The organism is Streptomyces sp. NPDC001020 (genome assembly GCF_053599115.1).
Window position 1 is genome coordinate 112,169 of the sequence record NZ_JBSFLQ010000008.1, and the last position, 57,671, is coordinate 169,839.

Annotated in this window: 47 protein-coding genes, 1 tRNA gene and 1 pseudogene (1 of these 49 cut by a window edge); 27 read left to right on the forward strand and 22 right to left on the reverse strand. The window is 70.1% G+C overall.

The annotated features are described in order from the left end of the window. From nth to ACWDEX_RS09850, 3 genes are all read left to right on the forward strand, one after another. Positions 1-62 carry the final stretch of an endonuclease III gene (gene nth / locus ACWDEX_RS09840; protein WP_450462748.1) on the forward strand. 991 nt of this gene lie to the left of the window's left edge, so the window shows 62 of its 1,053 coding nt (coding positions 992-1,053); its start codon lies beyond the left edge, outside the window; its stop codon occupies positions 60-62. A 157-nt stretch (positions 63-219) separates the two neighbouring features. Next, on the forward strand, positions 220-906 hold the full coding sequence (locus ACWDEX_RS09845) for an NUDIX hydrolase (protein WP_450462749.1): 687 nt from the start codon (positions 220-222) through the stop codon (positions 904-906). 119 nt (positions 907-1,025) lie between these two features. Next, positions 1,026-2,225: a MarP family serine protease gene (locus tag ACWDEX_RS09850; protein ID WP_450462750.1), complete on the forward strand. Its 1,200-nt coding sequence runs from the start codon at positions 1,026-1,028 to the stop codon at positions 2,223-2,225. Positions 2,226-2,274: 49 nt separating this feature from the next. Here ACWDEX_RS09850 and ACWDEX_RS09855 read toward each other — a convergent pair whose 3' ends face one another. From ACWDEX_RS09855 to ACWDEX_RS09885, 7 genes are all read right to left on the reverse strand, one after another. Further along, complete coding sequence (locus ACWDEX_RS09855) at positions 2,275-2,454, reverse strand: hypothetical protein (RefSeq protein WP_450462751.1); 180 nt, start codon at positions 2,452-2,454, stop codon at positions 2,275-2,277. Between the two features lie 171 nt (positions 2,455-2,625). Further along, on the reverse strand, positions 2,626-3,576 hold the full coding sequence (locus ACWDEX_RS09860) for an alpha/beta fold hydrolase (RefSeq protein ID WP_450462752.1): 951 nt from the start codon (positions 3,574-3,576) through the stop codon (positions 2,626-2,628). Beyond that, on the reverse strand, positions 3,573-4,052 hold the full coding sequence (locus tag ACWDEX_RS09865) for a phage holin family protein (RefSeq protein ID WP_450462753.1): 480 nt from the start codon (positions 4,050-4,052) through the stop codon (positions 3,573-3,575). Before ACWDEX_RS09865 ends, ACWDEX_RS09860 begins: the two co-directional genes overlap by 4 nt. A 173-nt stretch (positions 4,053-4,225) precedes the next feature. Beyond that, positions 4,226-5,641: a Na+/H+ antiporter NhaA gene (gene nhaA / locus ACWDEX_RS09870; RefSeq protein WP_450462870.1), complete on the reverse strand. Its 1,416-nt coding sequence runs from the start codon at positions 5,639-5,641 to the stop codon at positions 4,226-4,228. Between the two features lie 291 nt (positions 5,642-5,932). Beyond that, positions 5,933-7,888: an acetate--CoA ligase gene (acs, locus tag ACWDEX_RS09875; protein WP_450462754.1), complete on the reverse strand. Its 1,956-nt coding sequence runs from the start codon at positions 7,886-7,888 to the stop codon at positions 5,933-5,935. A 432-nt stretch (positions 7,889-8,320) separates the two neighbouring features. Further along, positions 8,321-10,702 (reverse strand): bifunctional SulP family inorganic anion transporter/carbonic anhydrase, encoded by a 2,382-nt coding sequence (locus ACWDEX_RS09880; protein WP_450462755.1) that lies wholly within the window; start codon positions 10,700-10,702, stop codon positions 8,321-8,323. Between the two features lie 634 nt (positions 10,703-11,336). Further along, positions 11,337-12,317 (reverse strand): ATP-binding protein, encoded by a 981-nt coding sequence (locus ACWDEX_RS09885; RefSeq protein WP_450462756.1) that lies wholly within the window; start codon positions 12,315-12,317, stop codon positions 11,337-11,339. 100 nt (positions 12,318-12,417) lie between these two features. On the opposite strand from ACWDEX_RS09885, the gene ACWDEX_RS09890 reads away from it, so the two are divergent. Further along, entirely contained in the window at positions 12,418-13,281 is an 864-nt protein-coding gene (locus ACWDEX_RS09890) for an oxidoreductase (RefSeq protein ID WP_450462757.1), read from the forward strand. Positions 13,282-13,681: 400 nt separating this feature from the next. Here the strand turns inward: ACWDEX_RS09890 and ACWDEX_RS09895 are convergent, their stop codons facing one another. Then, complete coding sequence (locus ACWDEX_RS09895) at positions 13,682-14,506, reverse strand: HAD family hydrolase (protein ID WP_450462758.1); 825 nt, start codon at positions 14,504-14,506, stop codon at positions 13,682-13,684. A 580-nt stretch (positions 14,507-15,086) separates the two neighbouring features. Here ACWDEX_RS09895 and ssd point away from each other — a divergent pair. The 7 genes and pseudogenes from ssd to ACWDEX_RS09930 form a co-directional block, all read left to right on the forward strand. Next, positions 15,087-16,178, forward strand: coding sequence for a septum site-determining protein Ssd (gene ssd / locus ACWDEX_RS09900; protein WP_450462759.1), 1,092 nt, complete (start codon positions 15,087-15,089; stop codon positions 16,176-16,178). Positions 16,179-16,181: 3 nt separating this feature from the next. Then, positions 16,182-17,453, forward strand: coding sequence for a TadA family conjugal transfer-associated ATPase (locus tag ACWDEX_RS09905; protein ID WP_450462760.1), 1,272 nt, complete (start codon positions 16,182-16,184; stop codon positions 17,451-17,453). After that, entirely contained in the window at positions 17,450-18,310 is an 861-nt protein-coding gene (locus ACWDEX_RS09910) for a type II secretion system F family protein (protein WP_450462761.1), read from the forward strand. Before ACWDEX_RS09905 ends, ACWDEX_RS09910 begins: the two co-directional genes overlap by 4 nt. Then, entirely contained in the window at positions 18,307-19,203 is an 897-nt protein-coding gene (locus ACWDEX_RS09915) for a type II secretion system F family protein (RefSeq protein WP_450462762.1), read from the forward strand. Before ACWDEX_RS09910 ends, ACWDEX_RS09915 begins: the two co-directional genes overlap by 4 nt. 134 nt (positions 19,204-19,337) lie before the next feature. After that, on the forward strand, positions 19,338-19,556 hold the full coding sequence (locus ACWDEX_RS09920; protein WP_450462763.1) for a DUF4244 domain-containing protein: 219 nt from the start codon (positions 19,338-19,340) through the stop codon (positions 19,554-19,556). Further along, positions 19,543-19,938 carry a TadE family type IV pilus minor pilin gene (locus ACWDEX_RS09925; protein ID WP_450462764.1) on the forward strand — a complete coding sequence of 132 codons (396 nt, stop codon included), beginning with the start codon at positions 19,543-19,545 and terminating at the stop codon, positions 19,936-19,938. The genes ACWDEX_RS09920 and ACWDEX_RS09925 overlap by 14 nt, the downstream gene beginning before the upstream one ends. 188 nt (positions 19,939-20,126) lie before the next feature. Further along, positions 20,127-20,504: pseudogene (locus ACWDEX_RS09930) on the forward strand (Rv3654c family TadE-like protein); the annotation flags it as partial. Here ACWDEX_RS09930 and ACWDEX_RS09935 read toward each other — a convergent pair. After that, the gene (locus ACWDEX_RS09935; RefSeq protein WP_450462765.1) at positions 20,428-22,980 is read right to left on the reverse strand and encodes a DEAD/DEAH box helicase; all 2,553 of its coding nucleotides are present in this window, start codon (positions 22,978-22,980) and stop codon (positions 20,428-20,430) included. The pseudogene ACWDEX_RS09930 and the gene ACWDEX_RS09935 sit on opposite strands and share 77 nt — an antisense overlap. A gap of 80 nt (positions 22,981-23,060) precedes the next feature. On the opposite strand from ACWDEX_RS09935, the gene bldG reads away from it, so the two are divergent. The 10 genes from bldG (at position 23,061) to ACWDEX_RS09985 (ending at position 39,453) form a co-directional block, all read left to right on the forward strand. Next, on the forward strand, positions 23,061-23,402 hold the full coding sequence (gene bldG / locus ACWDEX_RS09940) for an anti-sigma factor antagonist BldG (protein ID WP_010986038.1): 342 nt from the start codon (positions 23,061-23,063) through the stop codon (positions 23,400-23,402). 101 nt (positions 23,403-23,503) lie between these two features. Next, positions 23,504-23,941: an ATP-binding protein gene (locus ACWDEX_RS09945; protein ID WP_450462766.1), complete on the forward strand. Its 438-nt coding sequence runs from the start codon at positions 23,504-23,506 to the stop codon at positions 23,939-23,941. A gap of 316 nt (positions 23,942-24,257) precedes the next feature. Next, positions 24,258-26,660 carry a sodium-translocating pyrophosphatase gene (locus ACWDEX_RS09950; protein ID WP_450462767.1) on the forward strand — a complete coding sequence of 801 codons (2,403 nt, stop codon included), beginning with the start codon at positions 24,258-24,260 and terminating at the stop codon, positions 26,658-26,660. Between the two features lie 220 nt (positions 26,661-26,880). Then, entirely contained in the window at positions 26,881-27,486 is a 606-nt protein-coding gene (locus tag ACWDEX_RS09955; protein ID WP_450462768.1) for a small secreted protein, read from the forward strand. 81 nt (positions 27,487-27,567) lie between these two features. Next, positions 27,568-29,088: a DUF7059 domain-containing protein gene (locus ACWDEX_RS09960; RefSeq protein WP_450462769.1), complete on the forward strand. Its 1,521-nt coding sequence runs from the start codon at positions 27,568-27,570 to the stop codon at positions 29,086-29,088. A gap of 779 nt (positions 29,089-29,867) precedes the next feature. Beyond that, positions 29,868-32,705, forward strand: a complete 2,838-nt coding sequence (gene topA, locus ACWDEX_RS09965) for a type I DNA topoisomerase (RefSeq protein WP_450462770.1) — start codon at positions 29,868-29,870, stop codon at positions 32,703-32,705. 299 nt (positions 32,706-33,004) lie between these two features. Next, complete coding sequence (gene tmk, locus ACWDEX_RS09970) at positions 33,005-36,181, forward strand: dTMP kinase (RefSeq protein ID WP_450462771.1); 3,177 nt, start codon at positions 33,005-33,007, stop codon at positions 36,179-36,181. A 117-nt stretch (positions 36,182-36,298) separates the two neighbouring features. Next, on the forward strand, positions 36,299-37,504 hold the full coding sequence (locus ACWDEX_RS09975) for a DNA polymerase III subunit delta' (protein ID WP_450462772.1): 1,206 nt from the start codon (positions 36,299-36,301) through the stop codon (positions 37,502-37,504). Between the two features lie 131 nt (positions 37,505-37,635). Further along, positions 37,636-39,273, forward strand: a complete 1,638-nt coding sequence (locus tag ACWDEX_RS09980) for an alpha/beta hydrolase (RefSeq protein WP_450462773.1) — start codon at positions 37,636-37,638, stop codon at positions 39,271-39,273. Between the two features lie 106 nt (positions 39,274-39,379). Further along, a tRNA-Thr gene (locus ACWDEX_RS09985) sits at positions 39,380-39,453 on the forward strand. A gap of 47 nt (positions 39,454-39,500) precedes the next feature. Here the strand turns inward: ACWDEX_RS09985 and ACWDEX_RS09990 are convergent. From ACWDEX_RS09990 to ACWDEX_RS10040, 11 genes are all read right to left on the reverse strand, one after another. Next, complete coding sequence (locus ACWDEX_RS09990) at positions 39,501-40,898, reverse strand: tyrosine-type recombinase/integrase (RefSeq protein ID WP_450462774.1); 1,398 nt, start codon at positions 40,896-40,898, stop codon at positions 39,501-39,503. Positions 40,899-40,960: 62 nt separating this feature from the next. Continuing rightward, the gene (locus ACWDEX_RS09995) at positions 40,961-41,164 is read right to left on the reverse strand and encodes a helix-turn-helix domain-containing protein (RefSeq protein WP_450462775.1); all 204 of its coding nucleotides are present in this window, start codon (positions 41,162-41,164) and stop codon (positions 40,961-40,963) included. Between the two features lie 455 nt (positions 41,165-41,619). Continuing rightward, positions 41,620-43,095 (reverse strand): ATP-binding protein, encoded by a 1,476-nt coding sequence (locus ACWDEX_RS10000; protein WP_450462776.1) that lies wholly within the window; start codon positions 43,093-43,095, stop codon positions 41,620-41,622. 2 nt (positions 43,096-43,097) lie between these two features. After that, complete coding sequence (locus ACWDEX_RS10005; protein ID WP_450462777.1) at positions 43,098-43,934, reverse strand: bifunctional DNA primase/polymerase; 837 nt, start codon at positions 43,932-43,934, stop codon at positions 43,098-43,100. Further along, complete coding sequence (locus ACWDEX_RS10010; protein ID WP_450462778.1) at positions 43,931-44,656, reverse strand: DNA methylase; 726 nt, start codon at positions 44,654-44,656, stop codon at positions 43,931-43,933. The genes ACWDEX_RS10005 and ACWDEX_RS10010 overlap by 4 nt, the downstream gene beginning before the upstream one ends. Before the next feature lie 90 nt (positions 44,657-44,746). Continuing rightward, positions 44,747-46,588: an ATP-binding protein gene (locus ACWDEX_RS10015; protein WP_450462779.1), complete on the reverse strand. Its 1,842-nt coding sequence runs from the start codon at positions 46,586-46,588 to the stop codon at positions 44,747-44,749. 319 nt (positions 46,589-46,907) lie between these two features. Further along, positions 46,908-47,270, reverse strand: a complete 363-nt coding sequence (locus tag ACWDEX_RS10020) for a DUF6251 family protein (protein ID WP_450462780.1) — start codon at positions 47,268-47,270, stop codon at positions 46,908-46,910. Then, a complete protein-coding gene (locus tag ACWDEX_RS10025) occupies positions 47,240-47,614 on the reverse strand; it encodes an RRQRL motif-containing zinc-binding protein (RefSeq protein WP_450462781.1) in 375 nt (124 codons plus the stop codon). The genes ACWDEX_RS10020 and ACWDEX_RS10025 overlap by 31 nt, the downstream gene beginning before the upstream one ends. Beyond that, the gene (locus ACWDEX_RS10030) at positions 47,614-48,624 is read right to left on the reverse strand and encodes a DUF2637 domain-containing protein (protein WP_450462782.1); all 1,011 of its coding nucleotides are present in this window, start codon (positions 48,622-48,624) and stop codon (positions 47,614-47,616) included. The genes ACWDEX_RS10025 and ACWDEX_RS10030 overlap by 1 nt, the downstream gene beginning before the upstream one ends. Continuing rightward, positions 48,621-49,154, reverse strand: a complete 534-nt coding sequence (locus ACWDEX_RS10035) for a hypothetical protein (protein ID WP_450462783.1) — start codon at positions 49,152-49,154, stop codon at positions 48,621-48,623. The genes ACWDEX_RS10030 and ACWDEX_RS10035 overlap by 4 nt, the downstream gene beginning before the upstream one ends. Next, positions 49,151-49,414: a DUF6284 family protein gene (locus ACWDEX_RS10040; protein ID WP_450462784.1), complete on the reverse strand. Its 264-nt coding sequence runs from the start codon at positions 49,412-49,414 to the stop codon at positions 49,151-49,153. The genes ACWDEX_RS10035 and ACWDEX_RS10040 overlap by 4 nt, the downstream gene beginning before the upstream one ends. A 476-nt stretch (positions 49,415-49,890) precedes the next feature. Here ACWDEX_RS10040 and ACWDEX_RS10045 point away from each other — a divergent pair, with 476 nt between their 5' ends. From ACWDEX_RS10045 to ACWDEX_RS10065, 5 genes are all read left to right on the forward strand, one after another. Beyond that, positions 49,891-50,664, forward strand: a complete 774-nt coding sequence (locus tag ACWDEX_RS10045; protein ID WP_450462785.1) for a GntR family transcriptional regulator — start codon at positions 49,891-49,893, stop codon at positions 50,662-50,664. Continuing rightward, positions 50,661-51,221, forward strand: a complete 561-nt coding sequence (locus ACWDEX_RS10050) for a GNAT family N-acetyltransferase (RefSeq protein ID WP_450462786.1) — start codon at positions 50,661-50,663, stop codon at positions 51,219-51,221. Before ACWDEX_RS10045 ends, ACWDEX_RS10050 begins: the two co-directional genes overlap by 4 nt. A 243-nt stretch (positions 51,222-51,464) precedes the next feature. Then, on the forward strand, positions 51,465-51,938 hold the full coding sequence (locus ACWDEX_RS10055) for a hypothetical protein (protein ID WP_450462787.1): 474 nt from the start codon (positions 51,465-51,467) through the stop codon (positions 51,936-51,938). Between the two features lie 564 nt (positions 51,939-52,502). Then, a complete protein-coding gene (locus ACWDEX_RS10060) occupies positions 52,503-53,234 on the forward strand; it encodes a DUF4365 domain-containing protein (protein WP_450462788.1) in 732 nt (243 codons plus the stop codon). A 164-nt stretch (positions 53,235-53,398) separates the two neighbouring features. Next, on the forward strand, positions 53,399-53,965 hold the full coding sequence (locus ACWDEX_RS10065; protein WP_450462789.1) for a Uma2 family endonuclease: 567 nt from the start codon (positions 53,399-53,401) through the stop codon (positions 53,963-53,965). Between the two features lie 473 nt (positions 53,966-54,438). Here the strand turns inward: ACWDEX_RS10065 and ACWDEX_RS10070 are convergent, their stop codons facing one another. Then, positions 54,439-55,236, reverse strand: a complete 798-nt coding sequence (locus tag ACWDEX_RS10070; protein ID WP_450462790.1) for a DUF5707 domain-containing protein — start codon at positions 55,234-55,236, stop codon at positions 54,439-54,441. 220 nt (positions 55,237-55,456) lie between these two features. Beyond that, a complete protein-coding gene (locus ACWDEX_RS10075) occupies positions 55,457-56,539 on the reverse strand; it encodes a YeiH family protein (protein WP_450462791.1) in 1,083 nt (360 codons plus the stop codon). A 71-nt stretch (positions 56,540-56,610) separates the two neighbouring features. On the opposite strand from ACWDEX_RS10075, the gene ACWDEX_RS10080 reads away from it, so the two are divergent. After that, positions 56,611-57,534 carry a LysR substrate-binding domain-containing protein gene (locus ACWDEX_RS10080; RefSeq protein WP_450462792.1) on the forward strand — a complete coding sequence of 308 codons (924 nt, stop codon included), beginning with the start codon at positions 56,611-56,613 and terminating at the stop codon, positions 57,532-57,534. The last annotated feature ends 137 nt before the right edge of the window (positions 57,535-57,671 follow it).

Genomic DNA, 57,671 nt, shown 5'->3' on the forward strand with positions numbered 1-57,671 from the left:
AGCCACCGCAGGCGTACCTGGACGCGGGCGGCATCCCGGCCCGGCCGCTGGGGGCCGGGTGAGGCGCGGGAGCGTGCGGCGCCCGGGAGGGGAACGGTTCCCTGCGGACAGCGGGAGAGGACACCCGTACGAGGGACTCGCGGAACGATCCGCGGTACCGCGGGCGTTGGGATCGGCAGAACGGGGGTGGCGATGACGCACGCGAGCGATACGAACCACATGGGAGACACGGACAGCGGGCGGCTGCGGCTGAGCACGGAGGGCCTGCCCGGCTGGCTCGACCCGGTCGTGCAGGTCGTGGAGAACGTCGAGCCGCTTCAGCTCAGCCGCTTCCTGCCGCCGGAGAACGGCGCGGGGCGTCAGTCGGCCGTACTGATCCTGCTCGGTGAAGGCGCCCGAGGCCCCGAGCTGCTGCTGATGGAGCGAGCCAGTTCGCTGCGCTCACACGCCGGGCAGCCGTCGTTTCCCGGTGGCGCCCTCGACCCCGAGGACGGTGACCCGAAGGCCGGAGGGCCACTGCGGGCCGCGCTGCGCGAGGCCGAGGAGGAGACCGGGCTCGACCCCGGCGGCGTCCAGCTCTTCGGTGTGCTCCCCAAGCTCTACATCCCGGTCAGCGGCTTCGTCGTGACACCCGTCCTCGGCTGGTGGCGGAAGAAGAGCCCCGTGGGCGTCGTCGACCCGAACGAGACGGCGCGGGTCTTCACCGTCCCCGTGGCGGATCTCACGGACCCCGCCAACCGAGTCACCGCCGTCCACCCCAGCGGCCACCGAGGTCCGGCATTCCTGGTCGAATCAGCCCTCGTCTGGGGCTTCACGGCCGGAGTCATCGACCGACTGCTGCACTACGCGGGCTGGGAGCGCCCCTGGGACCGCGAGAAGCAGGTCCCGCTCGACTGGCGGTCATGACAGGGTGGCCACCGTGCTGTGTTTTTCGGGGGTCGCCGTGCCCCACGGTCGCCGTTCGGGGGGCCAGTGCCCCGGTCTGACGACGGTGACCGGAAAGTGACGAGGCGAGGCTTGACGCAGTGAACGTGCTGGACATCCTGTTGCTGGTCGCCGCCGTGTGGTTCGCGATCGTCGGTTACCGCCAGGGCTTCGTCGTGGGCATCCTTTCGGTGACCGGCTTCCTGGGCGGCGGCCTGATCGCGGTGTATCTGCTCCCCTTCATCTGGGACAAGGCGACAGGTGACCACAAGATGGGCACGACCGTCGCGGTGATCGCAGTTGTTGTCGTGATCGTCTGCGCGTCCGTCGGCCAGGCCTTGACCACTCACCTCGGCAACAAGCTGCGCCGATACATGACCTGGTCCCCGGCCCGAGCCCTGGACGCCACGGGCGGTGCCCTCGTCAACGTGGTGGCGATGTTCCTGGTCGCCTGGCTGATCGGCTCGGCCCTCGCCGGTACGACCCTGCCGACGCTCGGCAAGGAGGTCCGCGGCTCCAAGGTGCTCCTCGGCGTCTCCCGCGCCCTGCCCGCGCGGGCCGACACCTGGTTCGCGGACTTCTCCTCGGTCCTCGCGCAGAACGGCTTCCCGCAGGTCTTCAGCCCGTTCGCGAACGAACCCATCACCGAGGTCCAGCCTCCCGACCCGACCCTCGCGAGGAGCCCGGTCGCCGTGCGCGCCCAGCGGTCCATCGTCAAGGTCATGGGCACCGCGCAGAGCTGCGGCAAGGTCCTCGAAGGTACGGGCTTCGTCTTCGGCAACCGTCGCGTGATGACGAACGCGCACGTCGTCGGCGGGGTCGACGAGCCCACTGTGCAGATAGGCGGCGAGGGCAGGAAGTACGACGCGAAGGTCGTCCTCTACGACTGGCGGCGCGACATCGCGGTACTGGACGTGCCGAACCTGAAAGCGCCGGTGCTGCGGTTCACGTCCACGGACGCGTCCGGCGGCAGCAACGCGATCGTCGCGGGCTTCCCGGAGAACGGGTCGTACAACGTCCAGCCCGCGCGTGTCCGCGGCCGCATAACGGCCGACGGCGCGGACATCTATCACCGTGGCACGGTCCGCCGTGACGTGTACTCGCTGTATGCGACCGTCCGGCAGGGCAACTCCGGCGGCCCGCTGCTCACCCCTGACGGCAGGGTCTACGGGGTGGTCTTCGCGAAGTCCCGCGACGACGCCGAAACCGGGTACGCGCTCACCGCGGACGAGGTCCGGGAGGACATCGCCAAGGGGCGTAGGGCGAACCAGCAGGTGGACAGCGACAAATGCGCCCTCTGAATCCAGGCGCCCTCCGAGTCCGCGAAGGGGGCGGCCCCGGGGGACCGGGTCAGCCGCGCGGGTGGCGCAGACGCACCGAGACCCAGCGGGCCCGGCGGCGCAGAATGCGCGGGATCCCCACCCTGAGGTCCGTGCCCGGCAATTGCGGGGCGCCCCTCTCGTGGGTGCTCGGACCAGCGGCCGAGCTGCGGTCGCGTGCTACGTCACTGAAGTCGTGCGTCCAACCCATACCCCGACGTCTGCCCCTGCCCCAAGGTCGATAACCGCCTCCGGGCCCACCGATTGGCCTATGCGCGGGGCATGTGTGGTCGCATATGGAACAGTCGTGCGTGTCCGGATACCGAACGCATTCACGCGGTCACCGACAGGGTTCGCCGCCATCCCATGAGAGTCAGGTGGGTCACCGGTCGGGCTCGGGGTCCTTGAGCCAGTTGATCAGCTCCGAGGAGAACGCCACCGGGTCCTCCTCGTGCGGGAAGTGCCCCAGTCCGTCGAACAGCCGCCAGCGGTAGGGCGCCTCGACGTACTCACCCGATCCGGCCGCGCTCCTGGTGCGCATCACAGGGTCCAGTGAGCCGTGCAGATGCAGGGTGGGAACCCGTACGGGCCGCTTCATACGCCGGTTGAACTGGATGCCGTCGGGCCGGGCCAGGGAGCGCACCATCCAGCGGTACGGCTCGATGGCGCAGTGCGCCGTCGACGGGATGCACATGGCACGCCGGTACGTCTCGACGGCCTTGTCGTCCGGCAGCCGAGGGCCCGACCAGTCCCGGATCAGCCGCCCGACCAGGGCGGCGTCGTCGGCGGTGAGCCGACGCTCGGGGATCCAGGGCCGCTGGAACCCCCAGACGTAGGAACCCGCGGTCGTCTGCTTGACGTCACCGAGCATCGCAGACCGCCAGCGCCGTGGATGAGGCATTGAGGCGACCACGAGCCGTCGGACGAGCTTCGGGCGCATTACGGCCGCCGTCCAGGCCAGATACCCGCCCAGGTCATGGCCGACGAGCGCGGCATCGGGCTCGCCCAGGGACCGTACGACGCCGGTGATGTCGAGCGCCAGGTTCGCGGGGTCGTAGCCGCGCGGCGTACGGTCGCTGCCGCCGACCCCGCGCAGGTCCATCGCCACGGCCCGGAAGCCCGCGTCGGCGAGTGCCACCAGTTGGTGCCGCCAGGTCCACCAGAACTGCGGGAAGCCGTGCAGCAGCAGCACCAGCGGTCCGTCGCCCAGTTCCGCGATGTGGAAGCGCGCGCCGTTGGCGGCGACGTCGCGATGCGTCACCCCCTGCCCGCCGGGTACGTCGAGCCGTACGACCGAGGTGGGTTGAGCCGAAGGGGTGGCGGGGTCCGTCATGAAGACGAGCGTGCCACAGCCTCGACGGCCGTGTCGGCCTCGTGGGGTTGACGGGGGTGCGGCTTGGCGGCCTGCAGGACGCCCGCGGTCTCCTTCATGGACGCGGCGACCTTCTGTGGGCCCCCGCTCTTCTTGGCCTTCTTCGCGAAGACGATACCGATGAGCGTGAGGACTCCGAAGACCAGTACGTTCGCGCCGAAGGACGTCAGGAAGCAGAGGGCCAGGTTCCAACTGGTCCAGGTGCGAATTCCGTACGCCAACGCGAAGTTCAGCATCGGCAGCGAGAACAGCAGTACTGCGCCCGCAGCCGAAAATGCTCCGCCGCTCACGGCGCCGCGCTTGACGTCCCGCCTGAGCTGGGCCTTCGCCAGTGCGATCTCGTCGTGCACCAGCGCGGACATTTCGGTCGTCGCCGAGGCGAACAGTTGGCCGATGCTCTGTTCGGTGCCGACCGGGCTGCCGTCGGGTGCGCTCATCGCGGTCTCCCTGCTCTGTGCGTGGGTACTCCGCGGGTGCTGCGGAGTTTTGTGGATGTGTCAGATCATGCCGGACGCGCCTTCTCCCCGCCTGCCCGCCTGCCCACTTCGGCGAAGCGTGCCACCCCTCACGTGGGCCGGGGCCCGCGCCAGGCAGGCCTGCCGGTCGCCGCTCAGGAGCGGGTGTCGTCCGGGGTGTCGGCCGAGGCATCGCTCCCGGCGGACTTCAGCACGGCGAGCCTGCGGTGCTCGGCGGCCTTGCGTTCGTGGATCTCGGCCATGCGCAGGTGGTACGCCGGGTCGTCCTGCTCGTAGACGTCCGGAATGCCGTCGAGGTCCTCGTCGCGCTCCTCGTCCTCGCACAGGGCACGGTACTTGGCGTTGCGTACCTTCAGCAGCACGGTCGCGAACACGGCGGCGATCAGCGACCCGGTGAGGACGGCGGCCTTGACCTCGTCCGTGAGCACCGCGTCGCCCTCGAAAGCCAACTCGCCGATGAGCAGCGAGACGGTGAAGCCGATGCCGGCCAGCGAGGCGACGGCGAACACATCGGGCCAGGCGAGGCCGTCGCTGAGCGAGGCCCGGGTGAAGCGGACCGTCAGCCAGGTGCCACCGAACACGCCGACCGTCTTGCCGACGACGAGACCGAGCACGACGCCGAGCGTCTCCGGCTTGGTGAACACGTCCACGAGCGCTCCGCCGGAGATCGCGGCGCCCGCGCTGAACAGCGCGAACAGCGGTACCGCGAGACCGGCGGACAGAGGCCGTACGAGGTGTTCGATGTGCTCGCCCAGGGAGCGCTCCTCGCCCTCGTGGCGGTGGCAGCGCAGCATCAGTCCCATGGCCACACCGGCAATGGTGGCGTGGACGCCGCTGTTGTACATCAGCCCCCAGATGACCAGGGCGAGCGGAACGTACACGTACCAGCCGCGCACGCCGTTGCGTAGCAGCACCCAGAACACGGCGAGGCCGACGACGGCGCCGCCGAGGGCGGCGAAGTTCAGACCGTGCGGGAAGAAGATCGCGATGATCAGGATCGCGCCCAGGTCGTCGACCACGGCGAGGGTGAGCAGGAACGCGCGCAGGGCGGAGGGCAGGGAGGTGCCGATGACCGCGAGCACGGCGAGCGCGAAGGCGATGTCGGTGGCTGTGGGGACCGCCCAGCCGGCGAGGGAGCCGCCGCCGGCGGCGTTGGTGACGGTGTAGACGATCGCGGGTACGGCCATGCCGCAGAGGGCGGCGACCACGGGGAGCACGGCGGCGCGGGGATCCCTCAGATCACCCGCGACCAGCTCCCGCTTGAGCTCGATCCCGGCGACGAAGAAGAAGATCGCGAGGAGGCCGTCCGCGGCCCAGTGCGCGACGGACAGATGGAGTCCGAGGGAGGAGGGCCCGATGTGGAAGTGGCTGATGCTGTCGTAGCTGCCGCGCAGGACAGGTATGTTCGCCCAGAGCAGCGCGGCGATCGCGGCGACCAGGAGCAGTACACCGCCGACGGTCTCGGTGCGCAGCGCATCCGCGATGAAGGTCCGCTCGGGCAGGGAGAGACGTCCGAGGAACGAGCGGTTACGGGTGCGGGGCGCGGTCACAGGGAAGACCTCCGGGTCGGTACGGCAAGCTGACAACCGCCACGAGGCAACGCGCAGCGGCTTGCCGACCAGACTTCCCGGCACACCATGAACGTTCCATTTTACCGGATCCTTAGCACTGCGAAGGTCGGTCGCCCGGCGGGCCAGGTGCGGATCCGGGTGCGCGGGGAGAGGCGTGCGCGTCGGCGGAGGCGTGCCGTGGCCCTGCGAGCAGGGGGGCTCCGGTGACGACGAGAAGGGGGCGCCCGGCGTGATGCCGGGCGCCCCCTTCGGGCGGGTGGGGGATGAGCCTCAGTCCTCGCTCGGCGTCGCCGGCAGCTTCGTCTGGATCAGGTCCATCACCGTCGAGTCCGTCAGCGTCGTGACATCCCCGAGCTGGCGGTTCTCGGCGACATCCCGCAGCAGGCGTCGCATGATCTTCCCGGAGCGCGTCTTCGGCAGCTCCGCCACCGGCAGGATCCGCTTCGGCTTGGCGATCGGCCCGAGCGTCGCACCGACGTGGTTGCGCAGCTCGCTGGTGAGGTTTTCGTCCTCGGACGCCGTACCCCGCAGGATCACGAACGCCACGATCGCCTGCCCCGTCGTCTCGTCCGCCGCGCCCACGACCGCCGCCTCGGCGACCGCCGGATGCGACACCAGGGCCGACTCGACCTCCGTTGTCGAGATGTTGTGCCCGGACACGAGCATCACGTCGTCGACGCGCCCGAGGAGCCAGATGTCTCCGTCGTCGTCCTTCTTCGCGCCGTCCCCTGCGAAGTACTTGCCCTCGAACCGCGACCAGTACGTGTCGATGTACCGCTGGTCGTCTCCCCAGATGGTGCGCAGCATCGACGGCCACGGCTCGGTGAGCACGAGGTAGCCGCCGCCCCCGTTCGCCACCTCGTTCCCCTCGTCGTCGACCACGGTGGCGGAGATGCCCGGCAGCGGCCGCTGCGCTGACCCCGGCTTGGTCTCCGTCACGCCCGGCAGCGGCGAGATCATCATCGTGCCGGTCTCGGTCTGCCACCAGGTGTCCACGATCGGCGTACGGTCCCCGCCGATGTGCTTGCGGTACCACACCCATGCCTCGGGGTTGATCGGCTCACCGACGGACCCCAGCACCCGCAGCGACGACAGGTCGAACTTGGCAGGGATGTCGTCGCCCCACTTCATGAACGTGCGGATGGCCGTGGGTGCCGTGTACAGGATGGTCACCCCGTACTTCTGGACGATCTCCCAGAAGCGGCCCTGGTGCGGTGTGTCGGGCGTGCCCTCGTACAGGACCTGGGTCGCGCCGTTTGCCAGCGGCCCGTACACGATGTAAGAGTGCCCGGTGACCCAGCCGACGTCGGCGGTGCACCAGTACACGTCCGTCTCCGGCTTGAGGTCGAAGACCGCGTTGTGGGTGTACGCCGCCTGAGTGAGGTAGCCGCCGGAGGTGTGCAGGATGCCCTTCGGCTTACCCGTCGTGCCGGACGTGTACAGGATGAACAGCGGGTGCTCGGCGTCGAACGCCTCGGGTGTGTGCTCGGCGGACTGCCGCTCGACGATCTCGTGCCACCACACGTCCCGGCCTTCGGACCAGGCGACCTCCTGGCCCGTACGGCGCACGACGAGGACGTGCTCGACGTTGTCCACGCGCTCGATGGCGTCGTCGACGGCCGGCTTGAGGGCGGACGGCTTGCCACGCCGGTAGCCGCCGTCCGTGGTGATCACGACCTTGGCGTCGGCGTCCCGAATGCGGGTGGCCAGCGCGTCCGCGGAGAAGCCACCGAAGACGACGGAGTGTGTGGCGCCGATGCGGGCGCAGGCCAGCATCGCGATCGCGGTCTCCGGGATCATGGGCATGTAGACGGCGACCCGGTCGCCCTTCCGGACCCCCAGCTCAAGCAGGGCGTTCGCGGCCTTGGAGACCTCGTCCTTGAGCTCGGCGTAGGTGATCGCGCGGCTGTCGCCGGGCTCGCCCTCGAAGTGGATGGCGACGCGCTCGCCATGGCCCGCCTCGACATGCCGGTCGACGCAGTTGTAGGCGACGTTGAGCTTGCCGTCCTTGAACCACTTGGCGAACGGCGGGTTCGACCAGTCCAGGGTCTCGGTCGGCGCCTTGGCCCAGGTCAGCCGCCGGGCCTGCTCGGCCCAGAAGCCGAGCCTGTCAGCCTTGGCCTGCTCGTACGCCTCTGCCGTGACGTTGGCGTCTGCGGCCAGGTCGGCGGGGGGCGCGAACCTGCGCTCTTCCTTGAGCAGATTGGCCAGGCTTTCGTTGCTCACGACATCTCCCTTTCCCGGGGTGTCCGTTGTGTCCCGGTCCACAGCTCATCAGACGAGGGGGCTCGGTGACAAGGGTCGGCGGAAAATTGGTTTAGACCTGTGGGTTCTGCCGGTGAACAGATCTCCTCCAGGTCACGTACGCTCCACCACCCTGGTTCATCTCGAGCGGTATTTCTCGCGCCTGGCCCTGAGGGGCCGTGGCAGAGCCCGTTGGCGTTCCGCGCCCGAGGGAAGGCCGCGGCCGCCTGGAGCTCGCCGTAGATCTTGCTCTGACAGTCTGGACCATCCCGGATCGCCCGTGCTGATAAAACGACCCTAAGTGGTTCAAGCTGGGCGCCATTTCAAGATCTTTCAAGGCGCTCGTAGGGCGGATCTTTCCTTTCGGAGCCGGCGGTGCGCGGCCCGGCGACCGGTCTTGCCCGCACCCGGCGATCACGCCGGGCTGCGCAGCTCCCCGGCGACTCCCACCCGGTCGAAGATGTCGCCCTCCTCCGCGGTGGTGAGCAGATATGCCTGTGCCTCGCCCACATGGAAGTACATCCCGTGGATTTCGAGCCTGCCCTCGCCCAGGGCCCGGGCCACGGAATCGTGTGCCCGCAGGTGTTCCAGCTGCTGCACCACGTTGGTGAGACACAGTTGCTCGACCGCGTCGGCCGGTGTCCGCCCGGCGATCCGGGCCAAGCGCCGTTCTCCGTCGGCCGTACGCTCCATGCTGGGCAGGCCGTGCCGCAACCACCGCCTGAGCGGGGTCTGGGCACCGCCCGGTTCCGAGCTGTGCAGGGCCTGCATCGCCCCGCAGCCGGAGTGGCCGCACACCGTGATGGACCGCACTCTCAGGACGTCCACCGCGTACTCGATCGCCGCGGCCACCGAGTCGTCCCCGCTCTCCAGGCCGGGCAGCGGCACCAGGTTGCCGACGTTGCGGACGACGAAGAGGTCGCCGGGGCCGCTGGAGGTGATCATTGATGTGACGAGCCGCGAGTCGGCGCAGGTCAGAAAGAGCTGCGAGGGCTGCTGTCCCTCGCGCGCGAGGCGGGCCAGCTCCTTGCGCATCAGCGGCGCGGTGTTTTGCTGGAACGCACTGATCCCGCGTGCCAGTTGCTGCCCGCTTGCTCCCGACCCGTCGACCGCCCCTTCCGGATGGCCTTCGGTCGACATTGACGGCTGGTGCTCACACTGGTGGTTGCGCCAGGGAGTCCAGGGCCGGCACCGGCACGCGGACGCCGCGGTCGACTCCTGGTTACCCGTGAGCGCGGGAGCGTCCGGGGCCGGCATCGTGATACGGGTTCCGGCCCGGCCGGTGAGGTCGACCGTGCCGCCCCGCGCGAGGTGCGTCTTCTGCCAGTCCTGCAGGGACTCGTATGCCGCGTGGTCCATGAAGGACCCGTCCAGTTCCACCACGGCGTCCGCTCCCGCGGGTACCAGGTGCAGCGTCCGGCTGAGTCGGGGCACCGCGAGGAACGTCAACTGCCCTCTTACGCGTACGTAGTGAACTTCCCGCTTCTCCTCGTAGGTGATGCGGGTGCGGGCGAGACGGTGCAGGGCCACGACCACGGCCACGGCGACGCCCAGCATCACGCCCTGCAGGACGCCCAGGAAGACGACGCCGAGCGTGGTGACGGCGTACACCACCACCTCTCGGTGGCGAGTGACCGTGCGGATGTGGTGCAGGGACACCATCTGGACGCCGACGGCCATCACCAGGGCGGCGAGCGAGGCGAGGGGGATCAGTTCGAGCGCCGGGACCATCAGCAGCGCGGCCACTACTACCCAAACGCCGTGCAGCATCGTGGAGTTCCTGCTGATGGCGCCGGAGTGCACGTTCGCCGAACTTCTGACGGCGACGCCCGCGAGCGGTAGCCCACCGAGCGCCCCCGAGACGATGTTCGCGGCGCCCTGTCCGAGCAGCTCGCGATCGAGGTCGGAGCGGCCGAGGTGCGGATGGCGTCCGGCAGCCAGCTTGTCCACGGCCACGGCGCCGAGCAGCGACTGCACGCTGCACACCAGGGTGATGGTCAGGACGGCGGCGGCGATGCCGAGGACGGGACCTTCGGGAAGCCCGGCCGGCGCGTGGCTGCGCCAGGACGGCAGGTCGACCTTGGGCAGAGTGAGGCCGGTGAGGGAGGCGGTCGCGGTGGCTGCGGTGACGGCGACGAGCGCGGCCGGGACCTTGCGCAGAAAGCGTCCGGTCCGTCCGGGAAGGCGAGGCCAGACCAGCAGGACGACCAGGGTCAGCGCGCTCATGGACACCGCGGCGGGGTGCAGGCGCGCCAACTGTGCGGGCAGCGCCCGGAGGTTGTCGGAGACCGCGCTCTGCGGGGTGCCCCCGAGCACGATGTGCAGCTGGGCCACCGCGATGGTGACGCCGATGCCGGCGAGCATGCCGTGCACGATCGCGGGGCTGACGGCGAGCGCCGTACGCGCGACGCGCAGGCAACCGAGGCCGAGTTGGGCGAAGCCGGCGAGGACGGTGACGGCGCAGGTCGTACGCCATCCGTAGTGGTGGATGAGGTCGGCGGTGACCACGGTGAGTCCGGCGGCGGGGCCGCTGACCTGGAGTGGGGAGCCGCCGAGCCGGCCGACGACGAGACCGCCGACAGCTGCGGCGACCAGGCCGGACTGCAGTGGGGCTCCGGTGGCGAGGGCGATACCGAGGGACAGGGGGAGTGCGATCAGGAAGACCGCGATGGAGGCCGACAGGTCGACGCCCGCGACGCGGAAGCGGCGGGGCGGGATCGGCGGGGGGCTGTGGGGCGGGTGCGGGCGCTTCGTCCGAGTCGAGTCGGCGGCGCGGGCGGGGACGTAGGCGGACATGGTTCCCGTCTCCTCCGGTACGGCGCGGTCGCGGAAGGGGTGGCCCCGGCCGAGGGGCCGGGGTGGGGTCGCGGCCGTGGGCCACGTCGTACAGCGGCGGGATATCCCAACGCTCAGTAAATGGGTCGTAATGCAAAGTAAAGGAAGCCTATCGAAGAGCAGGGCGAATAGGGCAACAGGTCACCCAGGAGGCTGAATGGTCAATATCGTAGGATTGTCAGGCAAAATTGACCGATGACTCATGCGGTCTTGGTCAGGCTTCGTGTGGATGTGGTCGGATACGGCGCCGCGAAACACCTGATCGGTGCGGCCTCGACCGAAGCAGGGAGAAGCAGGAAGAGGGGCGGAAGGTGGTCGTCGCCCAGAGGGTCTCCGCGGGCGTCCTCCTGGCCGCGGCCTACGCCACCGTGCTCGCCGGGTGCTCGACCGGTACGAGCCGTTCCGAGGGGGTGGGTGCCAGCGGGGCAGGCGGTGTCCCAGCGTCGGGGAGTGTGGTTCGCCTGACCGGCGACGGCTCCCGTCGTACGCAGACGCCCGGCCGCCCCTGCTCAGGACCGAGCGGATGAAGCCCCGTCAGGAATCGCTCCCGGGCAGTGAGTGTCCCTGTTCCGGCTCACTGGCCAGGAGCGGTTGCTCACACGGCGGCAGCCTGGCCCTCGTTGAGGACGAATCCCGGGTCGATCTGCGCCGCCAGGTCGGCGCCGGTGCGCTCGTTTCCCCAACTGGTCGCGTTCTTCAGGTGGAAGTGGACCATCTGGCGCGTGTAGCGCTCCCAGTCGCGCAGTTCGTAGGTGGCGTCCGCGGCTACCTGAAGGACGCGCAGGGAGCGGCGGTTGGCATCCTCCAGGAATTCGAACCGGGGCGGGCGGCCCTTCTCCATGGAGCGCACCCAGTCCGAGTGCCCGATGGTCACGAGCAGGTCGTCACCGACCTCGGCGCGGAGGAAGTCGACGTCGTCCTGTCCCTGCACCTTGTTGCCGACGACCTTCAGGATGATCCCGAAGTCGCGGGCGTATTCCTTGTACTGGCGATAGACGGAAACTCCCTTCCGGGTCGGTTCGGCGACGAGGAACGTGATGTCGAAACGCGTGAACATGCCGGAGGCGAAGGAGTCCGACCCCGCCGTCATGTCGACCACGACGTACTCGTCGCGGCTGTCCACCAGGTGATTCAGGCACAGCTCCACCGCTCCCGTCTTGGAGTGGTAGCAAGCGACCCCCAGGTCGGCGTCCGTGAAGGGGCCGGTGACCATCAAGCGGACCGCTGTGCCGTTGAGTTCCACCGGGTGTGCGCACGCGTCGTACACCGGATTGTCCTCGCGCACCCGCAGCAGCCGTGAGCCCTCGCCGGGTGGGGTGGTCTTGATCATCGTTTCCGCTGAGGCGATACGCGGGTTGGATCCGCGGAGGTAGTCCTTGATCAGCCGCATCCGCTCCCCCATGGCAGGCAGCGCCGCGGCCTTCTCCTCGTCGAGCCCGAGTGCGGCGCCGAGGTGCTGGTTGATGTCGGCGTCGATGGCGACGACGGGCGCTCCGGTGGCAGCGAGGTGGCGGATGAACAGGGAGGACAGGGTCGTCTTGCCACTGCCGCCCTTCCCGACGAAAGCAATTTTCATGTTCACGAAGAGTAGTCAGGTGGTGGCGGTGCGTGGTAGGTGGTCGTGAAGAAGACCACTCCTTCGAAGGAGGGGCGCGAAGGTGCGTAGGGTCGTACTCATGAGTACGACAGGTGCGGCCGCCGATCCTCCTCCAAGCTCTCGAGCGAGTTCGAGCAAGCGAGACCCCCTTGCAGCCCTGGGGGCGCTGCCCGGTGTGGCTGAGTCCGTGGAGTCCGTGCGCAAGGCCGTGGACCGGGTTTACGGGCACCGGATCATGCGGCGCCGCAGCAACGAGGTCACCTCCGAGGCGGCGCTTCGCGGCGCACGCGGTTCGGCGGCGCTGTCCGGGGCGGACTGGGCCCTTGAAGAGGTGCGTCGACGTACCGACTTCAGGGGTGACGACGAGGCCCGGTCAGTCGGTGCGGCTCTCAGGCTGACCGCGGAAGCGGGTCAACTGCTGTCCATCTGGCGGCAGTCGCCCCTGCGGGTGCTGGCGCGGCTGCATTTGGTGGCGGCCGCGGACTCCGATCCCTGGGTGGGGCGTCCTCGGCAGGCCGGCGAGCCGGTCGACGAGCCGCTCGTGGAGCTGCCGCTGCCGGACGCGGCCGAGGTCTCGGGGCGCCTCGAGGGGCTCTCCGAACTGATCGTCGCGGGTGGCTCGGCCCCCGCTCTTGTCACCGCGGCCGTCGTACACGGTGAGCTGCTGGCCCTACGTCCCTTTGCTTCCCACAACGGCCTGGTCGCGCGGGCTGCCCAGCGCATCGTCCTCGTGGGGAGCGGTCTCGACCCGAAGGCGATCTGCTCGGCGGAGGTCGGCCACGCGGAACTGGGTCGCGCGGCCTACGTGGCGGCGCTCGGTGGGTATGTGTCGGGGACGCCGGAGGGCATGGCGGCGTGGATCGCCCATTGCGCGAAGGCGGTCGAGCTGGGTGCTCGCGAGTCGACCGCGGTCTGCGAGGCGCTGCAGCGCGGCGCGGCATAGTTCCCAGGTGGCATCCGGTCCTGGGGAAGGCCCGTCTTCGGGGCTTTTCACAGGGTTGCGGCGGTACGAATTCTCGTACCGCCGCTGGCATGTTCATCGGGTTACCAAGCGTCCTCGTTGTGTTGCCCATCAGGCCGGGAACTTCTGCCCGTGGCCTGGTGCGGCTGGCCCGTAATCGACGGGTCGACGTCGCGTGGGTGCCCAGTGTTCATGCTCGGTCCGTGGGCCAATTGCGTTATAAAGGTGATCCTTTCGGATGGTTTCCTTTGGTCTCGCGGGCCTTGAGTCCTTTGTACTCCAGGGCTGGAGCGAGCGGAAGTCCTGGATACGCTTCTTTACTTTTAGGTTCAAACAGGCGCGAAACGGGCGCGAATGTGCCTCCCGATATGTGCGCGGGGCTTCACGCGACCGGTGTCCGCCGTCGGCTCGCATACCAGACCAGGCCCGCAGTGGCCGCTGCCGCACCTATCGCGGCCGCCGCGACGAGCGCCGGTCGCGGCGGTACGGACAGCCGCTGCTTCAGTCGGACGGGCCGGTGGAAGTCCAGAACCGGCCACTCGCGCGCGAGTGCCTCACGGCGCAGCGCCCGGTCCGGGTTCACCGCGTGCGGGTGGCCGACGGACTCCAGCATCGGCAGGTCGGTCGCCGAGTCGCTGTAGGCGTAGCAGCGCGCTAGGTCGTACCCCTCGGATTCGGCGAGCTCCTTGATTGCCTCGGCCTTGGTCGGCCCGTACGCGTAGTACTCCACTTCGCCCGTGAAGCAGCCGTCGTCGCCCACGACCATCCGGGTGGCCACGACCCGGTCGGCGCCGAGCAGGTGGCCGATCGGCTCGACCACCTCGGCTCCCGACGTGGACACGATCACGACGTCACGCCCGGCGGCGTGGTGTCCCTCGATGAGAGAGGCGGCCTCGTCGTAGATGATCGGATCGATCAGGTCGTGGAGCGTCTCGGCGACGATCTCCTTGACCTGTCGGACGTTCCAGCCGCGGCACAGTGCGGACAGGTACTCGCGCATCCGCTCCATCTGGTCGTGGTCGGCGCCGCCCGCCAGGAACACGAACTGGGCGTACGCGGTGCGCAAGACGGCCCTGCGGTTGATCAGTCCGCCTTGGTAGAAGGACTTACTGAAGGTGAGTGCGCTCGACTTCGCAATGACCGTCTTGTCCAGATCAAAGAAGGCCGCTGCGCGGGGCAAGGAGTGGTTTTCCACGGCTCCGAGCATAGGGGCCCACCATTCGGCGTAAGGTGGGGCGTGTGGGTTTGCCTGAGAAGGCTCTCGGGTACACCATGGAAGTCACGGATCGTTCGCGACCGTGCTAACCCGGTCCGACTCCTCCCCCCCCGAGTCGGCCGTGGGGACGACCCCCGCTCTCCCCCCCGGCGGGGGTCGTCGCATGTCCGGGTGGGTTTTTCGTTTCTTCAGGCGTCCTCGGGGCCTTCAGGTGGCTCTTGTGGGCGCCACTTCTGCATGCCCTTGATCCGTCACGGTACGTAGTCGCTGTGCTGCTCTGCGGAAGTAGCCGAGACCTCACCGTTTGGGTGACAGCGATATTCACAACCACTGAGTCATCCACAGTTATCGACCAAGATCCACATATTTTCCGGGATCGCTGCACCGTGATTCCAGCGCGCCCCACAGGCGTCGAGTTCATGGCCGGTTCGGTTTGTCGGGTGTGTACGGCCGGTTCGTATCGGCCGTTCATATGGAGGCCGGTTGCCGGTTCTTCACACAAGCGGGATGCGCGGGACCGCAGGGGCTCCGCGAACCACGGCGCAAGAAGCAGCGAAGGGGGCTGAAGATCGTGGCGGATGCCATCACACACGGCGGTCCGGCCGTCGCCGAGGGGCGGCGGAGCGCACCGCTGATCGTCACCGAGGACGCCGAACTCCTCGACGACCTACTGCGTCTGTGCGCGGCGGCGGGCGCCAGACCGGAGGTCCACCCCGCGGTGCCCCGGCACCAGGGCAGCTGGGAGGCCGCACCGCTCGTCATCGTCGGCGACGACGCTGCGCGTCGCGTTCGGGGGGCCCCGCGCAGACGCGGAGTCGTGCTGGTTGGGCGGGATCAGGACGACTCCGACGTCTGGCGGCGGGCCGTGGAGATCGGCGCCGATCACGTCCTGCTGCTGCCGGACGGTGAGCAATGGCTGGTCGACCGCATCGCCGACGTGGCCGAAGGAGTCGGCCGTCCCGCGCTCACCGTGGGTGTCCTGGGCGGCCGTGGCGGAGCCGGCGCGTCCACACTGGCCTGCGCCCTGGCCGTCACCTCCGCACGAGAGGGCACGCGCACCCTGCTGGTGGATGCCGATCCGTTGGGCGGCGGGCTCGACGTACTCCTCGGCGGAGAGGCCGTCGAAGGACTGCGATGGCCGGCTTTCGCCGCATCCCGCGGCCGGGTCGGGGGCAGCGCCCTGGAGGAGTCCCTGCCCAGACTGCACGCGCTGCGGGTGCTGAGCTGGGACCGCGGCGACACCGTGGCCGTCCCACCCCAGGCGGTCCGCGCGGTCCTCGCCGCAGGCCGGCGACGCGGTGGCGCGGTCGTGGTGGACCTACCGCGCCGCGTTGACGAAAGCGTCGCGGAAGTCCTCGCCCAGGTGGACGTCGGTGTGCTGGTCGTCCCCGCCGAACTGCGCGCGATCGCCGCCGCCCGGCGGGTGGCCGCGGCCGTCGGCATGGTCCTGGGCGATCTGCGGATCGCGGTACGGGGTCCGTACGCGCCCGGTCTCGACGACCGCGAGGTGGCACGGCTGCTTGGGCTGCCGCTGGTCGGCGAAGTGCCGCACGAGACGCCGCCATCGGACGGTTCGGTGCCGCCCGGGGGAACGGCGCGGGGGCCACTCGCCCGGTTCTGTTCGGCCTTCTGGGAGCGGGCGTTGGCCGGGGCGGGGGACTGACGCATGAGCACGGACTGGGATGCGTCGGCGGGCGCGGACCGTGACACGGGGCGCGGCGCACTGGCGGGCGGCGGTCCCGAGCGCGCGACCGGGGCCGACGAGGGCACACGGCTGCTGGACGGCGTACGGCAGTGGCTGGCCGAGAGCGGGGCCGAGCCGACCCCCGCGCGCGTGGCACAGGCACTGCGGGCGCAGGGAAGGGTGCTAGGGGACGCGGAAGTTCTGGGCGCGGCTCGGCAGTTGCGCTCCGAACTGGTGGGCAGTGGCCCCCTGGAACCGCTGCTCGCCGATCCGGCCGTGACCGACGTCCTGGTGGCGGCCCCGGACCGGGTATGGGTGGACCGGGGTGGTGGCCTGGAGCTGACGCCGGTTTCTTTTCCGGACGCGGCGGCGGTACGCCGTCTTGCGCAGCGGCTGGCCGCCGTGGCCGGGCGGCGGCTCGACGACGCCAGACCCTGGGTCGATGCCCGCCTGCCGGACGGCACCCGGCTGCACGCGGTGCTGCCACCCGTCGCGGTCGGCTCGACCTGCCTGTCCCTGCGGGTGGTACGACCGCGGGCGTTCACTCTCGACGAACTGGTCGTGGCGGGAACGGTGCCACCGGGCGGCGAGCGGGTGCTGCGGGCGCTGATCGCCTCCCGGCTCTCCTATGTGATCAGCGGCGGGACCGGTTCGGGGAAGACCACGCTCCTGAGCGCGCTGCTGGGCATGGTGAAGCCGTCCGAGCGGATTGTCCTGGCCGAGGACTCGGCGGAGCTGCGGCCCGACCATCCCCATGTGGTGCGACTGGAGGGACGGCCCGCGAATCAGGAGGGCGTCGGGCTCGTCGAGCTTCAGGACCTGGTGCGCCAGGCGCTGCGGATGAGACCCGACCGACTTGTGGTCGGCGAGGTGCGCGGCCCCGAGGTGGTGTCCCTGCTCGCCGCGCTCAACACGGGCCACGAGGGCGGCTGCGGCACCCTCCACGCGAACGCGGCGGCCCAGGTGCCGGCCCGGCTGGAGGCGTTGGGGACGGCGGCGGGCCTGGACCGTGCCGCCCTGCACAGCCAACTGGCGGCCGCGCTGTCGGTTGTCCTCCACCTCGTGCGTGACCGCACCGGGCGCCGCCGGATCGCGGAGGTGCATGTGCTGGAGCGGGACCCGTCGGGACTGGTGGTGACAGTGCCCGCGCTGCGGTGGGGCGCCGAGGCGTTTACGCGCGAGCGGGGCTGGGAGCGGCTTCGGGAGCTGCTGCGGGTCAGAAGCGATGGAAGTGATGGGAGTGAGGTTCTGTGACGGGGATCGGCCAGGTGTCGGTGGGTGCGGGACTGGCGTGTGCCGGCGTGGCGGCGTGGGTGACGGGCGGCCCGGGTAAGACGGCGCGGCGTGCCCGGCTGCTCTTCGCGGGTGGTGGCGGTGCACCGGAGGGCGGTCCACCGCCCTGGGCATGGGCCCGGGTACGGGCGCGGCGGCTGCGCGCCGAGTGGTGGTCGGTCGTTGTGGGTGCGGTGATCGCGGTGCTTGGCACGTCTGTCCTGCCCCTGCTGGCGGGGGCAGTCGGTGTGCCGCTGTTGCGCCGAGTGCGGCTCGCGCGGGAGGCACGGCTGGCGCGTGACCGGCACGGTGAGGCGGTGATCACACTGTGTGGGGCGCTCGCCGGAGAGGTGCGCGCGGGGCGCCAGCCCGGCGAGGCACTGCTGCGTGTGGCACGCGACGGCGGCGGGCTCGGCGAGGCCCAGGCGACGGTGATGGCGGCGGCGCGATTCGGCGGGGATGTACCGGGCGCGCTCGCGGACGCGGCACGGCAGCCGGGTGCCGATGGGCTGTCGGGACTCGCCGCGTGCTGGCGGGTGGCCGTGGACCGCGGTGCGGGCCTGGCGGCCGGGCTCGACCGGCTGGAGGCGGCGCTTCGCTCCGAGCGCGATCAACGGGCGGATCTGCGAGCCCAGTTGGCCGGAGCCCGTTCGACGGCGGTACTGCTCGCGGGGCTGCCGGTCCTCGGCCTGGTGCTGGGCGCTGGACTCGGAGCCCACCCGTTGCACGTGCTGCTGCACACCGGCACGGGTCTCGCCTGCCTCGCGCTCGGCGGCGTGCTGGAGGGCGCGGGACTGTGGTGGGCGCTGCGGATCGTGCGGGGAGCGGAGGCGGCATGAGCGCCGAGACCGTCCCCAGGTGGGGAGTGGTGTGGGGAGCGCTGGCGCTGAGCTGGCCGGTGTGGCTGCTTGTCGCGGCACGGCGCGGGCGGAGGATGCGGCGTCGTCTCGATGCGGTGTTGGCGTGGGACGTCACGTGCGAGGAACGGGGTCTCTGGATGCCCCGGGTGCCGTTCGCCCGGCGGGGCTTGCGGGCGTGTGGGGCCCTGCCCGCCTCGCGAGGCCCCGCGGGACGACTCGGGGCCTCTGGTGCCGCGTGGCGGCGGATCGGGGGGCGGGGCACCGTTCGGCAGTGGCTTCCGGTCATGGGAGGGCTGTTCGCCGGGTGGGGGTTGATCGGGGGTCTCGGCGGAATGGTGGCCGGGTTGATCGTCGGGGTCGGTGTGGAACGGTGGCGAGCCCGGCAGGAGCGCGACTGTCTCACGCAGGAGTACGACCCTGCCGTCGTAGCGCGCCGGCTTCCGCTGGCCGCCGATCTGCTGGCGGCCTGTATCGCCGCGGGTGCGAGCCCCGTGTCGGCCGCCCAGGCGGTGGGTGACGCACTGGGGGGACCGGTGGGGGAGCGACTCGCTCGGGGCGCGGCCGAGGTGCGGCTCGGCGGCGACCCGGCCGACGCGTGGCGGCTGCTGGCCGCCCTCCCCGGTGCTGGAGCGCTGGCGCGGCTCCTGGAGCGGGCGGCCGACTCCGGCGTACCTGCGGCCGCGCCCGTCGGGCGTCTTGCGTCGGAGGCTCGCGCCGAGTGGGGGCGCGCGGCGACGGCGCGGGCACGTCGGGCCGGAGTGATGGTCACGGCGCCGGTGGGGCTGTGCTTCCTGCCCGCCTTCGTCGCGGTCGGGGTGCTGCCCGTCGTGATCGGACTCGCGGGAGGACTGCTGGGGGGAGGTGGCGGATGACGGCGCACGGTACGCGGTGAACGACGACAGATCGGATTGGCCCGGTGGACAGGAGACACCGGATGGACCGGTCGGCTCCGACGGATCGAACGGATCGGTCAGATCGACACGACGAGAACCTCACGGGGGTTGAGATGCGCAAGACGGTACGAGTACGAGCCCAGGTGCGGGCGTTGGCAAGGCGGGTACGGGCGGCGGTGCGAGGGGATGCGGGCATGGTCACGTCCGAGTACGCGGTGGGGATCATCGCGGCGGTGGCCTTCGCGGCGCTCCTCTACAAGGTGCTGACGAGCGGACAGGTCAGCGCGGAACTGCAGGACATCGTGAAGCGGGCACTCAATGTCCGGATGTGAGGGAGCCAGAGGGCGCCGCAGACGCCGCAGACGGGGCCGGGATCGTGGTTTCGTGACGGCGGAGACCGCGGTCGTCCTCCCCGCCCTGGTGGTCGTCACGGCGGCCCTCCTCTGGGCCTTGCTGGTCGCGTCCGCGCAGATCCAGTGTGTGGACGCGGCCCGGGCGGGGGCCCGGGCGGCGGCTCGGCAGGAGCCGCCCGGCGTGGTCCGGGAAATGGCGGAGAAGGCCGCGCCGGACGGAGCGAAGGTCACGGTGAGTCGACAGGGCGGCCTGGTGCACGTGGTGGTCGTTGCCCGTCCGCCCGGCCCGGACGGGCTGCCGCTCGAACTGCGCCATGAAGCCGTGGCGCTGGCGGAGGAAACGATGGGGGTGAATCAGTGAAGCGACGTGAACCGGCGGGCGCGCGGGGGACGATCGGGGAGTGCGAGCCGAGCAGGGGCTGCGGCCAGATGGGGCGCTGTGGGCCGCTGAATGGGTGCGGTGGCATGAGGGTCCGCGGGCCGACGAGGGCGCGCCGGGGTTGTGGCCTCCGCTCCGCGCTCGCGTCTCTCAACGCCTGGGAACAGGGTCTGCGTTCGGACCGCGGCTCGGCGACCGTCTGGGTCGTGTGCCTGATCGGCGCTCTGTGTGCCGTGTTCGGGGTGCTACTGGCCCAGGGGGAGGCAGTGCTGGCCCGTCATCGTGCGGCCGGCGCGGCCGACCTGGCGGCGCTCGCGGCCGCCGACCACTGGATGGAGGGAGCCGACGCGGCGTGTGCCACGGCGGGCCGCGTCGCGGGAGCCCAGGGCAGCCGACTGCTGCGGTGCACCGTCACGGGCGAGATCTCGGACGTCACGGCGGCGTCGGCCGCGGGGCCGTTCACCGCCGAGGTCAGGGCGAGGGCGGGCCCGGCGGAACCGGTGGCGCCGGTGGTGTCCCAGGCGCCGCCGCCTCACTCACCTTCCCCTGCGGCTCGTCTGCCTGGTTCCCCTTCTCCTCCGGCGCCCCACGCAACAGCACCGTGAGAAGGCGCACCGCCCCCCTCTTGTGCAACGGGTCGTTGCCGTTGCCGCACTTGGGGGACTGGATGCAGGACGGGCACCCCGCCTCGCACTCACAGGAGGCGATGGCCTGTCGGGTGGCGGTCAGCCAGGCGTGGGCCGTGTGGAAGGCGCGCTCGGCGAAGCCCGCGCCGCCTGGGTGGCCGTCGTACACGAAGACCGTGGGCAGGAGAGTGTCCGGGTGGAGCGGGACGGAGACGCCGCCGATGTCCCAGCGGTCGCACGTGGCGAACAGCGGGAGCATGCCGATCGAGGCGTGCTCGGCGGCGTGCAGGGCGCCGCCGAGGATCTCCGGGTTGATCCGGGCCTGATCCAGTTGGTCCTCGGTGACCGTCCACCACACGGCGCGGGTGCGCAGCGTACGAGGAGGGAGGTCCAGTTTCGTCTCGCCCAGTACCTCACCGGTGATCACACGTCGGCGCAGAAAGGAGACGACCTGGTTGGTGACCTCGACGGAGCCGTAGCACAGCCGGCCCTCGCCCCAGGGGACCTCGATGTCCGTTTCCAGGACGGAGATGGCGGTCGTGTCGCGCGCGACCGTCGAATACGGCGGGTTGGCCTCCTCTACCAGGGCGACCGAGTCCTCCAGGTCCAGGGACCGCACCAAGTATGTGCGGCCCTGGTGCAGATGGACCGCTCCCTCGTGCACCGTTGTGTGCGCGGCGCCGGCGTCGACCGTGCCCAGTAGTCGCCCGGTGCCTGCCTCGACGACCTGGACCGGGCGTCCGCCTTCCCCACGGATGTCTGTGAGGTCGGCGGCCCGCTCCCGGCGCGTCCAGTGCCAGGCTTTCGTCCGGCGGCGTAGCAGCTTCGCGGCCTCCAGCTGCGGCAGCAGTCCCTCACAAGTCGGCCCGAACAGCTCCAGGTCCTCGTCGGTCAGCGGGAGTTCGGCAGCAGCGGCGCACAGATGCGGGGCCAGGACGTACGGGTTGTCCGGGTCGAGGACCGTGGACTCCACCGGCTGCGCGAAGAGAGCTGCGGGGTGATGGACGAGGAATGTGTCCAGCGGGTCGTCGCGGGCGACCAGGACCGCCAGCGCACCCTGTCCGGTGCGGCCTGCGCGGCCCGCCTGCTGCCACACGGAGGCCCGAGTCCCCGGATAGCCGGCGATGAGGACGGCGTCCAGGCCCGAGACGTCGACACCGAGTTCGAGGGCGGTGGTGGCGGCAAGGCCGAGGAGTTCACCGGAGTGGAGGGCGCGTTCGAGGGCGCGGCGCTCCTCGGGGAGGTACCCGCCGCGGTACGCGGCCACCCGCCGGGCCAGCGAGCGGTCGACCTCGGCCAGACGTTCCTGGGCGATCACCGAGATCAGCTCGGCGCCGCGGCGGGAGCGAACGAAGGCGACCGAGCGGACGCCCTGCACGGTCAGGTCGGTCAGCAGATCGGCGGTCTCGGCGGTGGCCGTGCGGCGGACAGGCGCGCCCTTTTCGCCGTGCAGTTCGGTGAGCGGGGGCTCCCACAGGGCGAAGACCAGTTCGCCGCGGGGGGAGGCGTCGTCCGCCACCTCGACGACCGGGAGGCCGGTGAGGCGGCGGGCGGCAAGCGAGGGCTCGGCGGCGGTCGCTGAGGCCAGCAGGAAGACAGGCGAGGAGCCGTAGCGGGCACAGATGCGGCGCAGACGGCGCAAAACCTGGGCGACGTGGGAGCCGAAGACGCCGCGGTAGGTGTGGCACTCGTCGATGACGATGAACTTCAGAGCGCGAAGGAAGGAGGACCAACGGGGGTGCGAGGGCAATATGCCCCGGTGCAGCATGTCGGGGTTGGTGAGGACGTAGTTGGCGTACTGGCGCACCCACTCGCGTTCCTCGGGCGGCGTGTCGCCGTCGTAGACCGCTGCGCGGATCGCCGTACCCAGGGGTTGTGAAAGTTCCTTCACGGATCGGCACTGATCTGCCGCCAGTGCCTTCGTCGGGGCGAGGTACAGGGCAGTCGCGCCGCGCCCGCTCGGGGCCTGTGCACCCTCCAGCAGGCGCGACAGGACCGGCACCAGGTAGGCAAGCGACTTGCCCGACGCGGTGCCCGTGGCGACGACCACCGAGTCCCCGTCCAGAGCGTGCTCGGCGGCGAGCGCTTGGTGGACCCAGGGATGCTCGATGCCCGCGTCCCGCACGGCGGCGATGACCTCGGAGCGGATCCGGTCCGGCCAGACGGCATGGCGGCCCTCGCGCGGGGGCAAGTGCTCCGTATGAGTGATGCGCGCAGCCCGGCTCGGCCCCGAGGCGAGCCGGTTCAGGACCGTGCCCGGCGAGAGGCGGGACACGGGGTCCGCCGAGAGTCGATCGGATCGGTGATTCTTGGCCATCGGCACCGAGTGTGTCACTGGTGTGACGGACAATGGGACCAAGGCGTCGTGCACGCCTGCCGGTAAGTGATTGAATGCCATCGCGGCTGGCGAACCGTCCCGGGGGCTCTGCCGAGGTGTCCCGAGGGGCGACCGCTCGATAGCAAGGTGCTGGAGGATCCGTGGACCTGTCCCTGTCGACCCGTACCGTCGGCGATCGTACGGTCGTCGAGGTCGGTGGCGAAATCGACGTATATACCGCGCCCAAGTTGCGCGAGCAGCTGGTCGAGCTGGTGAACGACGGGAATTTCCACCTCGTCGTCGACATGGAGGGCGTGGACTTCCTCGACTCCACCGGGCTCGGCGTGCTGGTAGGCGGCCTGAAGCGAGTACGTGCCCATGAGGGCTCCCTGCGACTGGTGTGCAACCAGGAGCGCATTCTCAAGATCTTCCGCATCACCGGCCTCACCAAGGTGTTCCCGATCCACACCTCGGTCGAGGAAGCGGTGGCGGCCACTGACTGACCCGTTTCGGGCCGCAGTGCCCGGACGGCAGAAGCAAGAGGGGGATCGGGCCTGCGTGGCCCGGTCCCCGGACCCCACGCCCGAAGTTCCGAGGGGGATGCATGGCCACCGTTGAGCTCCGCTTCAGCGCGCTGCCCGAGCACGTCAGGACCGCCCGACTGGTGGCGGCAGCGGTGGCGCGCAGGGCCGGGGTGGACGAGGCCGTACTCGACGAGGTCAGGCTCGCCGTGGGCGAGGCCTGCACTCGGGCCGTCGGGCTGCACCAGAGCAGCGGCATCTCGGCGCCGGTGCGGGTGATGCTGACGGAGGAGGAGAAGCAGTTCTCCATCGAAGTCGGCGACGAGGCGCCGCACACGCCGATCGGTGACGCTCCGGGTGCCCCCGGTGCCGCCGACTCGGATGCGGAGATCGAGGAGGACGAGATGGGCCTCGCGGTCATCAGCGGCCTCGTCGATGACGTCGAGGTGTCCGCCGGGGAGAACGGTGGACTGATCAGGATGAGCTGGCCGACCATGCCGCCCGCCACGCTCCACGCCTGACCGTCCTCGCAGCCTCCCTCTGCCGTACTTACGTACGCATTCGAAGGGCCCTGTCCATGTACAGGGCCCTTCTTTTTGTACAGTCCCACCGCAATCCGTGAATTGTTTCACGATCAATCGCGCGATAATTCGATCAAGGGTCAATCTCGTCAACGCCTTTGAGGCGTTACCGCTTTCGGGTTCTCTGGCTCGCGTGCGATCTTTTGCTGTAGAGCAGGTAAAGGCCGGTTTCATTTGCCTGGCTCTGTTTTGATCGGTTTCCGCTACCTACAATCCGTCCACATCTTGAGCTCAGCCCAAGCGTCAAGGAGGACGAATGGCGGGGCTTTCTACCCCTCAGTACTTTGACCATCCCACCCCCCTCGCTGCCGCCGTACTGACTGACAGCAACCGCCTGATCGTGATGGTCATCGGGGCTGTCGCCCTGGCGGCCCTCGTGGTCGCCGGGATTCTGGTACGGCAGGTACTCGCGGCCGGCGAGGGTACCGACAACATGAAGAAGATCGCGGCGGCGGTCCAGGAAGGCGCGAACGCCTATCTGGCGCGGCAGTTGCGCACGCTCGGCGTATTCGCGGTGATCGTGTTCTTCCTGCTCCTGCTGCTGCCCGCGGACGACTGGAATCAGCGCGCCGGACGCTCACTGTTCTTCCTGATCGGTGCGGCGTTCTCAGCGGCCACCGGTTATATCGGCATGTGGCTCGCCGTACGAAGCAATGTGCGGGTCGCCGCGGCGGCGCGTGAGGCGACGCCGGCGGAAGGTGAGCCACAAAAGGACCTCACCGCCGTCTCGCACAGGGCGATGAAGATCGCTTTCCGTACCGGTGGCGTCGTCGGCATGTTCACGGTGGGGCTCGGGCTGCTGGGCGCCTCCTGTGTCGTGCTGGTGTACGCGGCGAACGCGCCGAAGGTCCTCGAGGGCTTCGGCCTCGGGGCGGCGCTGATCGCCATGTTCATGCGTGTCGGCGGCGGCATCTTCACCAAGGCCGCCGACGTTGGCGCCGACCTGGTCGGCAAGGTCGAGCAGGGCATTCCGGAGGACGACCCACGCAATGCCGCGACCATCGCCGACAACGTGGGCGACAACGTCGGCGACTGCGCGGGCATGGCGGCCGACCTCTTCGAGTCGTACGCCGTGACGCTCGTCGCCGCGCTGATCCTCGGCAAGGCCGCGTTCGGTGACTCCGGGTTGGCGTTCCCGCTGATCGTGCCCGCGATCGGGGTCGTGACGGCGATGATCGGCATCTTCGCGGTGGCCCCGCGTCGCGCCGATCGCAGTGGCATGTCCGCGATCAACCGGGGCTTCTTCATCTCGGCGGTGATCTCGCTGGTGCTGGTCGCCGTGGCCGTCTTCAGCTACCTGCCGTCGTCGTACGCCGACCTCAAGGGCGTCTCCGACGCGGCGATCCGGGCCAAGAGCGGCGACCCACGGATCCTCGCGCTGGTCGCCGTGGCCATCGGCATCCTGCTCGCCGCCGTGATCCAGCAGCTGACCGGCTACTTCACCGAGACCAGCCGTCGTCCCGTGCGGGACATCGGAAAGACCTCGCTGACGGGTCCCGCCACCGTGGTCCTCGCCGGTGTCTCCGTCGGTCTCGAATCCGCCGTCTACACCGCGCTGCTGATCGGACTCGGTGTGTACGGCGCGTTCCTGCTCGGCGGCACGTCGATCATGCTCGCGCTGTTCGCGGTGGCGCTGGCCGGTACGGGCCTGCTCACCACGGTCGGCGTGATCGTCGCGATGGACACCTTCGGCCCGGTCTCCGACAACGCCCAGGGCATCGCCGAGATGTCCGGCGATGTCGTGGGCTCGGGCGCGCAGGTGCTCACCGACCTGGACGCCGTGGGCAACACGACCAAGGCCATCACCAAGGGCATCGCCATCGCCACGGCCGTCCTCGCGGCCTCGGCGCTGTTCGGCTCGTACCGCGACGCGATCACCACGGCCGCCCAGAATGTGGGCGCGAAGGTCGGGGACGGCGGACCGCTGAGTCTGGTCATGGACATCTCGCAGCCCAACAACCTGGTCGGCCTGATCATGGGCGCGTCGGTCGTCTTCCTCTTCTCGGGACTGGCGATCAACGCGGTGTCGCGGTCGGCGGGCTCCGTGGTCTTCGAGGTGCGGCGGCAGTTCCGAGAGAAGCCCGGGATCATGGACTACTCGGAGAAGCCGGAGTACGGCAGGGTCGTCGACATCTGCACCAAGGACGCTCTCAGGGAGCTGGCCACACCCGGTCTGCTCGCTGTCCTGGCACCCATCGCCGTCGGCTTCACGCTTGGCGTCGGCGCGCTCGGCGCGTACCTCGCGGGCGCGATCGGCGCAGGCACGCTGATGGCGGTCTTCCTCGCCAACTCGGGCGGCGCCTGGGACAACGCCAAGAAGCTCGTCGAGGACGGCCACCACGGCGGCAAGGGCAGCGATGCGCACGCCGCGACGGTCATCGGCGACACGGTCGGCGACCCCTTCAAGGACACCGCAGGACCGGCGATCAACCCGCTGCTGAAGGTGATGAACCTGGTGTCGCTGCTCATCGCGCCGGCGGTCGTCAAGTTCTCGTACGGCAGCGACAAGAACGTCGGAATCCGGATCCTGGTCGCCGTGCTCGCGCTCCTCGTGATCATGTTCGCGGTGTACGCCTCCAAGCGGCGCGGGATCGCGGTGGGTGACGAAGGCGAGGCCGAGCGGGTGTCCAAGCCGACCGATCCGGCGGTGGTCTCGTAGCCAGTTCCGCGGCACCCGCTTTTCCACCTGGCCGGACACGGGCCAACCGGGCGGGCGCACGGCGTTCATCGAGACGCCGTGCGCCCGCCCGGTCCGTGTTCAATTCCCCGCCCCGTGAGCCTTCTCTCGCCGGTGCAAATTGCTGCAACGGTGGTCATACATGACATTCGGCACGCGGGTGTCACCCGGTTGGCGTGTATGTTCCGGGGCCGAGAGAGCCATGGAAGGGACCAATCCGGTGAACAAGAAGCTCGCGGCCACGCTGTCCGGCGGTGCGGTACTGGCACTGGCGCTGTCGGGATGCACCAGCAGCAGCGGTGCGAACGACGAAAAGCTGGTCTCCTGGGCCACGCAGGTCTGTGACGCGACGAAGCCGCAGGTGAAGAAGATCTCCGAAGCCAACACCGCGCTCGAGAAGGGGAAGTCGGACGCCAGGCCGCCGAAGGAGGTCCAGAAGACCTATGTCCAGGCCTTCCAGGACCTGTCCGACGGCACCAAGGCGCTCGGGGCGGCTGTCCAGAAGGCGGGGGCGCCGAACGTGGACAACGGCGCGACCAAGCAGAAGAACGCGGTCAAGGAACTCAACGAACAGGCCACGGCGTACGCCGCTCTGAAGAAGCAGGCGGACGAGCTCAACACGAAGGACCAGGCGAAGTTCGTCGTCGGGCTCAAGGGGATCGCGAAGCAGAGCGAAGAGCTGAGCAAAATCGGGAACGACGCGCTGAACGAGCTGGTGCAGGGCGACGTCGGCAAGGCGATGGCGAAGGTGGAGAGCTGCAAGAAGTCCACTCCCACACCCGCGTCCCCGTCGTCGGCAGCGGGCTGAGCGGCCGTTCCGGGTGATTGTGGAACCGTCGCCCACAACGGGGGACACCGGTGACGGGCCTCCCCGCGCCACAATGGGGGCGTGAGTAACTCCAGTCCGGCCACCCTGCCCTCCACCGACCGCGCCGACGTCACCGCACGGCTGCGCGACGCCCTGCTCGCGGCTTCCTTCACCGCCGACGGGCTGCTTGAACTGCTCGGAGCACCCGCATACGCGGCGCTCGCGCGCAGCGAGACCGTGCCCGCGCTCCGGGCGACGCGCGGGGACACCCTGCTGGAGACGCTCGTACGGCTGTTCCTGTTGCAACAGCCGGTGCCGCACGCGCGCTTGGCGGGCGTGCTGCCCGTCGACGCGTGTGTGGACGCCGGCTGGCTGCTGCGCACCGACGGGGACGAGGTCGCCGCGACCGTGGACGTCCGGCCCTACGGCGGCCCCGGTGGCGAGGACTGGTTCATCGTGTCCGACCTCGGATGCGCGGTCGGCGGGGCGGGCGGTATCGGCAGCCCGGAGGAGAACGTCGTCCTGGGGGTCGGCGGCGCCTCCACCACGCTCGCCGGGATCACGGTGCGGAGCCCCGCCGGCTCCGCACTCGACCTCGGTACCGGCTCCGGGATCCAGGCGCTGCACGCCGCCCAGCACGCCACCCGCGTGACCGCGACCGACGTCAACCCGCGTGCACTGCACATCGCAGCGCTCACGCTGGCGCTGTCCGGCGCCCCGGCCGCGGACCTGCGCCCGGGCTCGCTCTTCGAACCGGTCCGAGAGGGTGAGACGTACGACCTGATCGTGTCGAACCCGCCCTTCGTGATCTCTCCCGGCGCCCGGCTCACCTACCGCGACGGCGGCATGATCGGGGACGATCTGTGTCGCACGCTCGTTCAGCAGGCGGGGGAGCGGCTGAACAAGGGCGGGTTCGCACAGTTCCTCGCCAACTGGCAGCACGTGGAAGGGGAGGACTGGCAGGACCGGCTGCGCTCCTGGGTGCCGCGCGGCTGCGACGCCTGGATCGTGCAGCGCGAGGTCCAGGACGTCATGCAGTACGCCGAGTTGTGGCTGCGGGACGCCGGAGACCACCGCGGCGGGGTAACCGAGTACCAGGCGCGGTACGACGCATGGCTCGACGAGTTCGAGGCGCGCAAGGTACGGGCGGTGGGCTTCGGCTGGATCGCCCTGCGCAGGACCGACGCGGCCGAGCCCTCGGTCACGATCGAGGAGTGGCCGCATCCGGTCGAACAGCCGCTCGGCGACACCGTGCGCGCACACTTCGACCGTGTCGACTACCTGCGGGCGCACGACGATGCGGCCCTGCTCGCCGGACACTTCAGGCTCGCCGCCGAGGTCGTCCAGGAACAGGTCGGGCTGCCCGGTGCCGAGGACCCCGAGCACGTGGTGCTGCGCCAGAACCGCGGGATGCGCCGCGCCACCAGGGTGGACACGGTCGGCGCGGGCTTCGCCGGCGTGTGCGACGGCACGCTGAGCGCGGGGCGCATTCTCGACGCCATCGCCCAACTGGTCGGCGAGGACCCGGTGTTGCTGCGTGACCGGACGCCCGCCCAGATCCGGCTGCTGGTCGAGCAGGGGTTCCTGGAACCTGCTCGGTGAGAGGTGCGCGGCCTGCCCCGCCAGGCCCCGCCAGGCCGCGCCAGGCCGCGGCAGGCCCCGCGGGATGCGAAACCGGCCAACGTCCTTCCGAAACAGTTGCTTCGGCCGACCCTTCCCGAGTCCTGGACGGCGCCCGAGCCGGAAGACGCGCCGTGCGGCGCGCGCCGCGCCTGGATCAGGGGATCGTGCTCCGGCCGGAGTTCTGCGGGCCGCGGCCCGTACGCGCGCGGGGCGGGCCGTCCGCCTCATACGGGCCGGTCTCGCGCACCCCTTTCCCGGACGGGCCGGCCCTCCGACACCGGGCGGTGCAGGTCGGCGGGAACGGGGTGCAGGGCGGGCCGACGCTCCTCGCGGGCGCTGCGTCCGCCACGTTCGGAGGAGGGCTCCCGAGGTGTCTCAGGCCTGGAAGCGCCTGCCCGACCCGTCGTCGGCGATGTGAGCCACGTCGCACCGGCCGCCGTCGCGAGCCTGGCCGCCGGTGCCGCGCTCGCCGCCGCGGTGTGGTGCTCCACGTGCCTGTGACATCGCGGTTTCCGAGGGGCCCGACGTCAGGGGTGCGAGTAATTGGAAGGTAACGCTCCGGATTGAGCTCGGAGAGTTGCCGGACGCTCCGGGCGGCAGGAATGCCGGTAGTCGGGTTACCGTTCGAGTGGCCGTTGCGGGCTTTTCCCGTTTGACACGGGGACGGGATGTACCGTCACACTCCGCAGCGTCACCATGACCTGACCCCCAGACGAAGGCCTGGGGAGGCCCAACGTCGACCGGAGAGAAGAGCGAAGTTGTCCCCGACCAGCGAGACCGCACAGGGCGGCCGCCGACTCGTCATCGTCGAGTCGCCTGCCAAGGCGAAGACGATCAAGGGCTACCTCGGCCCCGGCTACACCGTCGAGGCGAGTGTCGGGCACATCCGCGACCTTCCGAGCGGCGCCGCGGAGGTGCCTGAGAAGTACACAGGAGAGGTCCGGCGTCTCGGTGTGGACGTCGACCATGACTTCCAGCCGATCTATGTCGTGAACGCGGACAAGAAGGCGCAGGTCAAGAAGCTCAAGGACCTGCTGCGCGACTCCGACGAACTCCTCCTGGCCACCGATGAGGACCGCGAGGGCGAGGCCATCGCGTGGCACCTCCAGGAGGTGCTGAAGCCGAAGGTCCCGGTCAAGCGGATGGTGTTCCACGAGATCACCAAGGACGCGATCCAGGAGGCCGTGCGCAACCCGCGCGAGCTGAACAAGAAGCTTGTCGATGCCCAGGAGACCCGGCGCATCCTCGACCGCCTCTACGGTTACGAGGTCTCTCCGGTCCTGTGGAAGAAGGTCATGCCGCGACTGTCGGCCGGCCGGGTCCAGTCCGTGGCGACCCGTCTCGTCGTGGAGCGGGAGCGGGAGCGCATGGCGTTCCGCTCCGCCGAGTACTGGGATCTGACCGGCACCTTCGGCACCGGCCGAGTCGGGGACGCGTCCGACCCGTCGGCGCTGGTCGCGCGGCTTTCGACCGTCGACGGCAGGCGGGTCGCCCAGGGGCGTGACTTCGACTCGCTGGGCCGGCTGAAGAGCGAGAACACACTCCACCTCGACGAGGACAACGCCCGCGCGCTGGCCGCCGCCCTCGAGAACACGCGGTTCTCGGTGCGCTCGGTCGAGTCCAAGCCGTACCGCCGCTCGCCGTACGCGCCGTTCCGTACGACGACGCTGCAGCAGGAGGCCAGCCGCAAGCTCGGCTTCGGCGCGAAGGCCACCATGCAGATCGCGCAGAAGCTGTACGAGAACGGCTTCATCACGTACATGCGTACGGACTCCACGACCCTGTCGGACACGGCGATCTCCGCCGCCCGTACGCAGGTCACGCAGCTGTACGGCGCCGACTACCTGCCTCAGCAGCCGCGCACCTACGCGGCCAAGGTCAAGAACGCGCAGGAGGCGCACGAGGCGATCCGTCCTTCAGGCGATCGCTTCCGTACCCCGGCGCAGACGGGCCTGACCGGTGACCAGTTCAAGCTCTACGAGCTGATCTGGAAGCGGACCGTCGCCTCCCAGATGAAGGACGCCACCGGTGACTCGGTCACGGTCCGGATCGGTGGCACGGCCGCCGACGGGCGGGACGCCGTGTTCAGCGCGTCCGGCAAGACGATCACCTTCCACGGCTTCCTGAAGGCGTACGTCGAGGGTGCCGACGACCCGAACGCCGAGCTGGACGACCGCGAGCGTCGCCTGCCGCAGGTCGCCGAGGGCGACGCGCTGACCGCCGAGCAGATCACCGCCGACGGCCACTCGACCAAGCCCCCCGCCCGCTACACCGAGGCTTCCCTGGTCAAGGAGCTGGAAGAGCGCGAGATCGGCCGCCCGTCGACGTACGCGTCGATCATCGGCACGATCCTGGACCGCGGCTACGTGTTCAAGAAGGGCACGGCCCTTGTGCCGTCCTTCCTGTCCTTCGCCGTGGTCAACCTTCTGGAGAAGCACTTCGGGCGGCTCGTCGACTATGACTTCACCGCCAAGATGGAGGACGACCTCGACCGCATCGCACGCGGCGAGGCACGGGCCGTGCCGTGGCTGAAGCGGTTCTACTTCGGCGAGGGCACGGGCGACGGCGGTGCCGCGGAAGCCGGCAACGGCGACGGGGACCACCTCGGTGGCCTCAAGGAACTGGTGACGGACCTGGGCGCGATCGACGCGCGCGAGGTGTCGTCGTTCCCTGTGGGCCACGACATCGTGCTGCGGGTCGGCCGCTACGGCCCGTACATCGAACGCGGCGAGAAGGACTCCGAGAAGCACCAGCGCGCCGACATCCCGGCCGACCTGGCGCCGGACGAGCTGACTGTCGAACTGGCGGAGGAGCTGCTCGCCAAGCCGAGCGGAGAGCGCCCGCTGGGCACCGACCCGGAGACGAACCGGCCGATCGTCGCCAAGGACGGCCGCTACGGCCCCTACGTCACGGAGATCCTGCCCGAAGGCACCCCGAAGACGGGCAAGAACGCCATCAAGGCGCGCACGGCCTCGCTGTTCAAGTCGATGTCCCTGGACACGGTGACCCTCGGTGAGGCGCTGAAGCTGATGTCCCTGCCGCGGGTCGTCGGCCAGGACGCGGAGGGCGTGGAGATCACCGCGCAGAACGGGCGGTACGGGCCCTATCTGAAGAAGGGAACGGACTCGCGTTCGCTGCAGTCCGAGGACCAGATCTTCACGATCACGCTGGAGGAGGCGGAGGCGATCTACGCCCAGCCCAAGCAGCGTGGTCGCGCCGCGGCCAAGCCGCCGTTGAAGGAGCTGGGCGAGGACCCGGTCAGCGGGAAGCCGGTCGTCGTCAAGGACGGCCGCTTCGGGCCGTACGTCACCGACGGTGAGACCAACGCGACCCTGCGATCGGGCGACAGCGTCGAGACGATCACCGCGGAGCGCGGCTTCGAACTGCTCGCGGAGAAGCGCGCCAAGGGACCCGCCAAGAAGACTGCGAAGAAGGCAGCGGCCAAGAAGGCGCCGGCCAAGAAGACGGCGGCGAAGAAGGCACCGGCCAAGAAGACGGCGGCCAAGAAGACAGCGTCGACGGCGACGAAGAAGACCGCCGCGAAGAAGACGACAACGAAGAAGGCGGCGACGTCCAAGGCGGCTGACGCCGAGTAGGACGACAAGGGGCCCCGGCAGACTGTCGGGGCCCACTCGTAGAAGCCTGCGAAGCTTGGCTTTCGCGATCCCGATAAGCTGAAAACTCGGCCCTGCCCGGTAGAGGGCTTTCTGCTTCAGCGTCGACTGCTGTGGGACGGGGGACCGCCCCGCGGACTGACATCGACCCCGCAGACGTTACTTCCCGCCGACCCGGCGGTAGGCCCGGTCGCCCGAGCTCGGCCAAACTATCGTGGATGTCTGTCCGCGTACCATCACCCAGTAGAGGGATCCGACGGTTCACCGGACGGAAGAGAGAGATGACGCGAGCCGAGCAGCCAACGGCCCACAACCCGGCCACCGACGACGCCTTGGTCGCGGATTCACGCGAGCGCGCCGTGCGTGCCCTGTTGCGTAGGCCGCAGCTCAAGCGGTTGTGGAGCGCCCAGCTCGTGGGCGGCGTCGGCGACGTCCTCGCCCTCTTCGTGCTGGTCCTGCTCGCCTTCCAGGCGGCCGTCGCCGAGGGCTCCTTCGGAGGCGGCTACCGGGGCGTGGCGTTCGCGATAGCGACCGTCTTCGGCGCGCGCGTTCTCGCCACCGTGCTCTTCGGGGCCGTCCTCCTCGGCCCGCTCTCCGCGCTGACGTCCCCGGAGGGGCCGCTCGATCGCCGCTGGACCATGGTTGCGGCGGACGGGCTGCGAGCCGCCCTGCTGATCGTCGCCCCCCTGTGGATCGACTGGACTCCGACGAAAGCGCTCGCGGCGCTGCTGGTGACCGCCTTCGTGACCGGCGTCGCCGAGCGCTTCTGGACGGTGTGCCGCGAGAGTGCGGCGCCCGCCCTGCTGCCCGCGCCACCCCTGGAGGGCGCGACGGTACGCCCGCTGCCGGACCACCTGGACGCGCTGCGGCGCCTGTCACTGCGTACACGGTTCGTGGCGGTGCCGCTGGCCGCCGCCGGGATCGTCGCGGTGTCGCTGCTGAACAACCTGCTCGGCGCGGGCCTCGCCTGGTTCGACCAGCACCAGGTGGCTCTCTCGGCCTACGTGGCGGCCGGGTTGTTCGCCGCGTCCCTGTCGCTGGTCACCTTCCTCGAACTGCCCGACGCCCGCACTCCCCGCGCGCGGTCGCCGCTGGAGGGCCTGCGCCGCCCCCGGACGGGCACGGGCGTCGACAAGGGCCGTACGGGCGCGGTCCCGCTCCTCGTACTCGCCTGCGCGGCGGTCTCCGGGGGCGTCGCGGCCGCCGTCGCCGTCTCCGCGCCGCAGGCCACGGACCTGCACGGCGGCCCGGTGACGTACGGCCTGCTGATCCTCGCGCTGACCGGTGGCACCGCCGTCGGTATCCGTACCGCTCCCCGCGTACTGCCGTCGCTGTCGCGCCGTCGGCTGCTCGCGCTGGCGATCGCCTTCACCGGTGTCGCCCTGCTCGCCGCGGGTCTTGTCCCGGACGTCACCAGCGTGCTGCTGATCGTGGCGCTCGCGGGCGTCGGCGCGGGTGTCACCGCGAACACCGGGCACACGCTTCTCGACCAGGAGACCGAGGACCACCGGCGCGTCCGGATGACCGAGCATCTGCACGCGGTCGTACGGGTCTCCGTCGCGCTGGGAGCCCTGGTGGCACCAGTGGTGGCCGGGGCCATCGGGCCGCACCGGCTGGAGAACGGCAAGTTCGTGTTCGAACACGGCGGCGCGGCCTTCGTGCTGATGCTGGTCGGCGCGCTGCTGCTGCCGGTCGCCGCCCTGGTCCTCGCCAAGGCCGACGACCGCTCCGGGGTTCCGCTGCGGCACGATCTGCTCGACGCGCTGCGCGGCGGCGACGAACCGGTGGAGGCGCCCGCCGGCTCCGGCTTCTTCATCGCCCTGGAGGGCGGTGACGGCGCCGGCAAGTCCACGCAGGCCGAGGCGCTCGCCGAGTGGATCCGGGCCAAGGGGCACGAGGTCGTGCTGACCCGTGAGCCGGGCGCGACGCCCGTCGGCAAGCGGCTGCGGTCGATACTGCTGGACGTCTCCAGTGCGGGCCTCTCGCACCGCGCGGAGGCACTGCTGTACGCGGCGGACCGCGCGGAGCACGTGGACACGGTCGTACGGCCGGCCCTGGATCGGGGCGCGGTCGTGATCTCGGACCGGTACATCGACTCGTCGGTTGCCTACCAGGGGGCGGGCCGTGACCTGTCCCCGACGGAGATCGCCCGGATCAACCGGTGGGCGACCCATGGTCTGGTCCCGCATCTGACCGTTCTGCTGGATGTCGCGCCGGAGACAGCGCGTGAGCGGTTCACCGAGGCGCCGGATCGGCTGGAGTCAGAGCCGGCCGAGTTCCACGCGCGCGTGCGCTCCGGCTTCCTCACGCTCGCCGCCGCCGCCCCCGGACGCTATGTGGTCGTCGACGCCGGCCAGGAGCCCGAAGCGGTCACGACCGTGATCCGGCAGCGGCTCGACCAGATGCTGCCGCTGTCCGAGGCCGAGGTGAAGGCCCAGGAGGAGGCGCGCAGGAAGGCCGAGGAGGAGGCCCGGCGCAAGGCCGAGGAGGAGGCCGCGCGCAAGGCCGAGGAGGAGCGACTGGAGCGCGAGCGCCAGGAGCAGCTCGCCAGGCTTCGGGCCGAGGAGGAGGAACGCAAGCGGCGCGAGCTGGAGGAGGCGCAGCGGCGCGAGGCCGAGCGGTTGGCGGAGGAAGCGCGGCAGCGGGCCGAGGAAGCCCGTCGGCGTGCCGAGGAGGAGCAGGCGCGGCTTCTGGCCGAGGAGCAGGCGCGGGCCGCCGAGGAAGCACGCCGGAAGGCCGAGGAAGAACGACTGCGCAAGCAGGCCGAGGAGGAGGCCCGGCTGCGGGCCGAGACCGAGGCGCGCCGTCTGGAGAAGCAGCGGAAGGCCGAGGCGGCGCTGCTCCGCGCGGAGGAGGCACGCCAGGCTGCGGCTCGGGCGGCGGCCTCGGCCGCCATGCCGGCCAAGGGCGAGGCCGCCGGTGCCTCGGCGGGCTCCTCGCCGCAGGGGCCGCAGGAGCCGCACGACGAGACCACGCCCGACAACGAGATCACGGTCCCCACACCGCTGGTGAAGCCGTCGAACGCGCCGGGTGGGCCGGGAGACGAGACCGCCGTGCTGCCGGCGGTGCAGGCGGCCGAGTCGGACGCGGAGATCACGGCGGAGCTGCCGATGCCGCAGGAGGCGGCCGACGAGACGGCGGTCCTGCCGCTGGTGCCGGGTTCCTCCGACGAGACGGCCGTGCTGCCTGCCGTGGAGGACACCGGGGGCGGTGACACCGCGCCTCGCGTGCCTCGGGGCTTCTTCCGCGACGAGCGCCCGGCGCCGCGGCCCGACGGGGCCGAGGACCGCACGCGCGAGCTGCCGCAGATGGACCGCGAGGGCCACTCGAGCCGTCGGCCCCGTCCGGACTGGGCGGAGGAGACCCCGCTGGACGACCTCCCGACCCTGGCGGACGAACTGCTCGGCCCGCGCGACGACGACCGGAACGACGGCTGGGGACACGGACGGCGCCGCTGAGACCGGCCGCGGCCGACCGGGCCGAGGCCCGCGCGCAGCGCAGCCCCGCCGCGTTGTCGGTGGTGACCCGCACAATGGATCGCGGTAGGGCGAAGGACGACGGAAGGGCGGTGTCCCATGACTGTGTGGGACGACCTGGTGGGTCAGGAGAGGGTGAGCGAGCAGCTCGACGCGGCTGCCCGTGACGCCGACGCCCTGGTCACCGCGGCCGCGGCCGACACTCCGCCCCCCGAGGCGTCGAAGATGACGCATGCCTGGTTGTTCACGGGCCCGCCCGGCGCGGGGCGCACGCAGGCGGCGCGGGCGTTCGCTGCGGCACTGCAGTGCGTGAGCCCGGACCGCGCGCTCGGCGGCGCCCCAGGCTGCGGCTTCTGCGACGGCTGCCACACCTCCCTGGTCGGTACGCACGCGGACGTGACCACGGTCGCCGCCGTGGGCACGCAGATCCTCGCCGACGACATGCGCGACACCGTCCGCAAGTCGTTCACGTCGCCGGCGAACGGCCGCTGGCAGGTGATCCTCGTCGAGGACGCCGAGCGGCTGAACGAGAAGTCGGCCAACGCGGTCCTGAAGGCGGTGGAGGAGCCCGCTGCGCGGACGGTCTGGTTGCTGTGCGCCCCCTCGCTGGAGGACGTCCTGCCGACGATCCGCTCCCGCTGCCGTCACCTGAACCTGAGCACGCCCTCCGTGGCGGCGGTCGCCGACATGCTCGTACGCCGCGACGGCATCGAGCCCGGGGTCGCGGCCGCAGCCGCCCGTGCCACGCAGGGGCACGTCGACCGCGCCCGCCGACTGGCCACGGACGAGCGCGCCCGTGAACGCCGGGCCGCCGTGCTGAAGCTCCCCCTGCGGATCGGCGACATCGGTGGTTGCCTCAAGGCCGCCCAGGAGCTGGTCGACGCGGCCACGGAGGACTCCAAGCAACTCGCGGAGGAGGTCGACGCCAAGGAGACGGAGGACCTGAAAGCGGCGCTCGGCGCAGCGCAGGGCGGCCGTATGCCGCGTGGCACCGCAGGTGTGATGAAGGAGCTGGAGGACAAACAGAAACGCCGTAGAACGCGCACACAGCGCGACAGCCTGGACCAGGCGCTCACCGATCTCACCGGCTTCTACCGCGATGTCCTGGCTCTTCAGCTCGGCTCCCGTGTCGCACTCGCCAACGCGGACGCGGAGGACACTCTGGAGCGTTTGGCCGGCGGCAGCACGCCGGAGTCCACGCTTCGCCGTATCGAAGCCATAGCCGCGTGCCGGGAGGCACTGGACCGCAATGTGGCCCCGCTGCTCGCGGTGGAGGCGATGACGATGGCGCTGCGGGCGGGGTGACGGGACACGCCTGAGGGGCGGGGACGCTCCTTGCGGAGGACAGTGCCCGCGGCTGATTTACTCCGTCACTCGTACGAAGTGCATGCGCGACTGACAGTGAACGTGACATCGCACATGGTTACGCTCACGGGATGCACATCAGGCGCACTTCCGGACCGTTCCGCCGTTCCCGCCGTCCTCGCGCGTCCCGCTTCCTCCGCTCCGTCGGCTTCCTGCGCCCGCCGCACGTGGTGCGAACGGGCGGCGCGCTGCTCGCCACCGCCCTCCTCGTCCCGGCCTGCTCCTTCGGGAGTTCGACGGCGACGCCGGAGGCCGCGGTGCTGGCCCCGCTGCCCCGGTCCACGCCCTCGACGCTGGCCCCGTACTACGCACAGAAGCTGGCCTGGCGCAGCTGCGGAGTCCCCGGCTTCGAGTGCGCCACGATGAAGGCGCCCCGTGACTACGCCAAGCCGGCGTCGGGCGACGTCCGGCTGGCTGTCGCCCGCAAGAGGGCCACGGGCCGGGGCAAGCCCCTCGGCTCGCTCCTGGTGAACCCGGGCGGTCCGGGCGGCTCGGCGGTCGGTTATCTGCAGCAGTACGCCGGTGTCGGCTACCCGGCGGAGGTCCGTGCCCGCTACGACATCGTCGCTGTCGACCCGCGCGGCGTGGCCCGCAGCGAGCCCGTCCAATGCCTCACCGGACGCCAGATGGACGCGTTCACACAGACCGACATGACCCCCGACGACAGGAAGGAGAAGGACCAACTGGTCGATGCGTTCAAGCGGTTCGCGAACGGCTGTGGACAGCGCTCGCCCGACCTGCTGCGCCATGTCTCCACGATCGAGGCGGCCCGTGACATGGACGTCCTGCGCGAGGCGCTGGGCGACCGGCGGCTGAACTACGTGGGCGCGTCCTACGGGACGTTCCTCGGGGCGACGTACGCGGGGCTGTTCCCGGCCCGAGTCGGCCGTCTGGTGCTGGACGGCGCGATGGACCCCTCCCTGTCCGCCCGCAGGACCAGCGAGGAGCAGACAACAGGCTTCGAGACGGCGTTCCGGTCCTTCGCGAGGGACTGCGTCCGGCAGCCGGACTGTCCGCTGGGCGGCCCCGGCACGTCACCCGCGAAGGCCGGGACGAATCTGAAGGCGTTCTTCAGGAAGCTCGACGTGTCCCCCATCCCGGCGGGCGACGCGGACGGCCGCAGGCTCGGCGAGGCCCTGGCGACCACCGGGGTGATCGCGGCGATGTACGACCAGGCGGCCTGGCCGCAGCTGCGTGAGGCACTGACCTCGGCGATGAAGAAGAACGACGGCGCCGGCCTGCTCATCCTGTCGGACAGCTACTACCAGCGGGAAGCGAACGGCAGTTACGCGAACCTGATGTTCGCCAACGCAGCCGTGAGCTGTCTGGACATGCCGCCGGCCTTCTCGACCCAGCAGGAGGCGGAGAGGGCGCTGCCGGCGTTCGAGAAGGCATCGCCGGTGTTCGGAGAAGGGCTGGCCTGGGCGTCACTGAACTGCGCCTACTGGCCGGTGAAAACGACGGGGCAGCCGCATCGCATCGAGGCCAGGGGGGCGGCGCCGATCCTGGTGGTGGGCACGACCCGGGACCCGGCGACGCCGTACCCCTGGGCCCAGGCCCTCGCCTCCCAGCTCTCCTCGGGCAGGCTCCTGACCTTCGACGGCGACGGCCACACGGCGTACGGCCGCGGCAGCAGGTGCATCGACTCGGCCATCGACGCCTACCTGCTCAGGGGCACCCTGCCGGCGAAGGGAAAGCACTGTTCCTAGGGCGGCCACACACCCCGGAGGCACGCTTCCGGGGTGTGGTCGGAGCACCCCCGGAAACTGTGTAGACTTACCGACGTTGCTGATCGCACCATAGTGCGGACGGCGCGCCGCCTTAGCTCAGATGGCCAGAGCAACGCACTCGTAATGCGTAGGTCTCGGGTTCGAATCCCGAAGGCGGCTCAGACGGAAACCCCAGGCCGGATGTCTCCGACCTGGGGTTTTGTCGTTCAGCGGACGCGTCGGCGGCGGCGGGAGCGAGCCGCGCGGCTGTCGAGGGTCTCAGTCCTGGTCTCAGTGGGGCCCGGACCAGGCTCCGGGGGAGTCGGAACGAAGAACTCACCCATGCGTCGCATGGCGTCCTTCGACAGGTGCGAGCGGCCCTTCACGTACCGCCTCGTCTGGCTGATCTGTGTGTGCCGAAGGATCTCCATGATCGTGGGCATGTCGACGCCCAGTTCGTTCAGGATGGTGCCGGCCGTGTGGCGGCTCCCGTCGTACAGGCGGCGGTCCTCGATCCCGGCTTCAGCGAGCAGCTCCTTGAACTCCTCGTAGTCCTGGCGCGGGTCCATCGGCCGGCCGTCCTCGCGCGCGAACACGACGTCGTACTCCTGCCAGAGCTCCCCGGCCGCCGCGCGCGCTTCCTCCTGCGCTGCCTTGTGGTCCCGCAGGAACGGGATGAAGACGGGTGGGATCGGCACAGGGTTCTGGCTCTTCTTGGTCTTGGGACGGGTGAAGACGAGGCCACCTTCCTTGCGCTTGGGGCAGGCACTCGCGTGCTTGGCGCACGTCTTGGTGCAGGGCTTGGGGCAGCCGCGCTTGTAGTGCTTGTGCGCGCAGCAGTCCGGAGGGCAGGGCTCGAACCGGTGGAGCCGCGAGCCGCACAGGTGAGGGTCGGCGCAGCCATGCCGCCAGGTGAGCCGTTGAAGCTGCCACTTGGGGTGGAACATCTCCGCGTCCAGGTCCACATAGGACCATCGCAGCCCGAGGGTCTCGCCCTGCCGGAAGCCCATGCCCACGCCGACGATCCACCGCATGAGAGTGGGCCGCTTCGCCGCAGCTTCGAGGAACGCCCTGGACTCCTCCTGGGTGAAGGGGTTGGCCTCGGTCTCGTCGACGCTCGGTGGGTCCACGAGCGTCGCAACGTTCTCGCTGATGAGGCGACGACGGTGGGCAATCTTCAGCGCGCGCGACAGGATCCGGTGCACCTTGACGACGTGCGAGGGGGCGTGTCCCTCGTCGAGCATCGCCCGGTACATACGCTCCAGGTGCTCCGGCTGCAGCTTGTCGATTCGGTGCTGCCCGACCCCGGGAATGATGTCGTTTCGCGTCTTCGACCAGTAGTCGTCCAGGGACCGGGGCTTGAGCTTCAGGCTCGCGATGTCGGTGAGGTAGGTCTCCATCCACTTCTCGACGGTGGGCTTGCGTCCCACCTTCGTGGCCCGGCCCTCGTCGCGCTGGCGCTCCAACTCCTTGACCTTGCGCTTGATTTCAGGCTCGGTCTTGGCGCGCCGGTGGCGCCGGTCGGGGCTTCCGTCGTTCTTCACGCCCATCGTGACGCGGCCGTGCCACCAGCCGTCGCTGCCGAAGTAGATGGACGACTCGTTGTTGGCCTTACGAGGGCTCATGTGCCTCCTTCAAACGAGAGGCGCCCCGAGCGGAATGCTCGGGGCGCCTCTTGGGGGTCGGGCTAGTTGGGCAGGACGGGGAGGTTCTCGACGAATGCTTCGAGGTCGACGCGTCGGATTCGGCGCGTACGGCCCAACTTGATGTACTTCAGGGTTCCCTCGGCCATCAGCTCATAGACAGTGGAGCGTCCGATCGAGAGCGCTTCGGCGGCATCTTCAGGCCTGTAGAGGAGTCGGTCGGCGGGGGGAGCAATGGCGGTGCTCATCCGGTGTGCCTCCTCGGCATCGGTCTCGGGGCGCGGCGCGTGTGTCCGAACTGGAGATTTCTGCGTCATTGCGTCATTAGCGTCATACGGGCTTCTGACCTGCGGTTTTGCATGTCGCAGCGCCGTGGGTCTGCGTCATGCGTGCGTCATGGATTGCGTCATCGGTGACGCAGCCCATGACGCAGATGACGCAGGATGACGCAGGGATCGCCGTCTGCGTCATGCCTGTTTCCACAGGTGGCGGGCCGTTTGCGGTGCCTCCATGACGCAGATGACGCAGGTTCTCTCCCTTAGGACAAAAAGAAGGGGGGTGTCTGTTAGTTGTGCGCTCTCAAGAGCAAAGAAGGAGCCGCTTCGCGGCACGTCCTTCGGGCGGCGGCAAGCCGCCGAACAGCAAGAGGAGCACCCTCGCGGCGCGGCGTGCTCCTCTTGCCTTTTGAGAGCGCGGGCGCCGGTCAGAACATCTGGCGCTGTTCGGCCGGCGGCGGGGTGCCTGCTCGTGCGATCTCGACGTAGCGGCCCTCGGCGGTGCGCCCGGAGTCGATGACCACGCCGCGCGCGGCGAGCGTCGGCTGGATGCGCTTGAGCCGGTCGGAGAGGACCTTGCCGGTGGTGGGCCAGCCCTTGGGCAGTGGGCGGCAGTCCTCGCCGCCATAGAGGCCGCTGAGGAGCTGCAGCCACTCCGTTGACGTCCTGCGCTCGTACAGGCCGGGGTCGATGGTCTCGGCGTGCTTGAGGACGGTCTGGGCGAGGAGGTCGCCCTCGATGACATCGTCGTTGAGATCGTCCAGGCTGGCCCGGTACGCGGCGAGCGAGCCGAGGCCGGTCGCGTTGTCGAGCTGCGCGCACAGGTGCGCGAAGTCGGCCATCCGCAGGTCGGTCGGGGTCTCCGCCTCGGCGGCGCGGACCTTGACTGTGAGGTCCAGGAGCGAGCCGAGCACGACGGGGAGGATCTCCGCGTACTCCGCCCACAGCTCGGCCTCGGTGCGCCGCACCTTGGGCCGCTCCAGGCGGAGTGGCAGCAGCCGTTCGGCGAGGTCGGGCCGGATCACGCCGACGTCGATACCGGTCAGCAGGAGCGGCCGGCGGTAGCCGGTGCGGTAGACGTCCCCGTCGGTGAACAGCGCCCGTTTGACGTCCTCGGCGCCGGTGACGATGCAGCACATCGCGTCGGACAGGTCCGGGCCCATGTGGGAGAGGTTGTCCAGGGCGGTGACCCACCCGGCGGCCACGGCCGCGATCAGGTTCGCCTCGTCCTTCGGGGCCCGGCGCAGGTCCCCGCTCATGCCCTCCACGATCCGCATGAGCATCCGCCCGCCCGTGGACTTCCCCGCGCCCTGCGGGCCGGTGAGGAACGGCGCCGGGACGGGCACGGACGGCCCGAGGCAGCCGATCAGCCACGCGATGGCCAGGGACTCGGTCGCGGCGGTGGCGAAGTTGCACAGCCTCAGCAGCAGGTCGATGCCCTTGCCGTCGGTGTCCTTCGCCGGGAGGGGGAGTTCTCCGGTGAGCTGGGTGCGCCGCCAGCAGACCTCACGCGGATCAGGAACGGTGATCTCCCACCCGGTGGGGTGGATGCGCACCGACTGCCCGTCGTCGCGCCCCAGGTCGAGCCAGGTCGCCCCGTCGAATCCGGGCGCCACGCGGATGTGCGTGGACTGCGTTTCCTCGTACAGGGCAAGTGCCTCGATCAAGTCCAACGCCTCCTTGAGCGCGGTGCCGTTGAAGACGCCGACACCGTCCTTGAACATGCCGACCATGAGTTCCTGCCGGTGGCTTCCGGTGGTGCCCTGGGAGCGGATCGGGCGGGCCACCGGGTGGCCGTTGCGCTGGGCGTAGACGGTGCCGTCAGGGGTGCGGAAGTACCGGAAACGCTCCTGCGCGTACTGGGTGATGACCTCGCGGGCGGGGTTCTTCTCGTCGTCAGCCATGCTCAAAGTTCCAACCTGTTACGGGCGTTGGTCCACGCTTCGGCGCAGTGCCGGGCGGTCTCGCCCTTGGCCTGGGCGGCGGTGAACAGCCGGGCCACGTGGGCGCCGGTGAGGCAGCCGCACCGGCCGTGCGCGGAGAGCACGGCCAGGAACGTGCTGTAGACGGCCGCGTGGATGCCGCTGGACGCCTCTGTGATGCGCTGCTCTGCCATCGCGATGCCCCGGTCGAGGAACGCGGGCGTGCGGTGCCGGCAGATCCCCGCTCCGCCCGGCACGGACGCGGCGACGGCGTGGGCCGGGCGCACCGGCACCGGCGCCCGCGGGGGCAGGTCTCGCACGGCATGGGGCAGTGGCGCCAGGGTGCCGGTGCCGTGCCCGAGCCAGCGCGCGTAGGACATCGACGACTTGATGTCGACGCCCTCGCGCACGCCGTTCACCGAGCGCATCGCGCCCCGGTAGATCCAGTGCTCGCCGCGCGTGCTCGGCACGGACCGGGTGGGTGGCAGGTTGGTATGGGCCCAGGTGACGGCGGCCTCGGTGTCGAGGTCGACGACGGTGAGCCCGGCGCCGCCGGGGTGGTAGGCCACGGCCGCCGCGTCCCGCCATACCCGGGCCCATGCCGGGGAGGCGATGACGTTCGGGTCGGTGGTGGCGGCGGCCCAGCCGTGGCAGGGCTGAGCGCAGGTGCAGGGGCCGGGGGTCTTCATGTTCGGCCGGCCGCCGCAACGGTTCCGCGCGCACGCCGGGCAGTTCCCGAACGGCACCTTCCCCCGACGCAGAGGCAGCACGGGCAGACCGTCGGCGGCGACGGCGAGAGCGGTACGCAGGAGGTCGCTCATGCCGCCACCCCCAGCGCGCGGGAGGCAAGGAAGGCACGCCCGATGTACTCGCTGTACGCGGGCGGGATGGCCTCGGTCAGCTCCTCGCGCACGCTCGTCCAGTCGATGCCGAGCGCGGCCTGAAGCTCGGGCACGGAGGGCTTGCCGCCACCGTTGCCGTACGCGGCGACGTAAGGGCCGTCGTAGAACTTGCCGTGCCGGTAGCCGCGCACCCGCCCCCGGTGCGGCACGTGCGCCGGCTGCGGGGCCCTCCAGCCGCCCAACTCGAAGTTGCGGTGGCGGATGACTCCGAGTCCGAACATCTCACCGCACAGGGTCAGATCCTTGCGGATCTCGGCCTGTCCGTTGGGCTGCTCGATCACGTACGGCAGGCCGGTCCGGTCGAGCAGGGCGCGGGTGGGCGCCACGAGGTCGACGTGGGCGCCGCCCCAGCCCCGGGACCGGTTGGTGCCCACGGTCAACGTGTTCTTGGCCTGGCAGGGCGGCGAGGTGTGCACGGCCGCGTACTGCTCGATCTCGCCCGTGTCGATGAGGCGGGCGAGGTACTCCAGGGCGTCGCCCCGGTGCCAGGTGAAGGGGTAGTTCGTGCGGTCGGCGACGTCGCAGCCGTGGACGCGGAATCCGGCGCGGGCGTAGCCCATGGCGGCGCCGCCGGCGCAGGAGAACAGGTCCAGCATTAAGGGCCGCCGGTCCTCTCGCCGAATGTCGGTGGGTTGAGTCATGCTGGAGACCTCCACAGGTCTGTTGAGGACTGGAGACAGGGGCGGCCCGGCTTTGGCGAGACGGGGCCGCCCCTGGCTTTGCGTGTGGTGTCAGGCGGCCTGCTGGCCGGGGAGGATCCGCCCGTCAGCGGTGCGCTGAAGGGCGCCGGACGCGGTGAGTGCCTTGATTTCGCGGGAGACGGTGCCCTTGTTCAGGCCTGTCGCGTCGGCGACTTCCTTGGCGGTGTGGGCGCCCGCCTGAACCGCGCCCAGCACCTTGTCCCGGTTGGAGGCGACGCCGGACGGGGCAGCGTTCTTGACCAGCCGCAGCGTCGCCGGGGCCGTCTGCCCGCCGGTGGACTTCCCGGGCGCCCAGATGGACTTGGGAAGGTCGCGCACGCCGGCGTCGTCCAGGGCCCAGGTGCGGATCAGGCGGGGGCCGTAGCCCTTGAGGTAGCCGTGGCCGCGCCACTCCTTGCCCTGCGGGATCTTGTGCGGGGCGTAGTCGGCGCAGTCGTCCAGCGCCACACCGGACTGCGTGGTGGTGGCCACGCGCAGGGAGAACCGGGTGAGCAGGTTGGGGGCGATCATCTTGTGCAGTCCGGGCGCCGACCCGTCGACCACCGGATACTGCGTGGCCCACCAGAGCACGACACCACGGGAACGCCCGAGGCTGGACAGCTCAACGAGGCGCTGCAGGCGGGCCCTGTCGCGCATGATGTGCGCGAGGACGACCTGGCCTTCGTCGATGAACACGGTGAGCTGTCGGCCGTCCCACACGGAGATTCCGCGACGCTTCATCTCTGCCTTGCGTCGCACCATCTCGGCGTGCGCGTCGTCGATCACGGCGTCGATCTCGTCCGGCTCGTTCGCGCACCGGCAGATCCCGTCCCACGGGATGGACTCTTCGCCCTTCCCGTCGATCAGGACCATGTCGCCGCGCATGTGGGCGGTGGCCATCAGCGGGCGGGTGGACCAGCTCTTGCCGGTGCCGGACGCCCCGGACACCAGCAGACGCTCCGCATAGGGGATCAGCACTTCTTCCCCGGTCTCGATGTCCACACCGAGGCTCATCAGCTCCGCGTCGGTGGGGATGCGGTCGGGCGTCCACAGCGAGGAGACGTCAGCCGCGGCCGACCGAGTGGCCAGGGTCAGGACCGCCCAGCCGCCCCGGGAAGCGGACGTGATCCGCATCCGCAGGGCGGTGCGGGCCCCGAGGAGCGCGCGGATGGAGTCGGCCTTGTCGGAGAGCGTCTTGACCGTCCACGTGCCGTCCAGGCGGATCTCACACTTGATGCCGCCCGGCTCGATCGCGGGCGGGGTGGTGACCGTGCCGGACAGGCCGCGATCTTCGGCGTGCTCCACCCAGTACGCCGGGTCGAGGCGCTCCATGAGCTGACGCTCTTCCAGCGACAGCGACTCGTCGACCACCAGATGCCGCTTGCGCCGACCGAGCGCGAGAGCGGCGGCGTTGGCCCCGATCACCAGCGCGGACGTGGTGGCCGGCCAGAGGGTGAGGTGCTGCGCGGACATGAGCACGGACGCGATCGTGCTGGGCACGGCGTGCGCCGAATGCGCCTGGATCGCACGGGCCTTGAGCGTGGTCGGGTAGTTCACCCGCGCTTCCCTGAGCTTGGCGCGGGTGTCGCGCTCGTGCGCCGTGGCGGCTTTGGCCGCGACGCGGGCAGCGCGACGGGACGCGGCGAACGGGTTGTTCGTCGCGGCCCGCGCGGTCACCTTCTGCGACTTGGCCGTGGACAGGGTGGAGCGCGCGGCGTTGTGCTCCTTCTGCGCCGCCATGAGCGTCTTCAGGTGCTCCGGGGTGCGCAGCTTGTTCCGCCGCTCCGCCTCCAGGTCCCAGCGCGCGGCGAACGGCACGAAGACCGGGGAGACCGAATCAAGGGCCGCACTGGTGGTGTTGGTGGTGCTCGACCATGCTTTCTTCCAGTCCACGAGAAGGTCCTCCAAGACCGTGGATGAGGACCGGTTCGCCGTTACGTGGCGACACCGGTTCGCCCTAGTTGCACGAGGCCGATGGGGCTGGTTGCGTCAACCGCACCGGTTGAACCCCCGCAACCGCCCTGACCTGCGAAGTTGCAGAGTTGAGCGGCGGGAGGGGTGGGGGCCCTACGCGCCCGCGCGCGTAGGGCGGTCGAAAATCGGGCCGTGCAACCCCCTGACGGGCCCCTGAAAGGCCGTCCAGAGGGCCGGGGGTCAAACCCCATCCGCGCGGGGGTTCGAACGCTCTGCGGGCCGTCTACGGCCGCGAGGGTCAACGGGACTTGCGGCGGCCCTTCTTCGAGGTGCCGTCGCCGACAGCGCGGACCACCGTCACGACGCCCCATCCGAGGATGAGCACCATGAAGGCGAGCATCGCCAGGTTCGCCGCGATCGCGGTCAGCACGCCGACCAGCAGCGGGCCGAAGTAGACGCCGGCCGCGACCGTCCCGGCGCCGACACCGGAGCCGAGCGCGATGCGCTGCACGGTGCGGTCCGGGGCGGCCTGGTGGATGTGCACCACCTGCGGGCCGGTCGGCTTCTGAGGGGCGGGGAGGTTGGCGGGGTCGGCGTAGACGTGCTGGCCGTCGGGGAGCTGGACGACCGTCAACGGGCGCTGTGCGGGGAGCTGTTCCATGACGCACCCTCCGGGGCGGTCTCGTCGGGAAAGGCGCAGGTCGAGCACATGCCGAGCGAGGACGGGATCACGTATCCCGCGTCCCTGTGGCACTGGGGGCAGGTGCGGCGGGCGGCGTTGGCCCTGGCCAGAGCCGCCCGGCGGCCGGGCGTCATCGGACGCACCGGCTTGGCGCGGTCGACGCGGTATAGGTAGGCGACCAGCGGGCCGCGACGGCGTCGGGGCCGCTCGATCTGCGCGGCCACCTCCTGACCCCCGGGACGCAGCCCGAGCGCGCGGAGCTGGCGGCGCGTGGCGTAACCGTCCGGGGCGAGTCGCCACCGGTACACCGGCAGGGCGGCCATCACTGAGCCGCAATCGCGAGATCAGCACGGCGCCCGGCGTCGGGGTCGCGGTGCTCGGCGTAGCGGGTCGAGACCCAGCCGACCGACCAGCCGCACAGCTCCGCCGCCTGCCGCACCGAGACAGCCGCCTTGAACGCGGCGGCCACGATCTGGCGCGCCTCGTCCTCGGGCAGCTTCTCCTCGGCCGGGCCCCGGTTCAGGAGTTCGGCGCGTTCACGCTCGGCCCGCTCCTGGCGTTCACGGCGTTCACGCTCCACGGCCGCAGCACGCTCGCGGCGCTCCGCTTCGGCACGCTCGCGGGCCTGCCGTTCACGTTCGCGGGCGTCGCGTTCATTCTGTTCACGCTCGCGTTCACGGCGTTCACGAGCCTCCCGCTCGGCAGCCTCGGCCCGCTCCCGGGCTTCGCGCTCCTCGCGGTGCCGGCGCTCCTCCCGCTCAGCTTGTTCACGGGCCAGGCGCGCCTCGTGCTCGCGCTGTTCACGGGCGAGCTGCTCGGCGTGCTCGCGCTCCTCGCGCGCCTCCGCGCGGGCCCGCTCCTGGTGCTCCCGGGCCGCCTGAGCGGCCTTCTCCCGCTCCGCCTTCCGTTCGGCGTCCTGGGCGGCCTGTGCGGCGGCGATGGCCCGCCGGTAGGCGAGGCTCGTCTCTGCGGTGACGATGAGCAGGAGCGGCGCGACCGAGTGAACGGCCACTCCGACCAGGTCTTTCTTCAGTGCGGAGTCGGCGGTGTTCAGGGCCAGGGTCATCAGGCCGGTCATCCAGCGCAGGACCAGCGGCCAGCGGCCACCGTCCCCGCCCAGGCGGGCCAGCACGTCGTCGAGCTTGACCACGATGACGACCGCGGCGTCCACGACGAGCGGCAGGATCGGCGCCGTCCACGCCCACTCCGGGGAGGTGTGCTCTGCCATGAGCGGGGTGACGGTGAGGATCGAGTAGAGCATCGCCCCGCACACGATCAGCCACGTGCCGCCGGACAGGGCGCGTTCTGCTGAACGGGTCTGAACAGTGTTCACGCCGCCCCCCTCACCGGCTTCGCGACGGGCTCCAGCGCCCCCCGGAATCCGCGCGCGTCGGCGTCGTACGTGAACGTCGTGACGAACCATTCCGCGTCGGCCCAGAACCGCTGCCCAGTGGGCTTCCAGGTCACGTCGGCCGGCACGCCGTGGGTGGCGGTGTCGGCGTAGGCGTCCTCGCGGCTGCGGTAGACCATGACCGGGGTGCCGTAGTGCAGCAGCACGTGAACGTCCCGGCCCGCCGCGAGCGCCTCGGCGAGGTCGTCCCGCAGGCGCCGAAGCTCGATGTCCTTCAGCAGAAGGTCTTGCTGAGCCGCGCTCAGCTCCTTCATGGCCGTGGACAGGATCGCGCCCACCTCGTCCGTGGTCGCCTCGGCCCGCTCCGCGCGCTCGGTGACCTCGGCCAGCGCGGCGGCGTGCCGGGCAGCGTCCAGGAGCGCGGTCTCCTTCGCCCGCTGGGCCCGCTCGAACGCCGCCGCCGTGTCGGCCTCCAGCAGGGCCAGTCGCTTCTTCGTGACGATGCGGATCACGCGGCACCGCCCGTCTGCACGGTGGTGCCGTTGAGCTGGTCGCGGTGGGCGGCGAGCACGCGCCGGCGGGCGCGGCGGATGCGGCGCTCGTCCAGCTCGGTCGGGGTGCGGTCGATGACGATGATCTGCGCGTCGAGCAGGTCCATCTCCGCGCGGATGACGGGCATCTCGCGCTCGATGGCGTCCAGCTCCGCGTCGGTGGGCTCCATGAAGTCGGCGAACGCGGTAACAGCGTCCTGAACAGTGACGATGTGGTTCATGGGTCGTGTTCTCCCTAGCAGGTGGTACGGCCCGAACAGCGGCCCCGGTGCTCGAACACCGGGGCCGCACGCCGTTGAAGTCGGTCGATCCGGCTCCCCTCAGCGCCGCTCGTACGAGACGAGCGGCGGAGGCAACCGGCCGCAGCAGATGAACTGCGGCTAGGTGAGGCAGTGCGGTGTCTCCTTCAGGAACCCGAGCTCCTGGCGAAGGCGTATGGAGACGTGACCTTTCGGTCTAAGCCCTCCGGATGACCAGGAGTCCGGGTCCCTCGGCCCGATCTGTCCCGGGCCCCTTGGTGCCGAATCCGAAGTCGGCACCCGTTTGCGCAGGCGGAGGCAACTCAAGGGAATTGCACCGCTTGCTCAACTTGTTGGTACAAGCTGATGCAGTGATGCTGCACCCACGGACAGTGAGTCGTCAAGCGTTTGGGGCCCACATGTACCAACAAGTTGAGCGAGTGCGTCATGATGAGGGCATGAGCAAGCAGCCGAAGTACCGGCAGGTGGCCGACGCCCTGCGTCGAGAGATCGACAGCGGCACGTACGCGCCGGGCGCGCGGCTGCCGTCAGAGAGCGAGCTGATGAAGCGGTTTGACGCTTCACGGAACACCGTCCGGAACGGGCTAAGCCTCCTGGTCAGCCAGGGGCTGGTGTCCTCCAGCCAAGGGCTGGGCTATGAGGTCCGTCAGCACGAGGTGTTCAAGCTCAACGCGTCCCGGTTCGAGAACCTGACCTTCCCGCAGAACGGCGACGCGTACAGCACCGACGTGACCAACGCGGGCCGGCGTCCACACCAGACGTTCCGCGTCGAGATGACCCCGGCGTCCTCGGACGTCGCGGAGCGGCTCAAGGTCGAATCCGGGTCTACGACAGTCCTCCGCTTCTGTCACCGGTACGTCGACGACGTTCCGTGGTCGACTCAGGCGACCTGGTACCCGGGGTGGCTGGCCGACCTCTCCCCGCGTCTGGCGCAGCCTGGGGATATCGAGGAGGGGACCACGCGGTACCTCGCATCGCATGGGATCGAGCAGGTCGGCTACTTCGACGAAATCGCCACGAGGATGCCCACACCAGAAGAGGCCCGCCTCCTGGAGATCGGAGCCGGCGTACCAGTCCTCCTGTGGACACGTACGGGCTACTCGGAGGACCGGCCGATCCGGTGCACGGTGACCACGTTCCGAGGCGACCTCAACCAGATGAACTACGAGATCGGCACTCTGTCCGGCCGGGAAGAGAACGAACCCCAGTGAGAATCTGCACTGCAGAACCGCGCGACCTGGCCAAGCTGCTCGCCTTCCGAGAGGAGGCGGCAGCTTGGCTGTCTCGCCTCGGCACGGACCAATGGCAGAGGCCGTATCCGGCCGACAAGCTGCTGGCCACGATCGAGGCGGGCTGGGTCTTCATGGTGCGCGACGGAGACCACACCGCGGCCACGATCACCTTGACGCCGGAAGCCGAGGAAGGGCTCTGGGACGCAGCCGAACTGCGGGAGCCCTCTCTGTTCATCAACAAGCTGACCGTTGCGCGGACTCACGCGGGGCAGGACATCGGTGGGCGCCTCCTCGACTGGGCGGGCGACCGCGCGCACTCTGCTGGCATCCAGTGGCTCAGGTTGGACGCCTGGACGACGAATACGGCTCTACAGGAGTACTACCTGCGCCACGGGTTCGAGCATGTCCGCACAGTCAGTCAGGGTGTCGCGGTGAATGGCGGACCGAGGGTGTCAGGGTGGCTTGCGCAGCGAGCGTCGGGCCCCGCAGAGCATGGATTCATTGATGAAACGGCAGCCCCCGAGCGTGCCGCCTGACGTCGACAGCGATGCAGGATCAGGCGCAATCACGGGCTGGATCTAGGAGAGAGGCCCCGCCAGGTACCTGGCGGGGCCTCTCTGTGGCGCGACCAACTAGGCGTCTCACCATGCCTGAAGGAAGCGCTCAGGGCGGCTGGCGCAACGGGCAGTCAATCCGGACTGATCGGCCTCGACGGGTGTTCCGTGCCTGCTACTGGGGGAGAGCAGGACCGACAAGTATCAAGAGGAGAGGGTGGACCCGTGCCGGCATGGGGAGAAAAGGCGGCGGAGCAGGCCAAGCGCGCCCAGAACCGCACAGGCGATGCGTACTTAACGGACGCGGTCGGGGAGGGGCTGGCTGCCGTGGCGTATGCAGTCCTGGAGACGCCCGCAGACGCCAAGCCGCGCGTTTGGTTGGAAGCGCGCAACCCACTGACCAGCATGTGGGTGCGAGCCACGGACATCGTGAGCGCTCGGGTGCGTGAAACTGACGGCGATCAGGCGGAGGGACATTTCGTTCTAGAGGTGTTCGTGCCTGCCCTCTGCACTCCCGATCGGTGGCTGGCAGTGGCTCCAGGCGCATCGGAATGGTTCGAGCTAAACGCCGCCGAGCGGCTGCTGACGTTCCTGGAAGAGACCGCTCGGAGTGAAGAGGATGAGCCGCCAGCAGTCTTTGTCCAGATTCATGGCGAGGCAGGGGACAAACAGGAGTTGCTCGTGGATCGCAACTACTGATGGCAGTGCGGTAGGGATGCTGCGTTCGAGGCGTTGTCGGGACTTGCGGCGCCTGGTCGCGAGGTGGGCTCAATGGTGGTCTCGATTGTCAGGTGATCCAGTGGCGACCGCCAGAGTCCACCGACATCCGTCAGCCCTCCTGACCAGCGGCTGAGCTTGCTTGCAGGACAGGCTCGGACGTCCCCGGACCAAGAGCCGACAACTCGTAATGCGTAGGTCTCGGGTTCGAATCCCGAAGGCGGCTCCATTCAAACCCCAGTCCAGACAATGTCTGAGCTGGGGTTTTTGCGTTCAGCGGACACGGCGGCGACGGCGGGCGTGCTCCGCGCGGCTGTCCGTCGTCTCAGCTGTGGGTTTCGGGCGGGGTGTGAAGGCGTCGCCGATGCGGCGCCGTCGGCCTCGGCGCCGTCTCCCTCAGCTCGCTTAGTCCTTCGCCACCGGCGCGGTCTTGTCGGGCTTCAGCGGATCATGGTCAAGGTTGTCAGGGGACAGGCATAGCCTGACAAGTGCATACCGCGAGGGGGGAACATGCCGAGAGTCCCTGAGTCCCGGCGAATCGGTCGCATGGCGGTGAACGAGGTGCGTTCTCTGCTGGAGAGACACGGCCACATCGTCCAGGAGATCGACGGAGGTAACGACCACGGCGAGGACCTGTACGTCACCTTCGTTCAGAACGGGAGGCGGACGGAAGACGCTGTGGCCGTACAGGTGAAAGGCGGAGTCTCGACGCGAACCAGAAGGGGGCACCGCGTACCTGTCGGCGATCACAGGGACAACTGGCGCGACGGCAGCCTTCCCGTGTTGTGCGTGGTCTACGATCCCGAGCGGGGCGGCCTCTTCTGGGCCAATGCGACCCGCCAGCTCCGCCGGGCTGACGCATTGCGCAAGATGCCGAAGTCCATCGTCGTCTCCCGGGATTCCCTGCTTGGCGACGAGAACCTCGACCTGTTCGTGCAGAGCATGCGCCACCGTTTGGTTCGGGAGCGGGAGGGCGTTGGCCGCTGGGCGGACATGGCGGATGTCGAGTTTGCTCCGGACGACATCGTCAAACCATTCGAGAACGATTGCGACGAACCCATGGTCTTCTGGCAGCGTCGTGGGGAACCGTGCGCTGTACTGCTTCATCACGACCTTGATTGGGAACCTGTGGCCGTTCAGGAGCAGATGCTTCGCTTTCGGCCGATCCCGCACGTCGGCGATGTCATCCTCGACGCAGCAGAAGCGCATTGGCTCCTGAGCTGTTTCAAATCCACTGAGTGGTGGCGTCGGCCGATCGAGCAGAGCGATCCGGTCTGATTGTCGGGAGAGTCTGCTTCCAGACATCCGCATCGCAGTCGTCGCATGGTGAACGACAGCCTCCGCAGGCGGTGTACGTGGTACCGCTCCTCACTGCTGGGCTGGAGACAGTACGCTGAACCGGGCGGGAGCGGGCCCCCCACACTGTGCCCAGGAGGTGCTTCATGACGGCGGAGATGGTGGCCCCGGCGTGGATGCACGAGCAGATCACGGCGGACGTGTACGAGTCCTGGTCCGAGGAGCAGTGCGCCGGCATCGAGATCGTTGACGGGATGGTCGTCGTGAGCCCGAGTGCGTCCAAGCGGCACAACCGGCTGGCCCGGATTCTGGCGAACGCCCTGGATGCCGCCGCGGGCCCGGACTGGAACGCGGACACGGACTTCGATGTTCGGCTCCAGGACGTCCCGCTGACCAATCGGCGCCCGGACGTCGTGGTGTACCGCGCGGACACGATCGACGTCACGCCCACTCGGCCCGAGCACGTGCTGCTGGTGGCGGAGGTGGTCTCGCCGGGCTCGGAGACGACCGACCGGATCGTGAAGGTCGACCAGTATGCCAAGGCAGACATCGGCTTCTACTGGCGGATCGAGCAGGCCGCGACGGGCGTTCCTCTCGTGTACACCTACGTCCTCGACCCTGCGACGAAGACCTATCGGGAGGGTGACATGTTCACGGGCGTGGTCAAGGCTGCGGCTCCCTTCCCGGTGGAGATCGACCTCAGCCAGATCTGACCCACACGCCGCTCAGCGGGCACGCTGAGCGGGAGCGATGCGTGAGCGGACGGTGCCGCACGGAGCATCACCGAGAAGGCCGTGGGGCACTTGCCACGGGCTCTGACCAGGCAGATCCGGACAGTGGAGCACTGTCCGGAACCACCCGGCAGACCCCCACCAGCCCTCGTAATGCGTAGGTCTCGGGTTCGAACCCCGAAGGCGGCTCCATTTCAAACCCCAGCCCAGGCAGTGTCTGAGCTGGGGTTTTCTCGTTCAGCGGATGCGGCGACGCCAGCGGGACCGGGCCGCGCGGCTGTCGAGGGTCCAGTTCCGGTCTCAGTGGGGCCGGACCGGGGTCCGGGGGAGCCGGTACGAAGAACTCGCCCATGCGCCGCATCCCGTCCTTCGACAGGTGTGACGGTCGCCTGATCACGCAGGAAGGGCCCGGCTTGCCGGGCCCTTCGGTTCTCTCGCTATCGCGCGCTGCGGGACTACTTCACACCGACGTAGCTACCCGTGGCGTTGACCGCCGGGGTCGTCGTGGTGCCCGCGAAGGAGTAGCGGTAGTAGCCGCTCGTGGACGCCTTGACCGTGGTCTTCAGGTTGCCCGTGCTGTTGGTCTTGATCGTCTTGATCGTGGTGTAGGCGCTGCTGCCCTTCTTGCGGAACTGCAGCTTCACCGGCTGCACCGTGTAGCCCGCGTACTTCCTGGTGTCCCAGTTGGCGCGGGTCAGCTTGCCCGTGACCGTGACGGTCTTGCCCTTCTTCACCGACGTCGGCGAGGCGACGGCCGTCAGCCGCGACAGCCGCTGGAACCTGACCGAGGAGAACGTGTCGTTCTCGGTGAAGCTCCCGTCCTTGCCCCATGCGCCGGCGTAGACCCGCCAGTTCGTGGCGTTGGTGTTCCACAGGTATCCGGGATCGACCGTGATGGTGAGGGTGCAGGTCGAGGTTGTGGCGTTCGCGGCCTTGCACTTGGCCCTTTCCGCGTCCGGGTGGAACCCGAAGCCGTACAGGTTCGGGTTGCTGTCTCGGCCCCGCCAGATGTAGGAGAGAGCGTCCTTGATACCCGAGGAGTGGGACGCGGTGACGGAGACCGTCACCTTCTTGGTGGCGGTGGTACCGAGCACGATCGGCTTTCCACTGTTCACAACGACCTTGCTGATCACCGGGGCGGCGTTCGCTCCCGTCAGCGCGTAGGAAGGGCTGCTCGCCTGAGAGACCGGCACGGCGATGGCGGACAGGGTCAGGGCGCCGGAAACAGCGGCAACAGTGGCACGAATACGCATGTGTTCCCCAAGTCTGATCTGTGGGTCTACTGGCCCGACAGACCAGACCTGGCGTGAACGTGAAAGGTTGTCCACAAAGTCGCGGCGTGCGGCGGCGAGGTGTCAGTTGTGGTCTCGGTCGGCACCGTCTCCGTGTCTCCGCAGCCTGGGGCGGTGGGTACGTGGGAGGTACGGGGCCACTCATTGACCCTGGCGAGGGATGCATCGCCGCGACGGGGCCTCAGGTCGTCAGGATGACTCCGGCGTACGCTGCGGCCCCGACGACCAGCCACGAACCCAGGCCGAGCAGTGCCATTCGCGCGCCGCCTGAACGGGCCAGGGTCGGCAGGTGCACGGCGCTGCCGAGGCCGAACAGGGCGGCGGCGAGCAGCAGTTCCTGCGCGGTGTCCGCGGCGTCGAGCACTCCGCTGCCGGGCAGTCCGGTGCTGCGCAGCACGACCATCGCCAGGAATCCCACGACGAACAGGGGCAGCAGGGCGGGCCGGCGGCCGTCGCCGTTCACGGGGTGCCCGGCGTTCTTGCGGCGGCGGCTCAGTGCCACTCCCGCGACCAGCGGCGCGAGCATCGCGACCCGGATCAGCTTGACCAGGACCCCCTCGGTCAGCGCCTGCGGCCCGGCGGTCTGGGCGGTGGCGACGACCTGCCCGACATCGTGCACGCCGGCGCCGACCCAGCGCCCGAACTCCGTCGCGTCCAGGCCGAGCGGGGTCTTGAGCAGTGGCAGTACGGCGATGGCGAGCGTGCCGCAGAGCGTCACCAGGGCGACCGACGAGGCGACCTCCGCCTCGTGCCGCTCGTCGCCCTTGTCCTTGCCGAGCACGCCGCTGACCGCGCCGATCGCGGAGGCGCCGCAGATCGAGTAGCCGGTGGCGACGAGCAGCGACAGGTCGTCGGAGAGGCCGATCCTGCGGCCCAGCCACCGTGTCCCGAAGAACGTGACCAGGACGACCCCGACCACCATGACCAGGGCCTGCCAGCCGAGCCCGGCCACGTCGCCGAGGCTCAGTTTCAGGCCGAGCAGCACGATGCCGAGCCGCATCAGCCGCTTGCCCGCCATGGACAGGCCGGGCCGGGCGACACCGCGTACGAGAGAAGCGGCCCCTGGCAGATGCGCCGCGACGACACCGAGCACCACGGCCGCGGTGAGCATCGGCACGGCGGGCACCAGCGCGTGGGCTCCGAAGGCCGCCGCCACACCGACAGCGGCGAGCGCGAGGCCCGGCACGACGCGTTCTATGCGCGGGGCAGCGGGGGGCGGGGTGCGGCGCACGAACGTGCGCCGTTGGGGACCGGTGAGAACCATGATTTTCAGCCTGCGCCGGGTGAGCGGCGCCCGCTAGACGCGATCTCGCGGGCAGGTCATAGAGTCCCCCTATGACCCCTGAGTCCGCCGACGCGCATCCGCGACCGCTCCCCGATCTGCACGCCCTGCAACTGCTGGTCTGCGTCGCCGAGACCGGCAGCCTGGGGCGGGCCGCCGCGCGGCTGCGCATCAGCCAGCCCTCCGCGAGCGCCCGGATGCGCACGCTGGAGCGACGCCTGGGCCTGCGGCTGCTCGACCGCTCCACCTCAGGCTCCCGGCTCACCCCGGCCGGTGCCGTGGTCGGCGACTGGGCGCGTTCCCTGCTCGAACAGGCCGAGGCACTGGTCGAGGGCGCTGCCGCGCTGCGCTCCCGGCAGGAACACCGGCTCCTGGTGACCGCGAGTCTGACCGTCGCCGAGGAACTGATGCCGGGCTGGCTGGTCGCGCTGCGCGAGGAGGAGGCCGACACCCACGTCGGGCTCACCGTCACCAACAGCTCCGGGGTGATCGAGGCGCTGCGCCGCGGGAACTGCGACCTGGGCTTCGTCGAGTGCCCCTGGGTGCCGCACGACCTGCACCGGGCCGTGGTCGGCCGGGACCGCCTCGCCGTGGTCGTGGCCCCCGGCCATCCCTGGGCCCGGCGTCGCCGTCCGCTGAGCGGTCGCGAACTCGCCGATACCCCGCTGCTGCTGCGCGAGCCCGGCTCCGGCACCCGCGAAACCCTGGAGAAGGCGCTGCGCCCGTACGACGGTGTGGCCGCGCCGGTCCTCGAACTGGGCTCCACCGCGCCCTTGCGCAGCGCGGTCGCCCGGGGCCTTGCCCCCGCGGTGCTCTCCGCGCTGGCCGTTCGCCAGGACGTTGACCACGGCCGCCTGGTCGAGGTCGAGGTCGACCCGGCGGTCCCGCTGCGCAGGCTGCTGCACGCGGTGTGGCTCAAAGGTCATGAACTGCCGGAGGCGGCACTGAGACTGCTCGGGGTGGCCCGGTCCGCCTAACGACCTGGGGGGGCAATAGGGAGTGGGTGAAGGAGCGGCCGTGCCGGGCGTCGCGACGCCGCTCCCTATTGCCCCCAGGTCGTAAGGGCTGCTGAGCGGGGGAGAACAACGAGTGCCGGGAGCGGAGCGCGCCCCGG

Excerpts from the sequence above, each read along its gene's own strand:
- ACWDEX_RS09845 (WP_450462749.1), top strand. The coding sequence starts at position 220 with ATGGGAGACACGGACAGCGGGCGGCTGCGGCTGAGCACGGAGGGCCTG.
- ACWDEX_RS09855 (WP_450462751.1), bottom strand. The coding sequence starts at position 2,454 with ATGGGTTGGACGCACGACTTCAGTGACGTAGCACGCGACCGCAGCTCG.
- ACWDEX_RS09860 (WP_450462752.1), bottom strand. The coding sequence starts at position 3,576 with ATGACGGACCCCGCCACCCCTTCGGCTCAACCCACCTCGGTCGTACGG.
- ACWDEX_RS09865 (WP_450462753.1), bottom strand. The coding sequence starts at position 4,052 with ATGAGCGCACCCGACGGCAGCCCGGTCGGCACCGAACAGAGCATCGGC.
- ACWDEX_RS09880 (WP_450462755.1), bottom strand. The coding sequence starts at position 10,702 with ATGTCCGCCTACGTCCCCGCCCGCGCCGCCGACTCGACTCGGACGAAG.
- ACWDEX_RS09885 (WP_450462756.1), bottom strand. The coding sequence starts at position 12,317 with ATGAAAATTGCTTTCGTCGGGAAGGGCGGCAGTGGCAAGACGACCCTG.
- ACWDEX_RS09890 (WP_450462757.1), top strand. The coding sequence starts at position 12,418 with ATGAGTACGACAGGTGCGGCCGCCGATCCTCCTCCAAGCTCTCGAGCG.
- ACWDEX_RS09895 (WP_450462758.1), bottom strand. The coding sequence starts at position 14,506 with ATGCTCGGAGCCGTGGAAAACCACTCCTTGCCCCGCGCAGCGGCCTTC.
- ACWDEX_RS09905 (WP_450462760.1), top strand. The coding sequence starts at position 16,182 with ATGAGCACGGACTGGGATGCGTCGGCGGGCGCGGACCGTGACACGGGG.
- ACWDEX_RS09915 (WP_450462762.1), top strand. The coding sequence starts at position 18,307 with ATGAGCGCCGAGACCGTCCCCAGGTGGGGAGTGGTGTGGGGAGCGCTG.
- ACWDEX_RS09920 (WP_450462763.1), top strand. The coding sequence starts at position 19,338 with ATGCGCAAGACGGTACGAGTACGAGCCCAGGTGCGGGCGTTGGCAAGG.
- ACWDEX_RS09925 (WP_450462764.1), top strand. The coding sequence starts at position 19,543 with ATGTCCGGATGTGAGGGAGCCAGAGGGCGCCGCAGACGCCGCAGACGG.
- ACWDEX_RS09935 (WP_450462765.1), bottom strand. The coding sequence starts at position 22,980 with ATGGCATTCAATCACTTACCGGCAGGCGTGCACGACGCCTTGGTCCCA.
- ACWDEX_RS09945 (WP_450462766.1), top strand. The coding sequence starts at position 23,504 with ATGGCCACCGTTGAGCTCCGCTTCAGCGCGCTGCCCGAGCACGTCAGG.
- ACWDEX_RS09950 (WP_450462767.1), top strand. The coding sequence starts at position 24,258 with ATGGCGGGGCTTTCTACCCCTCAGTACTTTGACCATCCCACCCCCCTC.
- ACWDEX_RS09955 (WP_450462768.1), top strand. The coding sequence starts at position 26,881 with ATGGAAGGGACCAATCCGGTGAACAAGAAGCTCGCGGCCACGCTGTCC.
- tmk (WP_450462771.1), top strand. The coding sequence starts at position 33,005 with ATGACGCGAGCCGAGCAGCCAACGGCCCACAACCCGGCCACCGACGAC.
- ACWDEX_RS09975 (WP_450462772.1), top strand. The coding sequence starts at position 36,299 with ATGACTGTGTGGGACGACCTGGTGGGTCAGGAGAGGGTGAGCGAGCAG.
- ACWDEX_RS09980 (WP_450462773.1), top strand. The coding sequence starts at position 37,636 with ATGCACATCAGGCGCACTTCCGGACCGTTCCGCCGTTCCCGCCGTCCT.
- ACWDEX_RS09990 (WP_450462774.1), bottom strand. The coding sequence starts at position 40,898 with ATGAGCCCTCGTAAGGCCAACAACGAGTCGTCCATCTACTTCGGCAGC.
- ACWDEX_RS09995 (WP_450462775.1), bottom strand. The coding sequence starts at position 41,164 with ATGAGCACCGCCATTGCTCCCCCCGCCGACCGACTCCTCTACAGGCCT.
- ACWDEX_RS10000 (WP_450462776.1), bottom strand. The coding sequence starts at position 43,095 with ATGGCTGACGACGAGAAGAACCCCGCCCGCGAGGTCATCACCCAGTAC.
- ACWDEX_RS10005 (WP_450462777.1), bottom strand. The coding sequence starts at position 43,934 with ATGAGCGACCTCCTGCGTACCGCTCTCGCCGTCGCCGCCGACGGTCTG.
- ACWDEX_RS10010 (WP_450462778.1), bottom strand. The coding sequence starts at position 44,656 with ATGACTCAACCCACCGACATTCGGCGAGAGGACCGGCGGCCCTTAATG.
- ACWDEX_RS10020 (WP_450462780.1), bottom strand. The coding sequence starts at position 47,270 with ATGGAACAGCTCCCCGCACAGCGCCCGTTGACGGTCGTCCAGCTCCCC.
- ACWDEX_RS10025 (WP_450462781.1), bottom strand. The coding sequence starts at position 47,614 with ATGGCCGCCCTGCCGGTGTACCGGTGGCGACTCGCCCCGGACGGTTAC.
- ACWDEX_RS10040 (WP_450462784.1), bottom strand. The coding sequence starts at position 49,414 with ATGAACCACATCGTCACTGTTCAGGACGCTGTTACCGCGTTCGCCGAC.
- ACWDEX_RS10045 (WP_450462785.1), top strand. The coding sequence starts at position 49,891 with ATGAGCAAGCAGCCGAAGTACCGGCAGGTGGCCGACGCCCTGCGTCGA.
- ACWDEX_RS10060 (WP_450462788.1), top strand. The coding sequence starts at position 52,503 with ATGGCGGTGAACGAGGTGCGTTCTCTGCTGGAGAGACACGGCCACATC.
- ACWDEX_RS10065 (WP_450462789.1), top strand. The coding sequence starts at position 53,399 with ATGACGGCGGAGATGGTGGCCCCGGCGTGGATGCACGAGCAGATCACG.
- ACWDEX_RS10070 (WP_450462790.1), bottom strand. The coding sequence starts at position 55,236 with ATGCGTATTCGTGCCACTGTTGCCGCTGTTTCCGGCGCCCTGACCCTG.
- ACWDEX_RS10075 (WP_450462791.1), bottom strand. The coding sequence starts at position 56,539 with ATGGTTCTCACCGGTCCCCAACGGCGCACGTTCGTGCGCCGCACCCCG.
- ACWDEX_RS10080 (WP_450462792.1), top strand. The coding sequence starts at position 56,611 with ATGACCCCTGAGTCCGCCGACGCGCATCCGCGACCGCTCCCCGATCTG.